This window comes from Mesorhizobium sp. M6A.T.Cr.TU.016.01.1.1, from assembly GCF_003952585.1.
In the GTDB taxonomy this organism is placed as follows: Bacteria; Pseudomonadota; Alphaproteobacteria; order Rhizobiales; family Rhizobiaceae; genus Mesorhizobium; species Mesorhizobium mediterraneum.
Genome location: NZ_CP034452.1, coordinates 2,899,303 through 2,954,640, shown reverse-complemented (window position 1 = coordinate 2,954,640; position 55,338 = coordinate 2,899,303). Strand labels below are relative to the sequence as shown.

Below are 55,338 nucleotides of genomic sequence, written 5' to 3'. Positions count from 1 at the left end.
CAAGCTGGAACACCCCTCATCCGACCGAGCTTCGCTCGGCCACCTTCTCCCACAAGGGGAGAAGGGAAGACCTGACGCCAACGCCCCATAAGGTGGCGGGCAACTCAACCCTAAACCGACGGCCCTGCTTACCCTAGCCTCACGTTGGACTACTTGGTGTTTTCCAGCGCGTCGACCGTCTTCTTCAGCTTTTCGTCCGGGATCTCGACTTTGGCGTCGGCGCGCAGCGTCTTGACCAGCGCGATATACTTGTCGCGGATGACCGCCTGACGGGCCTGATCCTTGACAGCGTCGAAAGCCGGCGGCTGCTTGGTCCGCTTGTCCTCGACCTTGATGACGTGCCAGCCGAACTGCGTTTGCACCGGCTGCTCGGTGTATTTGCCGACCGCCAGCGCGGAGGCCGCCTTGTCGAATTCCGGCACCATCTGTCCAGGACCGAACCAGCCGAGGTCGCCGCCGCTGGTCTTGCCGCTCGGATCGCTGGTGTGCTCATTGGCGAGCTTCTGGAAATCGGCGCCGCCATCGAGCTGCTTGATGATCGCGTCGGCCTCTTCCTTCGTCTTCACGAGGATGTGACGGGCATGCACCTCGTTGGTCGGCGGTGTGTTGGCGATTTCCTGGTCGTAGCGGGCGCGAACCTCGGCATCCGTGACCTTGTCGACGACATCCTTCTCGACCATTTCGCCATGCAGGGCGCGCTGCTGCAGGAACGCCATGCGGCGCTGGAAGTCGGGATCCTTGTCGAGGCCGCTGGTGACCGCTTGGGTTGCCATGACCTTGATTTCGATCGCCGCCGACAGCGCGGCGGCGCGGCGCTGTTCGGGCGGCATCTGCGCGAACTGCTGCGACAGCTCGCCTTCGGCAAGCGCAAGGTCTGCCTCGGTCAGCGTCTGGCCGTTGATCGTGGCGACCACGGCGTTCGGATCGACCGGCGCGGCCGGCTGGGCGGGGGCGGCCGGTTGGGCGGGGGCGGTGTCCTGCGCCATCAGCGGCGACAGCGATAGGGCCGACAGCCCGAATGCCAGGCCGAGGCTGGCGAGCGACGCGCGGCGGAACAATAAGGACATACGATTAACTCCAATGGGGGATAGCTAGAGCGGGATGGCTTCAAGACCAGCCAGATTGTGGCGGAATTTGGCGCGGTCGACAGGGCGAGCGCGGCGTTGACATCGATTGAGCCCCCTCTTATCTGTCCAACGACTTTGCGTCCAGAACCGTTTTCCGGGCGCTACTTGCGTTTGTCCGCGTTTCACGTGGATTTGATGGGGCCGGCCGGCACCCGTCGCAACGACTTGGAATGCTATCGAAAGGGCCATTGAATGGTCAGTTTTGGCGGTCTCGCCCGTAAGGTTTTCGGCTCCTCCAACGATCGTCGGGTCAAATCGACCCGGCCGCGCGTCGAGGCGATCAACGCCATGGAAAACGAGATGCGGGCGCTCTCCGACGCCGAGCTGACGGCCCGCACGGAAAAATTCCGCCAGGACGTCGCCAACGGCGCCTCCCTCGATGATCTGCTGGTGCCGGCCTTCGCCACCGTGCGCGAGGCAGCGCGCCGCGTGCTCGGCATGCGCCCGTTCGACGTGCAGCTGATCGGCGGCATGGTGCTGCACAATGGCGGCATCGCCGAGATGCGCACCGGCGAGGGCAAGACGCTGGTCGCCACGCTGCCCGTCTATCTCAACGCGCTCGCCGGCAAAGGCGTCCATGTCGTCACCGTCAACGACTATCTTGCCACGCGCGACTCCGAATGGATGGGCCGTGTCTACAAATTCCTCGGCCTGACCGTCGGCGTCATCGTCCATGGCTTGTCCGACGAGGAACGCAGCGCCGCCTACGCCGCCGACGTCACCTACGCCACCAACAACGAGCTCGGCTTCGACTATCTGCGCGACAACATGAAATTCGAGCGCGCTCAGATGGTGCAGCGCGGCCATAGCTACGCGATCGTCGACGAGGTCGATTCGATCCTGGTCGACGAGGCGCGCACGCCGCTGATCATTTCCGGTCCGCTCGAGGACCGCTCGGAAATGTACAACACCATCGATGCCTTCATGCTGAAGCTCGAGCCGGCCGACTATGAGATCGACGAAAAGCAGAAGACCTCGATCTTCACCGAGGAGGGCACCGAGAAGCTGGAAAACCTTTTGCGCGACGCCGGCCTGCTCAAGGGCGAGTCGCTCTACGACGTCGAGAACGTCGCCATCGTCCATCACGTCAACAACGCGCTGAAGGCGCACCAGCTGTTCCAGAGGGACAAGGACTATATCGTGCGCAACGGCGAGATCGTCATCATCGACGAGTTTACCGGCCGCATGATGCCCGGCCGCCGCTATTCGGAAGGCCTGCACCAGGCGCTCGAAGCCAAGGAGCACGTGGCAATCCAGCCGGAGAACCAGACGCTCGCCTCCGTCACCTTCCAGAACTATTTCCGCCTCTACAAGAAGCTCGCCGGCATGACCGGGACGGCGCTGACCGAGGCCGAGGAATTCGGCAACATCTACGGCCTCGAAGTCACCGAGATCCCGACCAACCTACCGGTGGTCCGCATTGACGAGGACGACGAGGTCTACCGGACCGTCGAGGAGAAGTACAAGGCGATCGTCAAGGAGATCAGGGAGGCGAGCGCCAAGGGCCAGCCGACGCTGGTCGGCACCACCTCCATCGAAAAATCCGAGCAGCTCGCCGAGCGCCTGCGCAAGGAAGGCTTCAAAGATTTCGAGGTGCTGAACGCCCGCCACCACGAGCGCGAAGCCGCGATCGTCGCCCAGGCCGGCAAACCCGGCGTCATCACCATCGCCACCAACATGGCCGGCCGCGGCACCGACATCCAGCTCGGCGGCAATGCCGACATGCGCATCGCCGAGGAGCTTGGCGACATGCCGGCCGGTCCCGAGCGCGAAGCCAAGGAAAAGGAAATCCGCGAGGACGTGCAGCGGCTGAAGGAAAAGGCACTGGCCGCCGGCGGCCTCTACGTGCTCGCCACCGAACGCCATGAATCGCGCCGCATCGACAATCAGTTGCGCGGCCGCTCAGGCCGCCAGGGCGATCCCGGCCGGTCGAAGTTCTTCCTGTCGCTGCAGGACGATCTGATGCGCATCTTCGGCTCCGAGCGCATGGACGGCATGCTGCAGAAGCTCGGCCTCAAGGAAGACGAGGCGATCATCCACCCCTGGATCAACAAGGCGCTGGAAAAGGCGCAGAAGAAGGTCGAGGCCCGTAACTTCGACATCCGCAAGAACCTGCTGAAGTATGATGACGTCTCGAACGACCAGCGCAAGGTGGTGTTCGAGCAGCGCCTCGAGCTGATGGACGGTGAAGGCCTGTCGGAGACCATCGCCGAGATGCGCGAGGGCGTCATCGACGAGATCGTCGCCAAGGCTATTCCCGAAAACGCCTATGCCGAGCAGTGGAACGTCGCCGGCCTCAAGGCCGAGGTCGCCGAATTCCTCAATCTCGACCTGCCGATCGAGGACTGGGTCAAGGAAGAGGGCATCGCCGAGGACGACATCCGCGAACGCATCGCCCAGGCTGCCGAGACTGCCGCCAAGGAGCGCGCCGAGCGCTTCGGCCCCGACGTGATGACCTATGTCGAGCGTTCCGTGGTGCTGCAGACGCTCGACCATCTGTGGCGCGAGCACATCGTCAACCTCGACCATCTGCGCTCGGTCGTCGGCTTCCGCGGCTATGCCCAGCGCGACCCGCTGCAGGAATACAAGGGCGAGGCGTTCGAGCTGTTCCAGGCAATGCTGGGCAATCTGCGCCAGGCCGTCACCGCGCAGCTGATGCGCGTCGAGCTGGTCCGCCAGGCCGCCGAAGCGCCGCCGCCCGAGACGCCCGACATGTTCGGCAGCCATATCGACGGCACCACCGGCGAGGACGATTTTAACGGCGGCGAGACCGGGCTTCTGGTTCGCCAGGAGACCAACACCATCGTCGCCCCCGAAAACCGCGACCCCAACAACCCCGCCACCTGGGGCAAGGTCGGCCGCAACGAGGCCTGCCCGTGTGGTTCGGGGAAAAAGTACAAGCATTGTCATGGAGCGTTTGCGTAAGCACCCACTTCCCTTCTCCCCGTTCACGGGGAGAAGGTGCCCGAAGGGCGGATGAGGGTCGGCGCGAACGTTCGCGATCAGCCAATCTCCCCACTTGAGGGAGATATCAGGCAGGCCAGAAGGGGGCGCTGTCCCGCCGACATGCTTAGTGTCAAGCATTGAATTCACATCAATCATTGATTCACAAACGGCTGTCACTATGTTAAGCAGCGACAGCCGTAGTGATTTGGTGGGAGCGCTCGACAGGACTCGAACCTGCGACCGGGAAGCTACGAAACTCCAGCTCTATCCAACTGAGCTACGAGCGCGAAGCGGACGGCCCGAAAGCCGCCGCCCGATGTTGCCGACCTAAAGCCGTTGCGTCCCCTGATCCGGTGCGCAGCGGCTTTTCTATTTGGAAGGGCCGCAGCCGCCGGTCGGCGCTACGCTTTGGCCCGGGAATCTTCTCGTCGTCATTGGTTACCTCGCTGCTTCCAAGACATATATGGGACATATGTCTGATTCGGTCAAGCGAAATACCTTGACCAAATACCTCTTTCCGCATATATGTCAGGAAAGGAGGTGCCATATGGCTACAGTTACGGAAGAAACAAAGCGTTCAGCCGGGCGGAGCGCCGGTTACCCATTCATCCCGCTCGGCAAGGCTGTGGAGCGTGCCGGCGAATTGCGCAAGGCTGTCGGCAAGTCTGACACTCGAATGCTCAGCGCAATGCACCATTGGGGATATGGGCCGAAGAGCAGCGGGGGGATCCAGACTGTCGCCGCTCTCAAGCACTTCGGGCTTCTTGAGGACAGCGGAAGCGGCGAAGACCGGCGGGTTAAGCTAACCGAACGCGCGTTGCGAATTTTGCTTGATGAGCGACCCAACTCGGCGGACCGCGCCGACCTTATCAAAAGGTGCGCTATCACGCCCAAAATGCATCAGGAAATGTGGCAGCGATGGGACCGGGAGCTACCAGTTGATGAAGAAATTCGGCACTATCTGATATTCGACCGGGACTTCAATGAGAACGGTGCCCGCGACCTTATTGCCGAGTACAAAGCCACTCTTGGCTATGCAGGACTCCTCGATTCTGATAGTTTGCCTCCTCAAGACGCGGACATAATTGAGCCGCACGAGCCTAAAGAGGAGGCGTCGATGGAGAAGAAATTCACCGAAATGCGTCGGCAGCCGGCGCACAGGTTCTTTGGCGGTGGAGAGGGTGTTTCTGTAGCGCCAGCCGTTGTCGCGGAGGGCACGTCATCGCTCGTACTATACAACGACCGCATCCGCATTACCGCCGATGTAGACCTGGAAGGAGCGAAGGAGCTAATGCGCAAACTACAAAAGCGCATCGATTTGCTCGAAGAGGAAAAGGGGCCGAACTAGCCCCCTTTCTCCAACGTGTGTCTGCCGCCTTCTTGGCAATCTCCGCGCGCCGCTCTGGCCTCATGTTCTGGGCGCGCTTCTTTCCGCCCTTCGCGCCGAGGCTCCTTGGCAGCGGGGTCTTTGCCATCAATCACGTCGTCAGCTTCCCTCGCCTGTCACAATGCGCATGACGCCGACGGCGGTGCCGATCACGTCGGCGGGGCGCTTCTGGCCTTTAGATCCGGTGGGCATTCCTAGTTCTCCGCATGGCTAAAGACGACAGCGCCGTTGTCCTTACGAACTTCAACGGACACGATTCCATCGTCACCCTTTCGGGTTTGGAACATGGAGGTTGCATGATATTTCGCGGTCTTCTCGTCGTCGAAGATCACCTTGTCGACGATGCCCTGCCTTCCATACCAGATGACAGTGTAGACCATTGTTGCTGCCATGCTTTCCGCTAAGCATATAGGCGTTTTCGCATATGGGGCAAACGAGATAGGGCGTTTCCGCGTATTTCAAACTGAGACACTACCGAGCAGGGTGAAGGAGTGTGCGAATGATGATGATGAAGCAGCGCGCCGCCCCTCATCCGCCTGCCGGCACCTTCTCCCGTGAACGGGGAGAAGGGAGCACTCCACCCCACCCAACCGTTTCTTAATCTGTCTTCGCTAGACCCAAACCCAGAAAAGAGGCGGAAAACGGAGTGTAATCAGGGTGCGCTTTTCCGCGGCGACGACAGCCGGGCGGTTCCTGCCGCAGCGCCTTGCGCTGCGCGTAAAGCCGCTGCTTGGCCGCGTCGATGCCGTGCTGTTCACCGCCGACGAGCGCGGCGAGGCCGGCCGCATGTCGCTCATTGCCTTCTCCATCCGTATCATCAGCGCCGTCATCGCTTTCGTCAGCCAGGTGCTGATGGCGCGCTGGATGGGCTCGTTCGAATACGGCATCTTCGTCCTCGTCTGGGTGACGATGGTCATCCTCGGCAATGTCGCCTGCCTCGGCTTTCACACCTCGGTCATCCGCTTCATTCCCGAATATCGCGAGCGCAACATGCTGGCCGAATCGCGCGGCATCGTGCTGACCAGCCGCCTGTTCGTGCTGGTTGCCTCGACGGCGATCGCCGGCCTCGGCGCGCTCGGCGTCTGGCTGCTCTCGCCCTTTATCGAGAACTACTATGTCGTGCCGTTCATCCTCGGCCTCATCTGCATGCCGATGATCGCAATGTCGGATCTGTTGCAGGGGCTGGCGCGGGCCAACTCATGGGCGTTGTTTGCGCTGGCGCCGACCTATCTGGTGCGGCCGGTGCTGATCCTGGCGCTCATGGCGCTGATGCTTCTGGCGGGCTTTGCGCCCGACGCCAGGACCGCGATCTTCGCCTCGATCGCCGCCGCCTACGCCACCACGCTCGGTCAGCTCATCGGCGTCACGGCGCGGATGGACAGGACTATTCCGGCCGGGCCGAGGAAGGTGCATTTCGCGCAGTGGTTCCTCGTGTCGCTGCCGATCTTCCTGGTCGAAGGCTTCTTCTTCCTGCTCACCAATGCCGACGTGCTGATGGTCGGCGCCTATATGAGCCCCAACGACGTCGCCGTCTATTTCGCCACGGTCAAGACGCTGGCGCTGGTGCATTTCGTCTATTTCGCGGTCAAGGCGGGCGTCGCCCAGCGCTATGCGCAATTCACCCATGGCGAGCCGGAAAAACTCGCCGCCTTCGCCCGCGAAACGGTGTCGTGGACGTTCTGGCCGTCGCTGTTGATGGCGCTGATGGTGCTGGTGCTTGGCGAGCCGATGCTTAGCCTGTTCGGGCCTGAATTCAGCGCCGGCTATCCGCTGTTGTTCCTGCTGGTCTTCGGCGTCGTCGCCCGCGCCGCCGTCGGCCCTTGCGAAAGCCTGCTCACCATGAGCGGCAACCAGAATATCTGCGCCGCCGTCTACGCCATGACGCTGGCCTTCAACATCGGCCTCAATTTGGTGCTGATCCCGCTTTTCGGCTTGTGGGGCGCGGCGATGGCCACCGCCTTTGCGATGATCTTCGAGGCCGGCGCGCTGTCCTTCACGGTCTGGCGCAAGCTCGGCATCGTCATGGCCATTTTCGCAGCCGCCGAAGGAGCCGCGTGATGGCCGCTGTCCCGTTGCTCGAGGAAACCAGCGGCGGCCCGGCCGGCGCCATGGTGATCGGGCTCGCAGGGCTGGCGCGCGAAGCCGATCCCGCCCATATCGAACTCTTGGCCAACGACCGGCCCGAGCGCAAACTGGCCATTTACCCGGCCTCCGCCGGCTTCGATCTGGTCGAGGAGCTCGACTATCTCTGCACCCGCACGATCGAGCCCAACGTCTTCTTCAACCCGCGCTTCCTGGCGCCCGCCATGCCGAGGCTGGAAGACCGCGAGGTGCGGCTGGCGGTCATCCGTGACGGCGACGAATACCGCAACCGGCTGCGCTTGCTGGTGCCGTTCTCGGTGGAGCGGCCGGCGGTGCCGCTCGGCGTGCGGGTCATGCGTACATGGTCGAGCCCGTTCGGCCCGATCGGCACGCCGCTGGTCGACCGTGACGATCCGGTCGGCGTCGTCGAGGATTTCTTCTCGATGCTGTCGCGGCCGCATCTCAAGCTGCCGAAAGTCTTTGTCCTGCCCGACATCCGGCTCGACGGGCCGGTGGCCAGCCTGCTGGCCACGGTCGCCGAGACGCGTGGCCTGACGCTGGTCACCACCGGCAAGGCCGAACGCCCGATGCTCGAAAGCGAGATCGACGGCGATGAGTATCTGAAGGCCTCGCTGCGCTCGCACCACTATCGCGAGTTCCGCCGCCTGAAGCGCCGCCTTGCCGATCTGGGCCAGCTGGAGCATCTCGTGGCGCGCGGACCCGACGAGATCCGTCATGCCATCGAACGCTTCCTGACGCTCGAGGCTGCCGGCTGGAAAGGCCGCGAGCGCACCGCCATGGCCATCGACCGCTACCGCGCCGCCTTTGCCCGCGAAGCCGTGCACCGGCTGGCCGAACAGGATCTGTGCCGCATCCATTCGCTGACGCTCGACGGCCGCACCATCGCTTGCCTGGTCGTCTTCGTCGAGGCCGGCGTCGCCTACACCTGGAAGACGGCCTATGACGAGACGCTCGCCGCCTATTCGCCGGGCACGCTCTTGATGATCGAGGTGACCAGGCAGCATCTCGACGATCCCAATATCATGATGAGCGATTCCTGCGCGGTGCCCGACCATCCGGTGATGAGCCGGCTATGGATGGAACGCCGGCCGATCGGCACGTTGGTCATCGGCCTGACGCCGGACGCCGACCGCCTCGCCCGCCAGGCGGCGTCGCAGCTTCACCTCTACCGCGAAACCCGCAACATGGCGCGCCTCCTGCGCAATCGGATGAAGAGCCTGTTGGGACGGCGGTAGGCTTGCAGCCGCCAATCTCCAGGCTTGCGATTAGCTATGAGCCACCATGCCTTCGTCATCCCAGGGCGGAGCAGGAGCGAAGCGACGTCGCGCAGACCCTAGGATCCATGCCGTTTCCTCAGCCGAAGAATGCAGCGGCTCGGGACGGCGCTTGTATCCGCAACGTGCGAGCTACCCTTCCAACACCACCGGAACGGGGTGGAGGAGCGTTCGGTTCTGGTCCGCAGGAGCACTACCGCTAGGTCGCGGCATGGATCCCAGGGTCCGCGCCGCGTCGCTTCGCTCCTTGCTCCGCCCTGGGATGACGAAGGTGTGGGGGATTACGGCTAATCGCCAACGTTGGCGATCGGCGGCTGTAGGCCGGCCGCCAACGACCCGTCCGCAGTCCCTTTGAGGCTCCGCCAAAGAGCCAAATCCCTGTGCAGACGACCTAGGTCATGAGGGTTAATTCTCCCAACCAGCGGAAAGGATTAGCATCGGCGATAATCTCGGCCGCGCAACCAGCATCATTGCCGCCTCGGTCTGCATGGCCAACAAAAAAACTGGGAGGAATGCATGACGAAAACAACTCACTTCAGGCGTCGCAGTATTCTCGCATTGATCGGCCTTGTTGGCGGCTGTCTGACCGCGGCGGCTCAGGCCGCCGAGCCCGACAAGGCCGAGATCGATGCCCTGAAAGAATCGCTAACCAAGTACGAAGACTACAAGGCCGCCATCCGCGACCTCTATCTGTCGACGGTCGGATGCGTTTATTACAGCGGCGAAAAAGTGGCTGGGGCTATGGATTACCCGAAGGGCGCGATGGGCATTCATTTCGTCAACGTCGGGAGCGTCAGCCCGACACCAGATCCGACGCGCCCCAATGTCCTTATCTATGAGCCGGTCGACGGCGGCTTGCGCCTGGTGGCCGTGGAATGGCTTGTACCGTTGACGCCTGACACCAAGGAGCCGCCGAAACTCTTTGGACAGACGTTCCAGGGGCCGATGGAAGGGCACTATCCGCTTATTCCGGCGGAGTTCCATCACTACGATCTTCACGCCTGGCTGTTCAAGGACAACCCGCTCGGAATGTTCAGCCCGACGAACCCCGACGTGAAATGCGAGAATTACGCGTTTCCGATGCCGGAGCAGCCGACCAAGATGGTACCGGGGCCGATGTAATAGCGACCTGAGCTACGCGGTCCGATGGTGTCGGGAAGGCCCGCGCCTCGATGGTGGTTACCCCAGCAGCGCCGAACCGAGCTTTCAAGGTGCTCGGATGGCAAATGGTGCCCCTAGCCGGGATCGAACCAGCACTCCTTGCGGAACTCGATTTTGAGTCGAGCGCGTCTACCAATTCCGCCATAGGGGCTCAGGCCGGGCGGCCTGGATGGGCGCGGACTATACGGTTGGAGGCCTGTTCGTCAACTGGCCAATTCCCGGCATCCCGGCCTTCGCTCAACCCCAGCCTTCGATTTCGTGAAGCTGCGGCCATTGTGCGGCGCGAAAAATCTTTCTAGACAGGCAGCGCACGTCATAGGGGTACCAATGCTTCGCGGACTTTACGACTGGACCTTGTCGCTGGCGGCAAAGAAATCCGCCGAATGGTGGCTGGCCTTCATCGCTTTCGTCGAAAGCTCGGTGTTCCTGGTGCCGGCCGACGTGCTGTACCTGCCGATGGCGCTGTCGCGGCCGGACCGCGCCTATCGCTACGCGCTGATCGCCACCCTGGCATCCGTTCTGGGCGGCATCGCCGGCTGGTACATCGGCCACTATGCCTACGACACGGTGGCGCGGCCGATCCTCGAATTCTACGGCAAGTATGACGACTTCGAGGCGCTGCGCGTCTCGTCGGGCATCGGCTTCATCATCCTGATGCTGATCACCTCCGGCCTCGCCCATCTGCCGCCGATCAAGGTGGTGACGATCCTGTCCGGCGTGATCGGCGTCAATCTCCTGCTGTTCATCGTGCTGGCGATCGTGGCGCGCGGCGCCCGCTTCCTTTTTCTCGCCTGGCTGCTGCGCCGCTATGGCGAACCGATCCGCGAGTTCATCGAAAAGCGCCTTGGCCTGATCGCAGGCGCCGCTGCCGCCGCCCTGATTTCGCTCTATATCGTCGTCAAATACGCTTTCTAGAGCAGGGATGTTCAAATCCTTTGCTCTGAGCGAGAACGGACGATAGATCGATGACAGCGACCGTGAATGCCGACATTGGACGCCAGCGCATGCGGACGGCGTTGTTCCTCGCCGTCGCCATGGCCGCCACCGTCGGCTCGGCGCTGGCCTTCCAGTATCTGGGTGGCTACATCCCGTGCAAGCTCTGCCTGGAGCAACGCACCCCCTACTACATCGGCGTGCCGCTGATGCTGCTTGCGGCGCTAGCGTCGACACTCCGCGCCCCCCCATGGGTTACCCGTAGCCTGCTGGCCGTCGGCGGCCTGCTGATGGTCTACGGCGTCTATCTCGGCGTCTATCATTCCGGCGTCGAATGGGCGTGGTGGGCTGGCCCGACCGATTGTGCGGCAGCTGCCGGACCGGTGGACACAGGCGGCAAGGGCGTGCTCGACGCGCTCGACAAATTCGTGCCCCCCTCCTGCGACAAGGCGGCACTGCGCATTCTCGGCCTGTCGCTCGCCGGCTGGAACGCCATCGCCAGCCTTGTCCTGGCAGTCATAGCGTTCCGCGGTGCCTTTGCCCGCGACTGAGCTGCCGCAACTCAGAGTTCGCGCAAAAATTCGTCAGGCCGGAACGCATGACGTCAGGCGGCCGGCATGGCGGATTTGTGCCGAACTCTACGGTTCCAGTTCGACATCCCAGTACAGATAATCCATCCAGCTTTCATGCAAATGGTTGGGCGGGAACAGGCGGCCATTGTTGTGCAGATCATGCACCGTCGGCTGAAACGGCTTCTGCAGCGGCCACATCTTGGCGTGCGCCGGCATCATGCCGCCCTTCCTCAGATTGCAGGGCGAGCAGGCGGCGACGACATTTTCCCACGTCGTCGCGCCGCCGCGATGGCGGGGGATGACATGGTCGAAGGTCAGATCCTCCGGCGTGCCGCAATACTGGCACTGGAAACGGTCGCGCAGGAAGACATTGAAGCGGGTGAAGGCCGGATGCCGCGATGGCTTCACATAGGCCTTCAGGCTGACGACACTCGGCAGCTTCATCGAGAAGGTCGGCGACGACACGGCGTGCTCGTATTCGGCGACGATATTCACCCGCTCGAGGAACACCGCCTTGATGGCATCCTGCCACGACCAGAGCGACAGGGGGTAATAGCTGAGCGGACGGTAATCCGCGTTCAGCACCAGCGCTGGAAGCCCATCCGGAGACACGGCAACCGTCACGTCATTGACCTCCTTGGCTCTACAACCGGTCGGCGCGGATACTGTAAGCCCGACATGACAGGGATGTGAAGCGGCTTGTCGATCAAACGAAGTGCCAAAACTGGATGATTTTCATGCTTTTTTGCGGATTTAGGCAGGGGGTGCAGCGTCCCTGCCCTTCAATTCGCGATAATAGGCCCAAAAAAGCCGCGATGCGACACCTCGCCACGGGCTCCATGATTCGGCGAGCTGGATCAGTCTTTTCTCGGGCGGACGCGGGTCGATGCCGAGCGCGTGACCGACCGCGCTCTGCAGGGCAACGTCGCGTGCCGGGAAGACATCGGGGTGGCCGGCGGCGAACAAAAGATAGACTTCCGCCGTCCACGGGCCGATGCCCGACACTTTGGTCATGGCTGTGATCGCCTCCGCGGCATCGAGCAAGCAGAGATGATCGAGGTCGAGGCCATCGACCACCGCCTGGGCGACGGCGATCAGGCCGCGCTGCTTTGGCCGCGACAGTCCGGCCTCGCGAAAAATGGCTTCGTCCGCAGCAAGGATCGCTTGTGGCGTCAGCGGATCGACGAGTTTTGTCAGCCGCCCGAAGATAGCGTCGGCGCTGGCACGGGAAACCTGCTGCGAGACGATGATCGAGGCAAGGCTTCTGAACCCCGGCTCGGAGAGCCGAAGCGGCACCTCGCCGGCCATGCCGCGCACCTTTGTGAGGCGCGGGTCGAGCAGGCAAAGCGCGTCAAGCCCTTGTGAGATGTCGTCGAGCGTGGCGATGCGTTGCATGCTTGCTTGTTCCCAGCGCAAAATGGCAATTCGTAATCAGGCTCAAAATAGCAACTGGCGAAAGCGCCGCACAACCCGATTGCCGCCCAAGGATGACACTCCTGACATTCCGCTTCGCGCCGAGCCCGAATGGCGAACTGCATCTTGGCCATGCCTATTCGGCGCTGCTCAATCAGAAATTGGCGAGGGCAACGGGGGGACGCCTGTTGCTGCGCATCGAGGATATCGACACGACGCGCTGCACGCCGGAATTCGAGGCTGGCATTTTTCGCGATCTCAAATGGCTCGGGCTTGGCTGGGAAGAACCGGTGCGCCGTCAGTCCGAGCATTTCGCGGACTATCAGGTGGTGCTCGATCGGCTGATTCGCGAAGAGCTCGTCTACCCCGCCTTCATGAGCCGTGGTGATATCAGAGCCTTCATTGCCGACAGCGAAAAGCGTGGTCGTGACTGGCCGCGGGACCCGGACGGCGTGCCGCTCTATCCCGCCATCGACAAGGCATTGCCGACCAGGGAACGCAAGCGACGGATCGCCGAGAATGCGCCTTTCGCCTGGCGGCTGGACGTTGGCGCTGCGATGGCGCGCATCGGCACGGATCTGTCATGGCTGGAATTTTCGAATGAGAGGCTTTCCGCAACACGCGCGGTAGACGCCCGACCGCAGGACTGGGGCGACGTGATCGTGGCGCGCCGTGAAATCCCGACAAGCTATCATCTCGCCGTCGTCGTCGACGACGCGCTGCAAGGCATCAGCCATGTGGTGCGCGGCCAGGACCTCTATTCCGCCACCGGCGTGCAGCGCCTGCTCCAGGAGGTTCTCGGCCTGCCGCAACCAAGCTACTTCCACCATCGCCTCGTCCTCGGCCCGGACGGACGAAAGCTGTCGAAGAGTTTTGCGGATACCGGCCTTGCCGCCTTGCGCGAGGCCGGCACATCTCCGGCCGATGTCAGGCGGCTGATTGGGATGTAGATCAGCGCACACGCTCACAAATACGAGCGCCTCTTCAATTCGAATGAGCCTATGGATCAACCGTTTGGTTTTGCTTGCCAGGTTGAACCACTTTACAGCAATCGCGACACTCAACCCCTCACCGACCACACGGCAGCCTTCCGAAAATGCACAGCATCAAGCGGTTCATCCCCGCCTCTTTCGTCGTCCTGTGGGCGACCGGCTTCATTGGCGCGCGTTACGCCATGCCATGGGCGGAGCCCTTCACTTTCCTCGCCGCGCGCTTCGTTCTGGCGGCGATCCTGCTGGCCGTTCTGATGATCGTTCTCAGCTCGAAGAGAGCGATCCGCGCCGAGGCGCTGCACGCCACGGGCGCGGGCATCCTGATGCATGGCGTCTATCTCGGCGGCGTCTTCTGGGCCATTCACAGGGGCATGCCGGCCGGGCTTTCCGCCCTGATCGTCGGGCTGCAGCCGCTGATCACGGCGGTACTCGCCGGCAGATTCCTCGGCGAAGCCATCCTGCCGCGCCATTGGGCCGGTCTCGGCATCGGCCTGATCGGTGTGGTCATCGTGCTCTGGCCGAAGCTCGGCGCGCTCGGCGGCGGCGTGACGACTGAGACGCTTGCTGCCGCGCTTGTCTCGGTGCTTGGAATGAGCGCCGGCACGATCTGGCAGAAGCGCTTCGCCTCCGGCGGCGATCTCGTGGCGGCCACCAAATGGCAATATGTCGGCGGTGCATCGGTCATGGCCTTGGCTTCGCTCGCCTTCGAGACACGCACCGTCGTCATCAATGGCGAGCTGATCTTTGCCATGGCATGGCTGGTGCTGGTTCTGTCGATCGGTGCCATCTTCCTCTTGATGGTGATGATCCGCGACGGCGAGATGTCGAAAGTCGCTTCGCTGTTCTATCTGGTCCCGGCCGTCACCGCGGTCATCGCCTGGGTATTGTTCGACGAGCAATTGAGCCTGGTCCAGATCGTCGGCATGGCGATCGCGACGCTCGGCGTCGGGCTGGCAACCGCTCAGCCAACTCGGGCGCGTGCCTCCAGATAGCGGCTGATCGCGGCATTGAGTTCACCACCGAGGATGAAGATCGCCGAGACGATGTAGAGGAAGACGACCGCGATCATGATCGAGGCAAGGCCGGCATAGGTCGTCACATAGGACGAGAAACGGTCGAGATAGGCGGCGAAGATGGTCGACCCGATGAGCCAAGCAATCAGCGTGAAGATGATGCCCGGTATGATCGAGACGAAGCGGCGCTTGCCCGCCGGCAGCCAGTAATGCACCGCGAACAGCCCACCGACGATGACGACGGAGGCGATGATGTAACGCCACAGCGTGATCGTGCCCATATAGGGTTTTATCCATTCGAAATTGGTCTCGGCCAGCCGCGCCAGCAAGGGCGCGAAAACCACGAGCACGCTGATCACCAGAAAACCCGCCGTGGCGATCAGCACGAAGACGATGCTCTGCACCCGGCGGTAGATGATGCCGCGCGTTTCGGAGACGCGGTAGGCGCGGTTGAGCGAGGTGCGCAGCGCCTCGATGCCGTTCGAGGCGAAGAAGGCGGCGAGCAGCACGCCATAGGTCAGCAGGTCGGTGCGCCGCACAGTAAGCACATTGAGCACTTCGCGCGCGATCGGCTTGGCGATCTGCTCGGGCCAGGTGTCGAAGACGAGATGCACGGCCGTGTCGGCAAAAGCCTGTGCGCCGAAAAAGCTGGCCAGTGTCGTGGCGAAAATCAAAAAGGGGAAAAGCGCCATCAGCGCCGTGATCGCCAGATGACTGGCCATCGCCCAGCCATCGTCCGCGTTGAAATGGCCGAGCGCGTCATAGAGCACGCGTTTGAGGGCTACGATCTTCCGCAACAAGAACCGCGTTCCCTTCGATTGTCTCGACGCCGCGAATATGGGAAGGGATTGCGGCAAATGGCAAGGCTAGGTCAAACCACGCTTCCTCCTGGAGAAGCGTCGCGCACCATCATCGTCACCGGTGCTTCTTCCGGGATAGGCGCCTATTGCGCCCGGGCGCTGAAGGCGGAAGGCTGGCGGGTGTTCGCAACGGCGCGCCAGCCCGCGGATATCGCTGCCCTCGAAGCCGATGGCATCGAGGCCTTCTATCTGGACTACCGCGAACCCGTATCGATCGAGACGCTGGTGGCGTCGGTGCTGGAGCGGACGGACGGACGGCTCGATGCCCTGTTCAACAACGGCGCCTACGCACAGCCCGGCGCCGTCGAGGACCTGCCGGTCGCAGCACTCAGGGAGCAATTCGAGGCGAATGTCTTCGGCTGGCATGACCTCACCCGTCGTGTCGTGCCGGTGATGCGCCGCCAGGGACATGGCCGTCTCGTCCATTGCTCCTCGATCCTCGGCTTGGCGCCGCTGCGCTTTCGCGGCGCCTATTCGGCATCCAAGCACGCGATCGAAGGGCTGATGCTGTGCATGCATCAGGAACTCCAGGGCAGCGGCGTCCATGTCTCGCTGATCGAGCCGGGGCCGGTGACATCGAAGATCGCCAGCAACGGGCTTGTGTGGTTTCTCAGGAATATCGATCATGAGAATTCCGTGCACCGCCTCGCCTACGAGGCGCAGCTGCAGCGGCTGCGGGCCGGCGGCAGCACATCACGGCTGAAGCCCGGGCCGGAGGTGGTTCATGTGGCCTTGCGCCATGCGCTTCTGTCGCGGCGCCCGCGACCGCATTATGTGGTAACGGTGCCCGCCAGGATCGGCGTGATCCTCAAACGCATTCTGCCGGCAGCGATGCTCTACCGCCTGCTTGCCAAACGCGCCTGAACGCAATCGACTGGAAACACACTATGGCAACCGTCTTCAACATCCTCGCTGTCCTCGTCATGGTCGCCGTGGTGATCGTGCTGATCCGCGGCCTCATCAACATGATGCGCGGCGGCTCCAGCATGACCTCCAACAAGCTGATGCAGACGCGCGTGCTGCTGCAGTTCGTGGCATTGGTGCTGATCATGCTGGCCGTCTGGTTCACCCGCAAATAAGGCGACCCGCGATTTCAGGAGGCTGAGCGTGGTCAAGCTCAACAAGATCTACACCCGCACCGGCGACGACGGCACCACCGGCCTTGGCACCGGCGAACGGCGGCTGAAATCCGATCTGCGCATCGACGCCTATGGCACGATCGACGAAGCCAATGCCTGCATCGGCATGGCCCGCATCCACACCGCGGCAACACATCCGGCGATCGACGCGATGCTTGGCCGCATCCAGAACGATCTTTTCGACCTCGGCGCCGATCTGGCCGTGCCGGACGACGGCAAGCCGCTCGGCTATGAGCCGCTGCGCATCACCGCAGTGCAGACCGACCGTGTCGAAAACGACATCGACTTGCTCAACAAGGATCTGCAGCCGCTCAAATCCTTCGTGCTCAACGGCGGCACGCCGGCGGCGGCTGCCCTTCACCTCGCCCGCACGGTGGCCCGGCGGGCCGAGCGCATCATGGTGGCGTTGACGCAGGACCCAGGCGAGCATGTCAACCGCGAGGCGATAAGATACATCAACCGCGTGTCGGACTTTCTGTTCGTCGCCGCGCGCGCGGTCAATGACAATGGAAACGCCGACGTGCTATGGGTTCCCGGCAAGAACCGCTGAATCTGCCGAGGCGGGAGGGGGTCCGATGTTCATCCCGCTTTACGACACCAACAGGCTGCGCCACATCAAGCTGCAATATGTGACGATCAGCCTGACCGCGCTCAACACGCTCATCTACTTCGCCACCGCGCTTGGCGGCGAGCAGTTTTCCAACGCTGCTGTGCTGGGCCTCGGCTTCATCCCGTCGGTCGTCCACGACAGCCTCGAACTCGCCCCACAGTTTGTCGTCATCCCCGAGAGCCTGAGCTACGTCACCTATTCCTTCCTGCATGCCGATATTTTCCACCTTGGCGGCAACATGCTGTTCCTCTGGGTATTCGGCGACAATGTCGAGGACGCGCTCGGCCATGTCCGCTTTCTCGCCTTTTACCTGCTTTGCGCCATCGCCGGTGCCTTCTTCCAGGGCCTGATCGCGTGGGATTCGCAGGTTCCGCTGATCGGCGCCTCGGGCGCCATTGCCGGTGTGGTTGCCGCCTATCTGATCCTATATCCCAGGGTGAAGGTATGGGTGCTGGCCTTCGCCCGCATCCCGCTGCGCATCCCGGCCTTCATACCGCTCATCCTGTGGATCTTGTTCCAGATCGTGATGTTCGCCGCCGGCGGCGAGGATCAGGTTTCCTGGGCATGCCATGTCGGCGGTATCATCGCCGGGGCCGTGCTGGTGCTCATCTTGCGCAACCGCGCCGTGCCACTGCTTGCCGGCGCGGACGAAGAGGCCGTGGTGGTCGCCGGCCAGGTGCCTGTTGCCGCAGAGCCGGCGCCAAGCGACCCGCTGCCGGCAGAGCCAGCGCCGCGCTGGGGACGGGGAAGCGCCTCCAATCCGGACTGAACCGAGTTTGAGTGCGTCGCGGGTGATTTGGGCGCGCCCCAGATATTGACGTGCGAGGTCGCCGCAACTACGGAAGCTTTCCCACACTAGGCGGTCGGAGACTAGAATTCCGCCCGGAATGTCGGCTTTCGACAACTCTGAAGGGGCGCACGCTGCTATAGCGCGCTCAATTTATCTTGGAAGAGGTTGCTATCGTGAAAGAGGTGACAGGCAAATGAAGATCCTTGTGCCCGTGAAGCGGGTTGTGGATGCGAATGTGAAGGTTCGTGTGAAAGCTGACGGTTCGGCGGTGGAACTCGCCAACGTCAAGATGGCGATGAACCCGTTCGACGAGATCGCGGTCGAAGAGGCGATCCGGCTGAAGGAGGCCGGCAAGGCGGAAGAGATCATCGTTGTCTCGATCGGGCCGCAGCAGGCGCAGGAGACCTTGCGCACCGCGCTCGCCATGGGCGCCGACCGTGCCATTCTGGTCAAGACCGACGAGCAGACCGAGCCGCTGGGTGTCGCCAAGGTGCTGAAGGGCGTGGTCGAGGCGGAAAAGCCCGGTCTCGTCATTCTCGGCAAGCAGGCGATCGACGACGATTCAAACCAGACCGGCCAGATGCTGGCCGCACTTCTGGGCTGGGCGCAAGGCACTTTTGCTTCCAAGGTCGTTATCGATGGCGACAAGGCCAAGGTGACGCGCGAGGTTGATGGCGGCCTGCAGACGGTGGAGCTGAAGATGCCGGCGATTGTCACCGCGGATCTCCGCCTCAACCAGCCGCGCTACGCCTCGCTGCCCAACATCATGAAGGCCAAGAAGAAGCCGCTCGACGAGAAATCGCCCGCCGATTACGGCGCCGACGTCAAGCCGCGGCTGAAGGTGATCAAGACCGAGGAGCCGAGCGGCCGCAAGGCGGGCGTCAAGGTCAAGAGCGTCGCCGAGCTGGTCGATAAGCTGAAGAACGAAGCCGGCGTGTTGTAGGAATTCATGTGATGCCGGCCTGCAAACGGCAGGGTTCTCCGCTTCCGGTGCTCACGTACTGAAGTACGCTCCGCTCCGGTTCTCGAACCCAACCGTTTTCGACTCGGCCTGACATGAATTTGAGACGTCCCACTGAAGTGGATCAAGGAATAGAGAGATGACAATTCTTCTGATTGCCGAACACGACAATGCGACACTTTCCGACCAGACCGCCAAGGCGCTTTCGGCAGCACTGCAGGTCGGCTCGGACGTGCATGTGCTGGTCGCCGGCAAGGGTGCCAAGCCGGCAGCGGACGCCGCCGCCAAGCTCAAGGGCGTGGGCAAGGTGCTGCTCGCCGAAGCCGACGAGCTCACCGAGCACCTCGCCGAACCGCTGGCGGCGCTCGTCGTCAGCCTAGCCGGTGCCTATGACACGATCATCGCGCCGGCGACCTCGTCGGGCAAGAATGTCGCGCCGCGCGTGGCGGCTCTGCTCGATGTCGCGCAGGTGTCCGAGATCATCGAAGTGGTGTCGTCAGACACCTTCAAGCGGCCGATCTATGCCGGCAACGCCATCCAGACGGTGCAGTCGAGTGACGCCAAGAAGGTCATCACCGTGCGCACCGCCTCCTTCCAGGCCGCACCCGAGGGCGGTTCCGCCCCGGTCGAGACGGTCCAGGCGGCGGCCAATCCCGGCCTGTCGAGCTTCGTCGAGAACAAGCTTTCCGAGACCGATCGTCCGGAGCTGACTTCGGCCAAGATCATCATCTCGGGCGGCCGCGCGCTGGGCTCTTCGGAGAAATTCCAGGAAGTCATCCTGCCGGTCGCCGACAAGCTCGGCGCCGCCGTCGGCGCCTCTCGTGCCGCTGTCGACGCCGGCTACGCGCCGAACGATTGGCAGGTCGGCCAGACCGGCAAGGTGGTGGCCCCCGATCTCTACATCGCCGTCGGCATCTCCGGCGCCATCCAGCACCTCGCCGGCATGAAGGATTCCAAGGTCATCGTCGCCATCAACAAGGACGAGGAAGCGCCGATCTTCCAGGTCGCCGACTACGGTCTCGTCGGTGACCTTTTCGTCATTATGCCGGAACTGCAAAAGGCGCTTTGACGCTATCTGGCAAAGCGTATTAAATAGTGAGGGGTGGGGTAGACGAAGTCACCCCGCCCTTTTAGTTTGCACCGCACAAAAAGCAGGCCGCAAAGGCCTTTTGACGGGATCGGTGTAATGAGCAAGATCGAGACGATCGGCATCATCGGCGCAGGCCAGATGGGCGGCGGCATCGCCCATGTGTCCGCGCTTGCGGGCTACAAGGTGCTGGTCTACGACATCTCACCCGACCGCATCGAAAAGGGCATCGCCACGATCAGCGGCAACATGGCCCGTCAGGTCGGCTCCGGCAAACTCGAGGAAAAGCTGCGCAACGACGCAATGGCGCGCATTTCGGCAGCGCCCACCATGGCCGACCTTGCGGGTGCCGATCTGGTGATCGAGGCAGCGACCGAGGACGAGACGGTCAAGCGCAAGATCTACGCCCAACTCTGTCCGCAGCTCAATCCCGAAGCCATCCTGGCGACGAACACCTCGTCGATCTCGATCACACGCCTCGCCGCGCAGACCGACAGGCCGGAGCGTTTCATCGGCATCCATTTCATGAATCCGGTTCCGCTGATGAAGCTGGTCGAACTGGTGCGCGGCATCGCCACCGAGGACCAGACCTTCGAAGCAGCAAAGGCCTATGTGAACCATCTCGACAAGACGATCACCGTCTCGGAGGATTTTCCGGCCTTCATCGTCAACCGCATCCTGCTGCCGATGATCAACGAGGCGATCTACACGCTCTATGAGGGGGTCGGCTCGGTCGACGCGATCGACACCGCCATGCGGCTCGGCGCCAACCATCCGATGGGACCGCTGCAACTCGCCGATTTCATCGGCCTCGACACCTGCCTGTCGATCATGCAGGTGCTGCATGACGGCCTGTCGGATTCGAAATATCGCCCCTGCCCGCTGCTGGTGAAATATGTCGAGGCCGGCTGGCTCGGCCGCAAGACCGGGCGCGGCTTCTACGACTATCGCGGCGAGCATCCCGTTCCGACGCGCTGACCGGCGATACGAGCCAACGGACATCGCGCGCGGTCGCGCTGAGTGAAGACCGCGTCGGGCTGATCCTTGCCCGAAGCCCGATGGATTTGGCTCAAACCAGCCCGGCAGAGCGTTTCACGTCGAGCATTTTGCGGCCAACTGGAACCACTTGGCGTCGCACAATCGCGACTAAAACAAAGAGATAGAGCGGAATGCCGGATCAATCCAAACGCATTCCGCTTTAGAGTCAAAACTCAATCAGCGGGATGGCGCCAATAGCCGAGATGGGTGGTTTCTGCCCTCCGCCTCGCCAATCGGAACGAGTAGGCAGCGCCAGTTCCAGAGGTTCGGGTCGAGCGCACTATGGCGCAAGTCGGACTCATTGCCGACTTTCCCGGACCCAATTGCCTTCCCCGAATCCTCCTGGCATTTGAGGGCAACCAGCATTCATCACCCTTAGCTGCCTAGTCGGTCTTCTGCGGGCCGTGCACGGGCAGCTGTCACTCCGGCAAGCCCGCGAACCGCATGTGTTCGATCCAGCGTTCGAGGCTTCCGGGGGCGGTCCATATCTTCTCCCACTTCCTGCGTTCTTTACTGATGGATTGGCCGGGAGAGTCTTTGAGGAAAACCGCAAGGGCTTCTTTTGCCTCCCGCTCGTTTCCCAGACAAGCGTGGATCCCCGCAAGCATTCGGTGTGCGCCTGTCGGGATTCTGGACATTTTCCGCATCGCCGCCAGCGCAGCCCGGCAATCGTTCTTTTGCCAGAGCGCCCAGCCCATCTGCCAGTGGAGCAAATCAGAGTGGAAAGGGTCGATGCCCTTGGCTTGCTCGATCCGATCGATCGCTTCGTCGATGCGGCCAATATACAGCAGCGGGTCCGTACTGCCGTGAAGGATGCTTGAATTGCTGGGATTCAGCGCAATTGCCTGATCGAACTGTGCAAGGGCCTGCTCGATCTCTCCAGCTTCAGTATGGATGCGGGCGCGGATATGATGTGCCTCGGCGTCGTCCGGAGCGAGCAGGATTGCCTTGTCGGCGTACTCGGCGGCGCGCTTCAACGCCTCGTCCCGGTTATGTTCCTGCTCGTGCCACCCGAATGTCACATCATGGCGATAGGACCAGGCCAGCCCGATATAGCCGAACTGGGCGTTTGGATCCGCTTCGATCGCCTTGAGGCTCAGTTGCCGCACCAGTTGGTTCCCCGCGGCCGTGAAAGCACTGCTGCGCATCTCGGCAATCGCCATCAGGTGATAGTGGAGCGCGCTGACCTGCGCGGCGTCGCTCTTTGGCAGCGGGCGCTGGATCCTGCGCCCGACACGATCCGCAAGCGTGCGGATGATTTCCTCCTGGACGACGAAAAGATCACCGATCTCCCGGTTGTAGGTGTTGGCCCAGACATGCGATCCATCATGCGCATTCAGCAATTGGGCGGTCACTTTCAGCCGGTCTCCCACCTTCTGCTGGCTGCCCTCAAGCAGGTAGTCGACGCCGAGTTCATCTCCGATCTGCCTGGCGTCGGTGGGCTTGTCGCGGTACCTGAAACTCGAGTTCCGGGCGATGACGGCGTAAGTCTTGCTCCGCGAAAGCTCGGTGATGATCCCCTCGGCGACGGCGTCGCTGAGATATCCCTGATCCGCGCCGGCACTCATGTCATCGAAGGGAAGGACCGCAATCCTCGGCATGTCGCTCACTGTCGCCGACGGCCAGAACCGCCAGGTCGTCCCGGCCAAAACCAGAATAAGGGCGAGCACCGCTGCTCCTGCCCAAACCCAGCGCGGAGGCGATGACCGCGCTGGTTGGCGTGGGGCTTGTCCCTCAAGGATTACGCGGAAGGCCTGCACCGGTTCGGCGATATTCTTCACCTTCTGCCCGCCCATCGGCTCGAAGCCGAACGCCAGCTTCCTCTCAACTTCCCTGGCGACCTTTGCCGAGACACAGATGCCGCCTGGGTCCGCCAGCTGCTGGAGCCTGGCCGCGACATTGACGCCCTCGCCATACCGGTCCTCGCCCTCGACGATCACCTCGCCGAGATTGATCCCGATCCTGACCCGGATCCGCTGGTCCTCGGGAACGGCGGCGTTCCGTTCCGCCAGCCCGCGCTGCAGCGAGACGGCGCATTCCACGGCGTCCACCACGCTGCCAAATTCGGCGAGCATCCCGTCGCCCATAAGCTTGAAAATCTGGCCGTGATGGCGGGCAATCTCCGGCTCAAACAGATCCTTGCGTCCGGCACGAAGGCGCTCGAAAGTGCCCGCCTCATCGCGCTCCATCAAAGTCGAATAGCCCACTACATCTGCGGCTAGAATCGCGGCAAGCTTGCGGTCCATTGTTGGCCTGGCCCCGGCGGATCATGTATTGGTTGTTCCGATAAGAAGCTGACCTCACCAGTACTCAGCAAATCGCTACTTTCCGCGCGTTCTTTGATGGCTGATGCGGCGACGGTTGACCAATTTCGTATTCTACCACATTCAAGACATTCGAGCTTACCTGCCGGAATGGCTCGTTCGGGTCAGGGCTTGCCGTAGAAGTTCTCCGAGCGAAAGGGCCGCAACGGGGTCGAACGAGGTCGTTCAGAAATGAAATGAGTTTTGACGTTAGAGCATCACGGTCTCCGCTCGCGGGCCGTCGCTACCAGCGCACGAAAATCCGGGCGCCGAGCGCGCCGAGCGCGGCGAGGACGGCAATCGCCATCGTGTACCAGGTGGCGACGAAAAGCGGCGAGTCGTCGAAGCAGTGTGCGGCATAGAAAGTTGCCGCCAGCCCACCGGCGAGCAGGCCCGCCACCGTTCCGGCAAGCACCGGCCGCGTCGGCGCGCCATAGCGCAGCACCGCTATGAAGACGGCAAGCGGACCGATGCCGATCAGCGGAATGGACGTCAGGCAGATAACCATGTTGCTGCCGACCAGCCGTGTGCCCCAGTCGGCCGCAGGCACGGAAAGGAGCTCCAGAACCACCGCAATGATCACCAGCAGCGGTGCGGCAATCATCCAGGCCGCCGCCCTGCTTGTCGATGCACTGGGTGTGGACAGGGCTCGGATCAAGGCGAAGGCGCTGACGGCCAGAGCAGTCGTGAAGACGAACTTCGCGAGGAAGCGCATCGTGTGCATGGCGGTCGCGATGTCGGCGCGTGGGCCGATCGCCAGCCAGAAAACCACCGCCGCGATCACGGTAGCCGCACCGGCGGCCACCCACCAGGCCGAGCCAAGCGGCATCGCCGTGCTGCGGGCATCGGCGTCAAGCGCCTTGATGAGATCGTCGGTCCTCATGTCATTCCCGCCCGAATTGTTTGGCCCCGAACCGTTTGGCAATGGCGGCAAGTCCGCGATGTAGCGACACGCGCACCGCCGTCTCGCTGATGCCGAACTTCGCTGCCGTCTCGCCGATGGAACGGCCTTCGACCGACACAGACGAGACGACGGAACGTTGCGCCGGCGGCAGTCCGTCCAGGGCCCGATTGATGTCGCGCTCGCTGACCGTCTCGGCCTCCGGCTCGGCGAAGGTCTCGGCGATCTCGTCGATCTCGATCTCGACACGCCGCCCGCGCCGCCGGAAGGCGTCGATCAGCTTGAAGCGCGCTATGGCGTAGACCCAGGGCAGCACAGCCAAATCCTGGCGCCAGGTATGCCGTTTCACATGAATGGCCAGCAAGGTTTCCTGCACGACATCCTCGGGATCGACCCCGCCGTGGACGATCTTGCGCCTGACAAAGCCGCGAACGAGAGCAGCCGTCCGGTGCAGAAAGTCGGCGTAAGCCCTTTCATCTCCCGCGATCGCGGCCCGCATCAGCCGGGAAAGCTCGGCCTCGTCCTTGCCGGTCACAAGAGTTCACTCCCGATATTCGCGCCTCGGCGCTGGTTTGTTACGTGGCCGGCGAAATAATGTCCAAGCCAAACTATGGGAATACGGAAGTTTGCGGGCGGCTCAGTGCCTCGAGCCGAGCACGAAATCCCGGACAAACCTCAGACCTTTGCGAACGACCAGCTTTCTGCGCCTTTTCCGATACTCGCGCCGCAGCGCGGCAAGAAACTCGAAATGCGTTCTGTCGATTTCCGCCGTCGATGACGGGTCGCGCGTATGCGGCAATGCCAAAAGAGCATCGGCATGCATGTTGGCGTAGGGCATTGAATCGTATTTGTCGAAAGGTGTTGGCGGATAACTAAGGACGGTGGGGTTGGTGTTGATTTCGAAAACCTGAATGCAGCCATCGACGATCGTGTAGTCGATCCGGCCATATCTGATCGAAGCCCTTTCGAAAATCGCCATCAGGTTCGGCGCGTGGGGATTGTCCCTTACATAATCCAGGTGCTGTTTTCTTGTAGCTTGCAGCATGCCCCTTCCAGGATCCTTGATGAACCATCCTTCGTTGGCAAAACAATGCTGTGCGTAGATCCTGTCGCCGACGCGATAGGCCGCGTATTTTCGGTACAGGCCATCGGGGCTGGCCTTCGATCCGAATTCGACCACCATTGGCCGGACGAACTTCATGTCAGGCAAGGCGGCGAGAGCATCGTCCAGTTCGCGACGCGCTTGCAATAGCCTTGGCGCCTTGTAAGCAGCGCCCGTCTCGTCGCGTAGAAAAACGGGATAGCGTATATCGTCGGGCAGAGCATCTGGCCGGTGGACCTGGAAATTGTTGATGCCGTCCGCAAACAGTTTGCGCAGCAAGTCAAAACGCTGAAAACTCTCGCGCGGATGATTGAGCTGAACGACGTGAGGTTGTTCCAGCTCCATCTTGCGGCCGAGCTCCGAGGCCGCATCGATTTCAACCTCACTCAGTCGGTCCATATCGGACCAGATTACCGTTCCCGCAGAAAGCGCCCCTAGAAGAGTTGCCTGCTCATAGGGGACCAGGCGAAAAAAGTTCTGCATATCTTTTCGATAGTAGAGAAGAAAGCTCGCCTGGGTGTAGGTATGCAGGCGATGGCAAACATAAAAAATCATGGGAAAATCAGCCGTTGCGGGGTCGCGCATGCACGACTAGCAAATAGGGATCATGCATTCTATACGGCATTGGCGGGCTGCCCTCCATGACAACGAAAAACATCAGATTTCATTCCCTCGACAAAGAAGACGTGCCGCGGATGGCCGAGATGGAGAATGCCGCATGGGGACCGCTTGGCGCTGGAGCGGACACTATCCGTCGTCGACTTTCCCTGGGGCATACGATGATCGCGGCGTCCGTTGATAATCTCGTCGCGGGCGCAATCTGCTTCGTAGAGACCAATCAGGATCCGCACGACACTGCAAAGTTTCCAAAGACCTTCTCCGCCTATTCTTCGATGCCCCGAAGTGAGCCTGCGCTTTCGCTCTATGTCTATAACCTCGGTGTGCGTCCGGAATTCAGGGGAACGGATATCGCGCGTCGTCTGCTTTCCGAATTGATCGAGCACGGACGCCGGGTCGGTGCACGCTGGTTGGTGGGAGACGGACGCTGCCCGTCCTACGCAGGCGCGCAGCACGACACCCCCGACAAGGTCCTTCCGGATCAGAAGTTCCGTGCGACCATCGACGACTGGCACCGCACCGGCGTGACGCCTCAAGTGAAATCCATAATCCGGGATCCGCTGCTGCGATTCTACCGACGGGTACTGAACTGCGAATTTCTGCATCTGGCGCCTGGATTTCTGCCGGAGGATGCAAGCTCCGGGGGCTATCGCGTTATCTTTGCCGTGGATGTCACCCAATGATATCAGCCGAGCTTTTCAACCCTTTCGCTCTCGGCAACGATCGGTTTCCAGAATTCGCGCGGCGCAGGGCGACGGGGGGAGCAGCTTGGGGCGAAGCACCTTACCCCGAAGTGGGCCAAGCGTATTACGTGTTCAGCCATGCTCTGGTTTCGAAGGCGCTGAAACACCCGTCGCTTTTGCAAGCTCCGCCCGGCGCTTACCAGGCGACCCGGCAAAAGATCACCGCTAATTACGCGCTCGATCTGCTGACGAAATCCATGATGTTGTCGGATCCTCCGCAACATCTACAACTTCGCCGCCCGCTCGCGGGATCGTTGACGCCGTTCCTCAGTGCCCGTCTCTTCGACGGCCTCTTGTCCACAGCGTTGCATTTGACGCAAAAGGCCAGGGAAAAATCCGACTTCGACGCAGTGCGCGATCTGGCCATCCCTTTGTCGTTCTCAACTCTGGAGAACATCCTCGGCATTGACATCGATAACCCGTGGTCGATGGGAGACAATGCACAATGCATGGCCAAAGCACTGGAGATGAGACCTGGAGGCGTGGACCCCGACGCCAATGATGCCTGCCGCCGGCTGGAACTCTGGGTGTCGTCCGCAATCGACAAGGGTGCGATACGGCCAAACGGCATGGCTGCGCAGATGCTTGCAGAGGTCGAAGCCGCCCGCTGGCGACGCGACGACGCCGTTGCCAATATCGTGTTTCTCCTTTTTGCCGGACAGGCGACGGTTGTCGACACGTTCGGCAACGCGCTTGTTGCGCTTGAATGCTTCCCCGACCAGAGGAAACTGCTTGAAGACGGACGCGTAAGCTGGCTGTCCGCAGCGGAAGAACTGCTTCGCTATTGCGCTCCGGTTCACTATGCCGGAGCACGCATCGCTGCGAACGACTTCGATTTTGACGGTGTCGCCATCCGTGCCGGACAGGCTGTCGTCCCGGTGCTTGCCAGCGCCAATCGCGATGTGGCGGTTTTTCCGGCAGGCGACGAGCTGGATCTGAATTCCGCCATCCCCTCTACCCTCACCTTCGGCACTGGCCTGCACGTCTGTCTCGGGCAACATGTCGCCCGACTGGAGTTAGCCGCCCTGCTGGAGGCACTGTTCACAAAGGCTGGAGGCTGGCGCCTGGACCTTCCCAGGGTTGTCAGACGACCCTCGGTGCTGCTTTACGGCCTGCAAACCGCTCCCCTGATTTTCGCGTAGAAAACGCCGGGGAACACGATCCCTTCGCGGCGACGCTTTGCTGCGGCCAGTGCAGACACGTGCCTGCTCACACAAAATTGTCCGTCCGGCGTGGCTTTCGCGTTTCGACGCTTGATTAACGCAGCGGCCAATGTTGACTACACCGGTCAGGAATTGATAGGTGCAGCCTTGCTAAATCAAGACCATCGAGATCGAGAGGGATGACGTCCATGAAATATGCTCTTTCCGCCCTTGCCGGTGCCACAGCACTTGCAATCAGCCAGCTCGCCGGCCCAGCGATCGCCCAGGACGGCGGCATCGTCGTCTACAATGCCCAGCATGAGAGCCTGACCAATGCCTGGGTGGAAGGTTTCACCAAGGAAACCGGCATCAAGGTCACCGTTCGCCACGGCGGCGACAGCGATTTCTCCAACCAGATCGTCGCCGAAGGCGCCGCCTCGCCGGCGGACGTGTTCCTGACCGAGAATTCGCCGGCTATGGCCTTGGTCGAGGCATCAGGCCTGTTCGCGCCGGTCGATGCCGACACGCTGGCGCAGATTCCGCAGGAGTATCAGCCGGCCAGCGGCAAGTGGGTGGGCGTCGCCGCGCGCAGCACCGTCTTTGTTTACGACAAGACCAAGCTGACCGCCGAGCAGTTGCCCAAGTCGCTGCTTGATCTCGCCGATCCAAGCTGGAAGGGACGCTGGGCCGCTTCGCCCTCCGGCGCCGATTTCCAGGCGATCGTCAGCGCACTTTTGCAGCTCAAGGGTGAGGCCGCAACGGCCGACTGGCTGAAGGCGATGAAGGAGAACTTCACCGCCTACAAGGGTAACAGCACGGTGATGAAGGCGGTCAATGCCGGCGAGGTCGAAGGCGGCGTGATCTATCACTATTACTACTACGGCGACCAGGCCAAGACCGGTGAAAACAGCAAGAACATCGGGCTCCACTATTTCAAGAACCAGGATCCGGGCGCGTTCGTCTCGGTTTCCGGCGGTGGCGTGCTGGCCTCCAGCAAGCACCCGAAGGAAGCCCAGGCATTCCTGAAATGGGTGACCGGCAAGGGTGGTCAGGAGGTGCTGAAGACCGGCAATTCCTTCGAATACGCGGTCGGCAAGGGTGCGGAGTCCAATCCGGCGCTGGTGCCGCTAGCCGATCTGCAGGCGCCGAAGGTCGACGCGACGACACTGAACTCCAAGAAGGTGACCGATCTGATGACGGCAGCCGGCTTGCTTTAGTCGGCGTTCGTCCTAAAAGGGCAACCGACTGCGCTCCTGCGGGACTTCGCTTTCCGCAGGAGCGCTCTGTTTTTCGAGATGGCATTCGTCCATGACGACAGACTGCGTTTTTGGCCGCGTTTGCGACCCTTCGATCGTTTCCGCCACCGGGCGGCAGCGGCGCGGCGTCTGAGCTGATGCAGTCTGCGGCCGATCTTGCACGTTCAGGCTCGCCGACCGGCATGGTGGCTGGGCAATGGACGCGCCGGCGGCCCGTATCCTGGATTTCGCTCGCCGCCATCCTGGTCTCACTTTTCTCCCTGCTGCCGCTCGCCTTTATCATCTGGATTGCCGTGCAGACCGGCTGGGAAACCGTATCGGCATTGGTCTTCCGGCCACGCGTCGGCGAGCTCCTGGTCAACACCCTTCTTTTGGTGGTGCTGGCCGTGCCGATCTGCATCGTGCTCTCGGTGGCGCTGGCCTGGCTGACCGAACGCAGCGATCTTCCCGGGGCCCGCCTGTGGGCCTGGCTGTCGGTGGCGCCACTCGCCATCCCCGCCTTCGTCCACTCCTATGCCTGGATCACCCTGGTCCCGGGACTGCACGGCCTGTGGGCCGGCGTCCTGGTTTCCGTCGTCGCCTATTTCCCGTTCCTCTATCTGCCGGTGGCGGCAGCTTTGCGCCGGCTCGATCCTGCCCTCGAAGATGCTGCGGCAGCCGTCGGCCTCGGGCCGTGGCGCGTGTTCCGGCGGGTGGTCTTGCCGCAGCTCAGGCTCGCCATCTGCGGCGGCTCGCTGCTGGTCGGCCTGCATCTCCTGGCCGAATACGGCCTCTACGTGTTCATCCGCTTCGACACCTTCACCACGGCAATCGTCGACCAGTTCCAGTCGACCTTCAATGGACCGGCCGCCAACATGCTGGCGGCGGTGCTGGTTACATGCTGTCTCGTGCTGCTCGGGATCGAAGTGCTCGTGCGCGGCGAGGAGCGCTATGCCCGCGTCGGCTCGGGCGCAGCGCGTCCCCTGCAACGCACAAGGCTCGGCCGCGCCACCATCCCGTGCCTGCTGCTGCCGGTGGTCACAGCGTTGCTGGCGCTGGGCGTGCCGTTCGTCACCATCGGCCGCTGGCTTGTGGCCGGCGGTGCCGATGTCTGGCGGTTCGACGAGATCGGCCTGGCGCTCGGCCAGACCCTGTTCCTGGCGCTCGCCGGCGCCCTGCTCGCTACCGTCGCCGCCATGCCGATGGCCTGGATCTCGATCCGCGCGCCGGGACCGCTGCAGCGTCTTCTGGAAGGCTGCAACTATATCGTCGGCTCGCTGCCCGGCGTCGTCGTGGCGCTGGCGCTGGTCACCATCACGGTGCGCATCGCTCTGCCGCTCTACCAGACCCTGTTCACGATCCTCGTTGCCTATGCGCTGATGTTCCTGCCGCGCGCCCTGATCAGCCTCCGGGCGTCGATCGCGCAGGCGCCGGTCGAGCTCGAACGCGCCGCCGCAAGTCTCGGCCGATCACCGCTCAAGGCGCTATGGTCGACGACGATCCGCCTGTCGGCGCCGGGTGCCGCGGCGGGCATGGCGCTGGTGGCGCTCGGCATCATGAACGAATTGACCGCCACGCAGATGCTGGCGCCCAACGGCACTCGCACGCTGGCGATGGCGTTCTGGGCCCACAGCGGCGAGATCGACTATGCATCCGCCGCACCCTACGCTCTCATCATGGTGGCGATGTCGCTGCCCCTGACCTGGCTGCTCTATGTCCAGTCGAAGCGGATGGCCGGACGATGAGCTTCCTCGAACTCACCGATGTGCACAAGCACTACGGCCCGGTGGCCGCATTGGCCGGCGTCGATCTCAGCGTGGCCAGTGGCAGCCGCACGGCGATCGTCGGGCCGTCTGGCTGCGGCAAGACGACCTTGCTGCGGCTGATCGCCGGCTTCGAGCCGCCGGACCAGGGCCGCATCGTGCTCGACGGCGAGGTACTGGCCAATGGCGGCGCCGCCGTGCCCGCATATCGGCGCAGCATTGGCGTGGTGGCGCAGGACGGCGCCCTGTTCCCGCATCTGACCATCGCCGCCAATATCGGTTTCGGCATGGGACGTCACGAGGACAAGCGCGCCGAGCGCATCGTCGAGCTCGCCTATATCGTCGGGCTCGACAAGGCGATCCTGAAGCGCCGGCCGCACGAGCTCTCCGGCGGCCAGCAGCAGCGTGTGGCGCTGGCCCGCGCCATGGCCATGAAGCCTCGGCTGATGCTGCTCGACGAGCCGTTCTCGGCGCTCGACACGGGTCTGCGCGCCTCGATGCGCAAAGCTGTGGCCGAGCTTCTGGAGGCCGCCGGCATCACCACGATCCTGGTCACGCACGACCAGGCCGAGGCGCTGTCCTTTGCCAGCCAGGTCGCGGTGATGCGCGACGGCAAGTTCTCGCAAATCGGCACGCCGCGCGAGCTCTATCTCAAGCCGAAAGACAGGATGGTTGCCGAGTTCCTCGGCGATGCCATCATCCTGCCGGCAAAGATATCAGACGGCTTCGCCAGCTCGCCGCTCGGCCGCATCGCCGTCGACAGCACCGAGCGGCGCGATATCGCCCGCATCATGCTGCGGCCGGAACAGGTGCTGTTGAAACGGACGTCGCGTGAAGGCATGTCGGGCACGCCGGACATGCTGTTCGGCGAGGTCATGGAGTCCGAATTCGCCGGCTCGATGTGCACTATCGCGGTGCGGCTCTTGAACAGTCCCGATCCGCCGGACGCAGCCGCGATCGGCAACACGCCGTTGATCCTGCGCAAGCCGGGCATGGACACGCCGGTGGTTGGCGAGATCGTCCGGCTGACTGTGTCAGGAAAGGCGCATGTGTTTGCCTGAACGGGCGCCCCGGCCCGCCGGAACGGTTCCCGCGCTCAGGCGACGCGGGCATCCGGCGTGACGATCTCACCGGTCGCCTTTGAATAGACGGGCCATTGCTCGAGGAAGTCGCAGCCATGCACCACCACCCGTCGGCCGGCAGTGTCGACGAGGATGACCGCGTATGACGGGGGCGCCTGCTCGACCACCTCATCGCCCACCAGATCGAGCACGAACCTGGCGTGCAGGCCGCGTTGCGCCGTAAACGGAATGCCGGCGACCGTGCCCGCAATATCGCGATGAACATGGCCGAAGAAGATATGGCCGACATTTCCATGGCGCTTGAGCAGGTCCAGGAACCGTCCGGGGTTCTCGAGGCCGAGCAGATCAAGCTGCCGAAGCCCGCTTGCGAGCTTGCGGATTTCCGAGCGCATCTGCACACGCAGCTTGGCGTCGAGATTGGAGAGCGGCTCGTCGAACAGAAAGACCTTCGGCTCGCGGATCATGGCGCGCCCCATGGCGACGCGCTGGCGCTGGCCGCCCGAAAGGGCCGCCGGCTTGCGGTCGAGCAGCGGTTCGAGCTCCAGCATACGGGCGACCGCGCGGATGCGCTCTGTACGTTCAGCGCTAGCAACACCCGCCACTTTCAGCGAATAGCCGATATTCTGGGCGACGCTCATATGCGGGTAGAGCAGACCGAAATCCGTTGCGATTGCCGTGCGCCCATGGGCGCCTAGTCCGACTTGGCGAGTGCCGTCTCGACCAGCCGCTTGGCGTCCGGTCCCGACCATTCGGCCGGGCCGTTCATATGGGCGATCAGGCAGCCTTCACCGTCGATCAGCATGGTGACCGGCAGGCCGAGCGCCAGGCCGCGCGTCTTGAGATCGTTGAACAGCGCCATCGTCGAATCGCGGTAGTAGCCGAGCGACGTGACGCCGGTTTCCTCAAGGAACTTTTTCGGCTTGGTGTCGTCGCCGACATCGACATTGACCGCGACGACCTCGAAGGCGTCGCTGCCCATTTCTTTCTGCAGCGCGTCGAGCGCCGGCATTTCGGCGCGGCAGGGCGCGCACCATGTCGCCCACAGATTGAGCAGCACCGTCTTGCCGGCATGGTCGGCGAGCGTCATCGGCTTGCCGGCGGGATCGTTGAAGGCAAGGCTTTTCAGCGATTGCGGCGGATCGGCCGGCAAAAGTGCTGCAACCTGGCCGGTGGCAGCCGCCGCAACCGTCTTGGCGCGGTCGGCCTTGGCAGTGCAGGCGGCATCGTCCTCGCTGTCGCCAACGGCAACTTGAGCGGGCGCGTTGTTGCCAGAACCGCTCTCGCTGACATATACCGCGACCGCGCCAACCAGCACGCCCGCCACCAAAGCGGCGAGGATGAGGCGCGGGGCCGGGAAAAATCTATTGCCGTCTGCCATTTTCTAAAAACTGCTCCGGAGCACGGGTTATAGCGATGAGCGACAAGAAGGCCAGCAACCAGATGTGGGGCGGACGTTTTGCCTCGGGTCCGGCCGCGATCATGGAAGCGATCAACGCGTCGATCTCGTTCGACCGCAAACTCTACGCGCAGGACATCAGAGGCTCGATCGCCCATAGCGAGATGCTGGCGCAAACGGGCATTATTTCGGCGGCCGATCAAGAAAAAATCGCTCACGGGCTGAACACGATCCTGGCAGAGATCGAGGCGGGAAAGTTCGAGTTTTCGACCAGGCTGGAAGACATCCACATGAATGTCGAGGCTCGCCTTGCCGAGCTGATCGGCGCGGCCGCCGGCCGCCTGCATACCGCCCGTTCGCGCAACGACCAGGTGGCGGTCGATCTCAGGCTGTGGGTCAAGGACGAGTGCTTTCGCGTCGCCGAGGCGCTGAAGGGCCTGATAGCGGCGTTCCTGGAGCGGGCCGAGGAGCATGCGGCGACGGTGATGCCGGGCTTCACCCACATGCAGGCGGCGCAGCCGGTGACCTTCGGCCATCACTGCATGGCCTATGTCGAGATGTTTTCGCGCGACCTGTCGCGTGTACGCGACGCCATCGAGCGGATGGACGAAAGCCCGCTCGGTGCGGCCGCCCTTGCCGGCACCAGCTTTCCGATCGACCGGCACAAGACGGCTAAGGCGCTCGGCTTCCGCGAGCCGATGCGCAATTCCCTGGACAGCGTTTCGGACCGCGATTTCGCGCTGGAATTCTTAGGGCTGGCGGCAATCTGCGCGACGCATCTGTCGCGGCTTGCCGAAGAGATCATCATCTGGTCGACGCCGCAATTCGGCTTCGTCAGGCTATCGGATAGTTTTTCCACCGGCTCCTCGATCATGCCGCAGAAGAAGAACCCCGACGCGGCCGAGCTGGTGCGCGGCAAGACCGGCCGCGTGACCGGCCATCTGGTCGGTCTGCTCACGGTGATGAAGGGCATGCCGCTGACCTATGGCAAGGACATGCAGGAGGACAAGGAATCCGTGTTCGACGCCGCCGAGACGCTCGACCTGATGCTGGCGGCAATGACCGGCATGGTGCGAGACATGACGGTGAACGCCGCCGCCATGAAGAAGGCCGCCGGGTCAGGCTATTCGACCGCGACCGACCTTGCCGACTGGCTGGTGCGCACGCTTGGGCTGCCGTTCCGCGAGGCGCATCATGTCACCGGCCGCGCGGTGGCCCTGGCCGAAGAGAAGAAGATCGGGCTCGACAGGCTGCCGCTGGAAGACTTGCAATCCATTCACCCCGGCATCACGGCGGACGTGTTTTCGGTGCTTGCCGTGCAGAACTCGGTGAAGAGCCGCACGAGCTTTGGCGGCACCGCGCCGTCGGGAGTGAGGAAGCAGATCCGGTACTGGAAAAAGCGCATCGCCAAGGCGTGATGCTCGTGCGGCGAATCCGAAATTCGCATCACGTTGGAGCAGCGCGGCGAGCGAATTTCGGATTCAAAAAGCCGCACGAGTTAATTATGAATTCTAGTGTGGTTTTGGATTTGAAGTTCCTTAACGCGAATGCCATCAAAGACAGGAACTTCAAATCCACCACACTAGGTGCAATGCCAGCAAAACTCAGCTAAAAGCGGCGGGCAAAAGTTTCGGACGGATGGCACGAATGACCGCAAGCAGGATTTTGGTGACGCTGACGCTGCTGGCGGCGATGGCAGCTGCTACGGCCTGCGGCCGGAAGTCCGGGCTCGACACGCCCTATGAGGCGGCCGTGCAGGCTCGCAAGGACGCCGAAAAGGCCAAGCAGCCCGTGCCGCCCGAGCCGGAAAAACCGGTCGAGGACAAGAAGTTCATCCTCGACCCGCTGCTCTAGCGTGATCCCGAAAAGTTGCAGACTTTTCGGACAAGATCACGCGAAAAAACAAGATCTAGAGACGATGAGATCGGCCGATCTCATCGTGCTCCAACTTCCGGAACCACTCTTGTGAACCATTTCGACTACCGCGACGGCGTGCTGCATGCCGAGGACGTGGCGATACCAGATATCGCTGCAAGCGTCGGCACGCCGTTCTATTGCTATTCGACGGCGACGCTGACTAGGCATTTCCGCGTGTTTGCGCAGGCCTTTGCCGGGCTCGACGCGCTGGTCTGCTATGCCATGAAGGCGAATTCCAACCAAGCGGTGCTAAAGATCCTGGCAAAACTCGGCGCCGGCGCCGACGTGGTCTCGGAAGGCGAACTGCGCCGCGCGCTAGCCGCCGGCATTCCGGCCAACAAGATCCTGTTTTCGGGCGTCGGCAAGACCGCGCGCGAAATGGATTTTGCGCTCTCGGCCGGCATTCTGTGTTTCAATGTCGAATCCGAGCCGGAGCTTGAATTGCTGTCGGCCCGCGCCACGGCACTGGGCAAGGTGGCGTCGGTCTCGCTGCGCATCAACCCGGATGTGGATGCCAAGACCCACAAGAAGATCTCCACCGGCAAGGCCGAGAACAAGTTTGGCATCCCCTGGCAGAAGGCGCGCCAGGTCTATGCCCGCGCAGCCGAACTACCTGGCATCAAGGTCACCGGCATCGACACCCATATCGGCAGCCAGATCACCGAATTGCAGCCCTTCGACGACGCCTTCGCGCTGCTGGTGGAGCTGGTCGGCGTGCTGCGCGCTGACGGGCACGCCATCGAGCATATCGATCTCGGCGGCGGCCTCGGCATTCCCTACCGCGTCGATAACAGCCCGCCTCCCTTGCCAGACGCTTACGCCCAGATCGTCAAGAAGCACGTCACGAAGCTGGGATTGAAGGTGATGTTCGAGCCGGGCCGGCTGATATCAGGCAATGCCGGCATCCTTGTCTCGCAAGTGATCTTCGTGAAGGAGGGCGACGCCAAGAATTTCCTGGTTGTCGACGCCGCGATGAACGATCTGATCCGGCCGACGCTTTACGACGCCTTCCATGACATCAAGCCGGTGGTGCAGCAGCCGCCTGCGGCACCGCGCATGACGGTCGACGTCGTCGGCCCGGTCTGCGAGACCGGCGATTATCTCGGCCTCGACCGCGACCTGCCCCGGTTGAAGGCCGGCGACCTGATCGCCATCGCCACCGCCGGCGCCTATGGCGCGGTGCAGGCCGGCACCTACAACACCAGGCCGCTGGTGCCCGAAGTCCTGGTCGACGGCGACCGTTTCCATGTCGTGCGCCCGCGCCAGACGTATGACGAGCTGATCGGGCTGGATTCGCTGCCAGATTGGCTGGAATAGATCATGATCCCGAACCGAAGGTCCGCGTCAGCGAAAAGTGGGAATCGGTTTTCGGAAACGATCATGGTCAAACAAAAATAGAGCGCCGGCAGCGCTACAGCCGGTGCTGAATCAACGCCCTGGTCTCGGCAATCCTGCCCTCGTCGCGGCGATAGAATGTCCACTGCTTGATGCGTTTGCTGCTGAGAAGGCCGGCCTGGGTGAGCACCCGCATATGCTCGCTGAGCGTCGCTTGGGTGATCCCAAGCTTTTCGGCGATCAGCAGCGCGCAGACGCCGTCCTCGACCAGGTCGCCATCCGCTTGGCGTGGAAAATGCGCGCGCGGGTCCTTCAGCCAATCGAGGATTTGCAGCCTGCGCTCGTTGGCGATCGCCTTGAAGACATCGACCTCTTGCATTTAGCCATTTTGCTAAGTTACTAAGTGATGTCAACCCTTGGGAGCAGGCCATGCTGAACGGCAATATGATCACACGCGAACGCATCGCCGCAATGGAACCGCGCATCCGGCCATTCGTGCGCCACACGCCGGTGCTGCGTGTCGACATGGCCGATTTCGGCCGTCCGCCTCTTAGCCTCGACCTGAAGCTCGAATGCCTGCAGCATTCCGGCTCGTTCAAGGCGCGTGGCGCGTTCACCAATCTTCTCGAGCGGCCGGTTCCCAAGGCTGGCGTCGTCGCCGCATCGGGCGGCAATCATGGTGCCGCGGTCGCCTATGCCGCCATGCGGCTCGGCCACAAGGCGACCATCTTCGTTCCCGAAGTGAGCCCGCCGGCCAAGCTGGAACGCATCCGCGGCTACGGCGCAGAGCTGGTCGTCGGCGGCGCGCGCTATGCCGAGGCGCTGGCCGCCAGTGAAGACTTTGCCGAAAGGTCCGGCGCGCTGCAGATCCACGCCTTCAACCAGGAGGAAACGCTGGTCGGTCAAGGCACGCTTGGCCTCGAGATCGAGGCCGACCTGCCCGAGCTCGACACACTGCTGGTCGCCGTCGGTGGCGGCGGCCTGATCGGCGGCATTGCCGCCTGGTTTGCCGGCCGCATCAGGATCATCGCGGTCGAGCCCGAAGGTGCGCCGACGCTTTATCGCGCCTTCGAGGCCGGCCGGCCCGTCGACGCGCCGGCGGAAGGCATCGCTGCCGACTCGCTGGCGCCCAAGCGCGTCGGCGAAATGATGTTTCCAATCGCCGAGGCTTTCGTCGAGCGTTCCATACTGGTCAGCGACGACGAGATCATCGCCGCGCAGGTGGCGCTTTGGGACCGGGTGCGAATCATCTCCGAGCCGGGCGGCGCTGCGGCTTTCGCGGCGGTCCTGTCCGGCCGCTACGCGCCGGCTGCAGGCGAGCGTGTCGCCGTGCTGGTCTGCGGTGCAAACGCCAATCCGGCTAAATTCTGACGATAACAGGGGCAGTCCTGTTCACGTTTTAGGGAACTGCCTCGCCTTCGCCGTGTTTCTTGGTATGTTTGGAGCGACGAGCATCTAAGACTTTGAGTCCTTCGCATCCGATTTTCGGGCCGGTGCGATAGATTTGTGAGGTTCGGGTTATCCCGCCCGAATCAGGAAGGGCCGATGACGCAACGACCCACCTTCACTGGCGATCGCAGCCTGGCCGGGCGCCTTGCTCTGAGCCGGCTGGCGACTCGGGTCTCGATGACGGTCGAGCGTGGCTGGCCGTTGCTGCTTCCGCTGGTCATCGTCGCAAGCCTGTTCCTCAGCATCTCGTGGCTCGGCCTCTTCCATCTGCTGCCCGACACGGCGCGCATCGGTCTCGTGGCGGCGTTCGGCATCGCAGCCCTTGCCGCGCTCTATCCCCTGCGTTTCTTCCGGGTGCCGACCAGCGCCGAGATCGATCGGCGCATCGAGGCGGCCAACCAGTTGCTGCACAGCCCGGTGCTGGTGCAGACCGACCGGCCGAGCGGCAGGGAAAGCATTTTTTCGCAAGCGCTGTGGCGCGAGCATCAGAAACGCATGGCCGAAAAACTCGGCGACCTCGGTGGCGACCTGCCACGCACCCGGGTTCCGGAGCGCGACCCGTGGGGGCTGCGCGCCGTGGCGGCGCTTTTGTTGGTCACCGCCTTTGCCTTCTCCTTCGGACCGTCGGGCGGTCGCATAGCAGACGGGTTCAGTGCCCACGCGGCGCGCGACACTGTCCCGCCGCGCATCGACGCCTGGGTGACGCCGCCGGCCTACACCGGCAGGCCGCCGGTCTTCCTCACCTCCCCAGCCCTCGCCAACCCTGCCCTCGCCGACAATGGCAATCAGGCGCCGCCCGCCTTCACCGTTCCGGAAGGCAGCGATGTTTCGCTGCGCGTCACTGGCGGGTCGGGCGAGGAAACGCTGAGCTATGCCGACGCCGACGGCAACGCCCGCACCATCGAGCCGACCGGACAACAGGCCGACAAGGCCAAGCCGGCGGCGGCAACGCCCTCCACGGTGCGCCAGTTCACCGGAAAGCTGACGGCCAACGGCACGTTGACGCTAAACTCGGGCAATGACGAACTCGGCAACTGGGCCTTCGCGGTGATCCCGGACAAGCCGCCGCAGATCCGCTTCGTCGGCGAGCCCAAACGCGCCGTCAATGGCTCCTTCGAGCTCAACTACCAGATCGACGACGACTATGGCGCGGCCTCCGCCAAGGCGGATTTCGTATTGGCCGACCCGCCGGCGCCGAATGCGCATCCGCTCTATGGCCCGCCCGAAATGCCGCTGTCGCTGCCGCGCCGCGGCGCCAAGGGGAATGCCGCCAAGACCACGAAGGACCTGACCGAGCATGTCTGGGCCGGCGGCAACATCAACCTCACGCTTGTCGCCACCGACGATGCCGGACATACGGCAACCAGCGAAACCAAGACGCTGGTGATGCCCGAGCGGCCTTTCTCCAACCCGCTGGCGAGGGCTGTGATCGAGCAGCGCCGCGTGCTGGCGCTTGACGCCAACGCCAAGAGCCGCGTGCTCGACCTGATGGACGCGATCACGCTCAGGCCCGAAGACACGTTCGACAACATGGCGCACTACCTCGCCATCATGAGCGCGCGCACGCGGTTGAAGATCGCAGACAGCGACGACCAGTTGCGCGATGAGGTCGCATATCTCTGGGAGATCGCGCTCGGCATCGAGGAAGGCAATCTTTCGGAGGCCGAGAGGCGGCTGCGCCAGGCGCAGCAGGCGCTGCAGGACGCGATCAAGAACGGCGCCAGCGACGAGGAAATCGACAAGGCGATGAAGGAACTGCGCGAGGCGATGAACCAGTTCCTGCAGGAATTCGCCCAGCGTGCGCAGCAGAATCCGAACGCGCCGCAGATGCAGCAGAACGGCCAGGAACTGCGCCAGAGCGACATCGAACGCATGATGGACCAGATCGAAAACCTGGCGAAGTCAGGCGATCGCGACAGCGCGCAGCAATTGCTTTCGCAACTGCAGGACATGATGAACAACCTGCAGGCCGGACGTCAGCAGCAGGGCGGCCAGCAGAACAGCGAGATGCGCCAGCAGATGGACAAGCTCGGCGAGATCATGCGGCGCCAGCAGGAGATGATGAACGAAACCTTCCGCATGGACCAGATGCAGCGCGGCCAGCAACAGCGCGGGCAGAACCGCGACGAGCAGCTCGGCGAGAATGGCGAGCAGGGCCAAATGGGCGAACAGGGCGAGCCCGGTCCAGGTGAAGACCGCGATCCGCTCGGCCGGCCGAAGCCGATGACGCCGGAGGAATTCGCCGACGCGCTGAAGCAGTTGCAGGAAGGTCAGGGCAAGCTGCAGGGCGACCTCGACCAGCTGAGGAAAGGTCTTGAGGGTATGGGGCTCGAGCCCAATGAAGGATTTGGCGACGCCGGCAAATCCATGGGCAGTGCCGAACAGGCGCTTGGCGACAGCGATGGCGACCAGGCCGTCGGCCACCAGGGCCGCGCGCTGGAAGCGCTGCGCAAGGGCGCCAAGGACATGATGAAGCAACTGCAGGCCATGCAGGGCGACGAGGGCGAAGGCGAGCGGGGCGGCCGCCAGCAGAACGCCGACCGCGATCCGCTCGGCCGGCCACGCTCCACCGAGGGGCCTGATGATGGAAGTTCGGTCAGAGTGCCGGACGAGATCGACGTGCAGCGCGCGCGCCAGATCCTCGAAGCGATCCGCAAGCGGCTCGGCAACGCGCTCAGCCCCGACATCGAGCGCAGCTACCTGGAGCGGCTGCTGGAGCTGAAGTAAACCTCTCCTATCGCCTCAAACGTCAAACATTGAGATCGCCATGGTGAGACTCGGCGCCGTCACCCCGATCCTGCGCATCTTCGACATCGCCAAGGCGCATGAATTCTATGTCAGCTTCCTCGGTTTCGAAGTGCAGTTCGAGCACCGCTTCGACGACAACGCTCCCCTCTATATGGGAATTTCGCGCGATGGCTGCGTGCTGCATCTGAGCGAGCATCACGGCGACGGCGCGACGGGCGCTCATATCCGCATCGAAGCGGGCGACATCGCGGCGCTGCACCGCGAACTGATAGCGAAGAAGTACCGTTTTGCCAGGCCGGGAGTGGAAGAGACACCTTGGCAGACAAGGGAGGTCACCGTCGGCGATCCGTTCGGCAATCGGCTGACCTTCTACGAAGACGTCGCATAGCGGCTGCCAGGCTTTAGCGATTGGTGAACGCCTCGCGGATCGCCTCTTGCATGCCGTCGATCGCCTCGCCGGAGGCGTTCGGATTGCGCCGCAGCACCACGTTCGAGGAATCGATGTCGCCGAACCCGTCGGCGGCCGTAAGTTCGCGGCAACCGGCCGGGATATTGCTGCGCGAGATCGGCGCAATCGCCAGCCCGGACGTGACGGCGAGCCGTAGTCCGCCATTGGTATCGCTGGTATAGGCGACACGATAGGCTAGACCGCGCTGTTCCAGCGACTTTATCGCGAAATCCTTGCACCAGCCGGCACGGTTGTAGAGCGCGATCGGCACCGGCCGCTCCTCATGCATGTGGTGAAGCTCCGACGTCACCCATACGGTCGGATCATGCATCAGCACCTCGCCGCCGAAGAGATCCTGCCATTCGAACACCACCGCCAGATCGAGCTCGCCGGCGGCGAGCGCCGCGATCTGCGCGCCGGAATGCGCGTAGCGGACAGTGACTTCGACCTGAGGATGGCGCTTGGCAAAGGCGCCGAGCGCGCGCGACAGGATGGCGTGGCCATATTCCTCCGGGATGCCGATGCGCACCGGCCCACCAAGCGGCGCCGCGACCATCGATGCCGCCGTCTCGTCGAGCAGCGATATGATCCGGCGGGCGTTGACGATGAGTTCGCCGCCGCGGCGGGTCAGCGCCACACCACGCGAGCCGCGCTCGAACAGGCTGTCGCCGACCACATCTTCGAGCTTCTTCATCTGCATCGAAACCGCCGACTGGGTACGGCCGGCCTGCTCCGCTGCCTTGGTGAAATTGCCGGTATCGGCAACCGCGACGAAGGTGCGCAGCAGATCGCTGTCGAGCGTGGGCTTCATTTGCCGCCATAAGAAAATCTGATTGCTGGCATCATTCCAATTCGTTTGCAACATGTCAAACGCCGGATGATAGTTGCTTCACCCATTGGATATGCGGCTGCGAAATCGGCCGCGGACCAATCTAGAGTCCTCACTCGTACCCGCTGCCCGAAACGGTGGCGGGTTCTTTTTAATGCATGTCGCCCAAAAGCATGCCCTCGGGCTTGAACCGGGGGTGCGCAGCGGTTTTGGGACAACGACATGCATAAACCAAAAATTACCAGGCCCGGTTCTCGGCCGCACAGCAAGGAGCCGTCAAACCACATGCAGAACCGGATCGTTCTCGGCATGGCAAGTCTTTGCCTCGGCGTTCTGGTGTTCTCGCTCCAGGATCCGCTGATCAAGGCCGTATCGGGCACTTACCCGGTGACCGAGGTGATGGCGATCCGCTCGATCGTCGCCCTGCCCATTCTTCTCGTGCTCGTTCATGTCGATGTCGGGCTCAGCGCGATCTTTTCGAAGCGATTTCGCATGCTGACGACGCGCGCCTTCATCCTGTTCACTTCCTACACGGTCTACTACCTGGCGATCGCCGCCCTGCCGCTTGCCGACGCGGTGGCGCTCTATTTCATGGCACCGCTGTTCATCATGGCGCTTGCCGGCCCTTATCTCGGCGAACGGGTGGCATGGCAGACGCTGGTCACCGTCATGGTCGGGATGCTGGGCGTGCTGGTGATGCTGCGGCCCGGCGCCGGGTTGTTCGACTGGGCGGCACTGTTGTCGCTGGCCTCGGCGGTGCTGTACGGTTTCTCGCAGTTGATGGCCCGCAAGATCGGCGACACCGAATCGTCCACGGTCATGGCGTTCTATCAAAACGGCGTCTACCTCTTGGGCGCGGCAGCGGTCGCCGGGCTGTTCTGGCTGGCAGGAATAGCTCACGCCACACATCCGAGCCTCGAATTCCTGGTCAGGCCATGGATCTGGCCGACGACAATCGATTTCCTCAAGATGGCGACCTGCGGCTTCGTCGCCTCGGCCGGGATGATCCTGTTGTCGCAGGCCTACAGGCTGGCGCCCGCCAACAGCGTAGCCACCTTCGAATACACCGGCATCATCTGGTCGCCGCTGTGGGGCTTCCTATTCTTTGCCGAAGTGCCGCGATCGACCACCGTCATCGGCGCGGCCCTCATCATCGGCGCCGGTCTGTTCGCGCTCAACGCCAGTCGGCGCCGGAGCAGCGGTCCGGCAATCGCGGCGACCTGCGATCCGGCCTGACCACTGTCAGGCCTTAGGCTCTAGGCAAAGCAGGCGAGCGCCTGTTCGACACGCGCGCGGATTTCGGCCAGCGTGAACGGCTTCTGCACGACGTCAAGAATGACGCCGTTCAATTCCTCGGCGCGCTCGCGCTGGTCGGCATAGCCGGTCATCAGCAATATCTTCATCGCCGGGAAAAGCGACGCCGCCGCCTTGGCCATCGCGATGCCGTCCATCTCCGGCATGCGGATATCGGAGACGACAAGGTCGTAGCCGCCACGCGCTGCGCGGATCAGGGCAAGCCCTTGCGCGCCGTCGGCGGCGATGTCGATCATATGCCCGGCGCGTTCGAGCGCACGAGCGGCGAGAGTGCGGACGGATTCATCGTCCTCGACGATCAGGAGCTTTGCCATGGCGGAATGTTTGGCGGGGAAAAGTTGACTTTTCCTGAACCGCAAACAGCATCGAAGAAAAATCTAGGCGTCGCCCTTGACGATGCCGACGAAGGGCAGCTCGCGAAAGGCGTGGGCGACATCCATGCCGTAGCCGACGACGAAATAGTCGGGGCAGTCGAAACCGACATAGTCGGCGTTGAGCGCGGTCTGGCGGCGCATGCGCTTGTCGAGCAGCACGGCGATAGCGCAGCTTTTGGCGCCGCGCGACAACATCAGGTCGCGGGTGAAGGACAGCGTCTTGCCGGATTCGAGGATGTCGTCGATCAACAGCACGTCGCGGCCGGCGACCTCATTGTCGATGTCGCGCAGCACCCTCACCTCGCCGCTGGTTGTGCCGGCGCCGTAGCTGGAGATGAAGATAAACTCAACCTCGGGCGACAGGCCGACATCGTGCATGGCGCGGATGAGATCGGCGGCAAAGATGAACGATCCTTTCAGCACCGAAATCACCAAGAGGTCGTGATAGTCGTGCCCGGCGATCTCCTTGGCGAGCTCGAGATTGCGGCGGGCAATCGCCGACGCCGAAAACAGAACCTCGATATCCTTGCCGCGCACGACTGGCATTGGCCGCCCTTCCAGAAATGATCGCCCTAATCGGCGAAGGTGACCGAAACGGTCTTGACCCCGTTTCTAGGCACGTCGAGCCGGCTGGAAAAGCCAAATCTTTCGCCGGGCGCCAGCGAACGGTTGAATGTCCCCAGCGTATAGCGGGTCGTGCGCCTGTCATTGCCGGTGACCCGGATTTCCAGCGGCGGCAATGGCGACGGGCTGGCGCCGTCATTCGCGGCCTCGCCACCGACGAACAGGACAGGTTCCGGCCCGGACGCATCGATACGCGACGTGACGCCTGAAATAGTGAGGGCAGTGCCTGTTTCCTGGGCCGCGAGAAGAAGCGGCGCCTGGCGCATAAGCGCGTGCCCGCCCGATATCCAGAAGGCTGCAAACGCGGCACTGAGGCCGGCGATCCAGAAGATCGGTCCACCGCGCGATATCCGCAACCGTCCCGTCGCGGCTTCGGGCTTGCGCAGCATCTCCATGCCTTCGATCGACGGCGTGGCCACCACACGCGAAAGCGGTGGGGAAAGGTCCATGCTGCTGGTAAAGCGCGGCAGCACCTCGTAGTCGGCGTCGACGATGTCATCGGCTGGATCACGCATGATGCGTTCCGGCGCGGCGGCCGTGTCGGCCATGATTTCGCCGGAAACCGGGCGCGCGGTTCGATCCTCAGCCATCACGGCCCCAGCACTACGGCACTTGTTCGCTCTTCGTTTCTTTTGCGTAAACGGAAATGGTTAACGCTTCCCCATCGGAACCCTTGTGACGCGCCCAAAAAAACCCAGAATTAACCGCCGGTTAACCATGCCGGCCGATGGTCTTTTCTCAGAGAAGGCTGGCTCGTCGCCGCCGCAAGTTTCAGGTCGTCGAACGTGATCCGCTTCGAAAATGTCGGCCTCCGTTATGGCATGGGTCCGGAAATCCTCCGCGACATTTCCTTGCACATACCGGAGCGCTCCTTCCAGTTCCTGAGCGGCCCTTCGGGCGCCGGCAAGACGACACTGCTGCGGCTTTTGTTCATGTCGCTCAAGCCGACGCGCGGGCTGATCACCATCTTCGGCAAGGACCGCTCGCGCATCTCGCGCACGGAGCTGCCGCATCTGCGGCGGCGCATCGGCGTGGTGTTCCAGGACTTTCGCCTGCTCGACCACATGACGACCTATGAGAATGTGGCCTTGCCGTTGCGGGTACGCGGGCGCGAGGAAGCGAGCTATCGCACCGACGTGACCGAGCTCTTGAAATGGGTCGGCCTTGGCGAGCGCATGCATGTGCTGCCGCCGGTGCTGTCGGGCGGCGAGAAGCAGCGCGCCGCAATCGCCAGGGCGCTGATCGAGCAGCCCGAGATCCTGCTTGCCGACGAGCCGACCGGCAATGTCGACCCGCCGCTGGCGCGGCGCCTGTTGCGGCTGTTCATCGAACTCAACCGGCTGGGCACCGCAGTGGTGATTGCAACCCACGACCTCGGCCTGATGGAACAGGTCGATGCACGGCGCATGATCCTGGCCGGCGGAAGGCTGGATATCTATGACTAACCTTTCCGTTGAACACGCCGAAGACCAACACGCCGAGAGGGCGGGGACGACGCAGCGCGTTCAGCGCAAGATGGCGCCGATCGTGCCGGCACAGAACATCGCCGGCCGGGCGCTGGTCCTGGTCATCGCCATCATGACGTTCCTCTCCTGTCTGACCTTCGGCGCGGTGACGCTGGTGCGTGATACCGCCTCGGTCTGGGAGAACCAGATCTCACGCGAGGCGACGATCCAGATCAAGCCGATAGACGGCCTCGACATGGAGGCAGCGCTTGCCCAGGCCTCGCAGATCGCCGGCGAATTTCCTGGCGTCAAGAGCGCCAGGATCGTCGACCGCGACGCCACGGCGCGGCTACTGGAGCCATGGCTCGGCTCGGGTCTCAATATCGACGACTTGCCGGTGCCGCGTCTGATCATCGTCACCATAGACGAGAGCAACCCGCCCGATTTCGCCGCAATGCGCGCCGCGATCACGCCGAAACTGCCTAGTGCCTCGCTTGACGACCATCGCACCTGGGTCGACCGGCTGGTGGCCATGGCCCGCACCACGGTGACCATCGGCATCGCCGTGCTGGCGCTGATGCTGTCGGCAACCGTGCTGACCGTGGTGTTTGCGACGCGCGGCGCAATGGCCGGCAACGGCCACATCATCGAGGTGCTGCATTTCGTCGGCGCCGAAGCGCGCTTCATCGCGCGCGAATTCCGCCACCACTTTCTTGTTACCGGCATGAAGGGCGCAGCCGCCGGGGGTGCGGCGGCGGTGCTCGTCTTCATCGTCTTCTCATGGTGGTCGTCGCGCAACATGGCAACACCGCAGGCCGATCAGGCAACCGCACTGTTCGGCAATTTCGCCATCGGTTCGGCAGGTTATCTCGGCGTCGTCCTCATGGTGCTGGTTATCGGTGCGCTGACGGCGGCAACCTCCCATGTCACCGTCGTCACCTATCTCAGCGACATCGATGTCCGCCAACCCGACGCGGGGTGATCACGGATAGAGAATTAGCGTAACGTAATGTGTGCTTTTTCACCTACTAAACGCCGCATTTCAGGGTTAACGATAAGATGATGGACGCGCGCGACTCGAGCGGAATGGCTGGACAGTTGCCCTTGGTGATTACGCGTTCCCGTGAGCGCGCCAAGCCCAGCCGATTGGCGGGCGCGTTTCGCATCTCCGCTTTCTTTCTGCTCGTGCTGGCAACGCTGTTTGCCGGCGGCTTCGGCTGGTTCGCCAACACTGTCAGCCGTCTCGCGACGCCTACCAATCCGGCAAAAGCCGATGCCATCATCGTGCTGACCGGCGGCCATTCGCGTCTCGACGCCGCCATGGGTCTGCTTGCGTCCGGCAAGGGCGAGCGGCTGCTGATCAGCGGCGTGCATCCTTCCGCCAGCCGCCGCCAGCTTCAGGTCGCGACCCGTGGCGACAAGAAACTGTTTTCCTGCTGCGTCGACATCGACCGCGCCGCGCTCGACACGATCGGCAATGCCGAGGAAAGCGCCAAATGGGTTGAGGACCACGCCTATGGCACCGTGATCCTCGTCACCAACAACTATCACATGCCGCGCAGCCTGCTGGAAATGGGCCGGCTGCTGCACAAGGCCAAGCTCGAACCCTATCCGGTGGTCAACAGCAATCTTGGCAATGGCGGCTGGCTGACCAAGCCCAGGGCGCTGCGCGTGCTGTTCACCGAATACAACAAATATCTGCTGGCGCTGGCGCGGGGCATCGTGCCGGTGAAGCCAACGCCAACCGGCATCGCGCTGGCCGAGGCTGCTGAGCCGATCTGAAACCGGCAGCGGTATCATTCCTTGGCGCTAGAGGCTCCGCGCAGGCGCGCGATCTCCTGTTCGAGACGTTCGATACGATTGTCCCGTTCGGCCAGCGCCGCCGCCACATCGGCCGCTTCGAAACGCTGTGGGATGTGCTGCGGGCAATTGGAATCCCAGGCCGAAACCGTGAACAGTATGATTTGCTCGGGGCGCGCCTTGTAGTCTTCCGGCATCAGCTTCGCCATCAGGTCGGCGTCGTCCTCGACGACGCGCGCACTGCCCCAGATCTTGATGCGCTGCCGGTGGGCATAGTCGATCAGGAACAGAAAAGCGCGGGGGTTGTCGTCCAGATTGCCCTGGGTGATGAATTGCCTGTTGCCGGAGAAATCCGTGAACCCGATCGTCCGCTCGTCGAGCACCTTGAGGAAGCCGGCCGGCCCGCCGCGATGCTGGATGTAGGGCTGGCCGTCACCATTGGCCGTCGACAGGAAGATGCTGGTCTGCGCCTCGATAAAGGCGGCGAGATCGGGCGTGATATCAGCTTGCCAGCCGCCGCGCTCCTCGACGCGGGCATAGGCATCACGTGAGCCTTTGCGGGCCTGGATCGCCTTGACGGTTGGCGTAAAGGCGACATCGCTGGTGAAGACGTGAGCATTCATGGAAAAGCCTCCTTCAAAGGCCGAGCTCCGACAGAGAGGGATGATCGTCCGGCCGGCGGCCAAGCGGCCAATGATATTTGCGGTCGGCCTCGTGGATCGGCAGGTCGTTGATGCTGGCGATGCGCAAGCGCATCAATCCATGTTCATCGAACTCCCAGTTCTCATTGCCGTAGCTTCGAAACCACGAGCCGCTGTCGTCGTGCCATTCATAAGCGAAACGCACGGCGATACGATTGTCGCGGAACGCCCAGACCTCCTTGATGAGCCGGTAGTCGCGTTCGCGATCCCATTTGCGTGTGAGGAAGGTCTGGATGGCGTCGCGCCCTTGCAGGAATTCGGCCCGATTGCGCCAGCGGCTGTCGATTGTGTACGCAAGCGCGACCCGTGTCGGATCACGGGAGTTCCACGCATCCTCCGCCATGCGTGCCTTCTGTGCGGCAGTCTCGGCGGTGAATGGCGGGAGCGGCGGGCGGCTTTCAGACATGGGAACTCCTTGTGATGGGGGCTAGAGCGGCGGGCTTTCAAGTCGAACCGTACCGCCGCTCTATCTCTTTTGTTTGAGCATCGGATTTTCCAAAACCGACACACTGGTCGCTGAAATTCAGGCTGCCTTGCGGACAGAAACGACCGGAAAGTCGATCTCCGTCCTGGCAACCTCATTGACATAGTTGGTCCAGACATTGAGAGCGACATGCTGGACGATCTCGATGATCTGCGCATCGTCGTAGCCTGCGAGCCTGACGGCGCTGAGATCCTCGTCACCGATATGGCCGCGGTCGCGCGCAATCTTGGCGGCGAAAAGCACGGCCGCGGCGGCCTTGGGATCGTTGGACCCGCCCGCACGATTGGCGACCATCTCGGCATCGTCAAGCTTGGCGAGGTTCTTGCCGAGATAGGTATGGGCGGAAAGGCAGTAGCTGCAGCCATTGATCTCGGCGACCGCCAGAGCGATGCGCTCGCGCGTCGGCGCGGGCAGGCGGCCCTTGGCAAGCGCTCCGGACAGACCGAGATAGCCTTCAAGCGCAGCCGGGCTATTGGAAACGAGCCTGAAGAGGTTTGGGACGACGCCGAGTTGCTTCTCGACGGCATGCAGCATCGGCCGCGACGCAGCAGGCGCGGCCTCTATGGACGCGGGTGTAGGGATACGGGGCATCGGCATTCCTTCTCGTTGATCAGCTTCGCCGTCAAACATGGCCCCTTCCATGTTTTGGATGTAGCTGGCATATTTGCAATTGATCCTTCCATTTTTCGGGAGAAGTATGGATCGTCTCGAGGCCATGTCGTTTTTCGTCGCCGCGGTGGAGGCCGGCAGCCTTTCGGCCGCCGGACGCCGTTTCGGCATTCCCCTTGCAACGGTCAGCCGCAAGGTCTCCGACCTGGAGCGGCATCTGAAGACGCGTCTCCTGAACCGCTCGACGCGGCAACTGACGCTGACCGACGCCGGTCACGCCTACCTCGCTGCCTGCCGTCGCATTCTCGACGAGGTCGGCGAGGCCGAGCGGACCGCCGCCGGTGAATACAGCGCCCCGACGGGCGAATTGATCATCACGGCGCCGATCGTCTTTGGCCGCCTGCATGTGCTGCCGGTCGTCACCGGCTTCCTCGCCGTCTACCCCGACGTGGCTATTCGCCTGATGCTCGCCGACCGGATAACCCAGTTGACCGAGGAGCACATCGATCTCGCCGTCCGCATAGGCGAGCTTCCCGACTCGAGCCTGGTGGCCACCCGCATCGGCTCGATCCGGCGCGTTGTTTGCGCGACGCCGGCCTATTTGGCCGAGCACGGCACACCGGAGACCCCGAAAGACCTTGCGTCACACAGCTGCATCACCTTCGAGGGGCTCACCGCTCCCGCCACGTGGACCTTTGCCACCGGCAAGACCGAACTCCCTGTTCCGATCCGCTCACGGCTTCGGGTCAACACCGCGGAAGCGGCGATCGATGCCGCGATTGCCGGCGTCGGCATAACGAGGGTGCTTTCCTATCAGATCACTGCTGCGGTGCGGTCCGGCACACTCCGCACCGTGCTGGAGCCATTCGAGCCGCAGCGATGGCCGGTCAGCCTCGTGCATGCCGGCCAAGGTCTGCTGCCGGTGAAACTGCGTGCGTTCCTCGACTTCGCCGCCCCACGCCTGAAGACGCGGCTCGTGCAGGCGACGTGGCAGGCCTGACGAACGGGGGCCATCGCACCGTTTCCTTTTTCCCGGCGCTTGGTGTAACCAACGCACATTTCCTCACCGGGCACTTCCCACATGCTCCATATCCGCTCGCTGGCGTTCAACCTCGTCTTCTACGTCAATCTGATCGTCCAGATGATCATCTGGACTCCGTACTATTTCCTGTCGCCGCGCCACCGCGCCTGGTTCGTGCCGAAATTCTGGTCGCGCACCAGCATGTGGCTCTACGACAAGATCGCCGGTACCAAGAGCGAGATCACCGGCCAGGAAAACCTGCCCGAGGGTTCCTTCATCCTGGCGCCCAAGCATCAATCCTTCTGGGATGCGATCGCCTTCTTCCCCTTCCTGCAGGATCCGATCTACATCCTGAAACGGGAACTGACCTGGATCCCGTTCTTCGGCTGGTACATCCTGAAAATGCGGATGATCCCGGTCGACCGCGGCAGCCGCTCGAAGGCGTTGAAAGCGGTGGTCGCCGCGACCAAACAGGAGCTGGCGCGCAATCCCCGCCAGCTGATCATCTATCCCGAGGGCACACGCCGGGCGCCGGGCGACGAGCCGGCCTACAAATACGGCATCGTCGAAATCTATGCGCAGCTTGGCATTCCGGTGGTGCCGGTCGCCCATGTCGCCGGCCTCTACTGGCCGCGGCGGAAATTCCTGCGCTATCCCGGCACGATCAAGGCCCGGTTCCTGCCGCCGATCCCGCCGGGGTTGGACAAGCAGGAATTCATGGAACGGCTGATCGGCGAGACGGAAGCCGCCTGCGACCAGCTGCTCGTCGATGCGTCCCGTGCGCCGAACCCGCCGCCCATGCCGCCGACGGCAGTGAAGCGGCTGAGGGAATTGGCCCCGACAACCCGGCTTGAACCGCCCGTCTGACCGGCAAGTCCCTAGGGAATCACAGCCAGCGCCGTGGTCAGAACCAGTGTCGCCGCAAACGTCAGATTGATGATCCGCGAGGCCAGCGGTTTGCGCAGAAAGCGCGCAAACGCGGCACCGGCGAGAAGCCAAATGACATGGATGGCGACGATCATCGAGACGAGGACCGCCAGCCTGAGCCCTGCATCGAGCTCACCGGCGGCCGACGTGCCGGCGAACACGGCGGCAATCGCCACATAGGCTTTCGGGTTGGCGACGGCCAGAAGAAAGCCGCCCAGGAAGGTGGGAAGTGCCGCCCCGCCGGTACGCGCAGCCAGAGGCGGAGCCGTTGCTATCTTGAAGGCGAGGTAGAGGATGTAGGCAGCGGACGCCACCGCCAAAAGCGGTGTGAGCCTCGGCGCAGAGGCAAGCATGGCCGTGATGCCCGTCGCCACGACCAAAAGCACTGCGACCGTGCCAAGGATGATGCCCGAGGCGTAGCGGAGCGAACCGCGCAGACCGAAGGCGGCGCCAACAGCGGTGACGCTTATCGTCGCCGGCCCCGGACTGCCCATCACGACCGTCGATGCCAGCACAAGCGCCAGCAATTGCTGCCATAGTTCCGGATGGGAAAAGACCTGTTCGGCCATCTGTATACCAGTATCCCGACGCGATGCGACCAATCGTATGGCAGGGCAGACCAGGGCGTCTTGAACGATCGTGCGGAGCCATCCGGCGCAGGCCGCGCACGATCCTTGGCTGGCGTTTGAGCCGGCCGCCGCTTCGCGCTAGCTTCTATGCGCTCGCGCTGTCGAGCTCGGCGATATCGTCAGGACTGAGATTCAACGATGCGGCGCGGACGAGGCTGTCGACCTGGTCCAGCGTCGTGGCGCTGGCGATCGGCGCCGTGACGCCGGGCCGCGCGATCACCCAGGCGAGCGCCACGTCCGCCTGCTTGGCCGCGTGACGCGCCGACACCGCGTCGAGTGCCGCCAGGATGCGCATGCCGCGTGCGTTGAGGTAGGACTTCACGTCGTCGCCACGCGCGCTTTTGCCGAGATCGGCTTCGCTGCGGTACTTGCCGCTCAAAAACCCCTTGGCGAGGCTGAAATAGGTGATGACGCCGATATCCTCGGCCATGCACAAATCGCGGAGCGGCCCATCGAAGGCGGCGCGGTCATAGAGATTGTACTCCGGCTGCAGCACCGCGTAGCGCGGCAGGCCCCGCAGGCTTGCCACGTCGAGCGCGGCGCGCAACTGGCCGGCGTCGAGATTGGAGGCACCGACGTGGCGGATCTTGCCTTTTTCGAGCAGCTTTTCGTAGGCGCCGAGCGTTTCCTCGTAGGGGGTGGTCGGGTCCGGCCAGTGCGACAGATAGAGATCGACGACATCGGTCTGCAGCCGCTTCAGCGACGCGTCGATGGACTTTTCTATATAGGCGGCGGAGAGATCTTTCCTGCCCTGCCCCATATCCGACCCGACCTTGGTGATCACCACGACCCTGTCACGATTGCCGCGGCTCTTCATCCATTTGCCGATAATCGTTTCGGATTCGCCGCCCTTGTTGCCGGGAACCCAGCGCGAATAGGAATCGGCGGTGTCGATGGCGTTGAGGCCGGCGCCGACGAAGCGGTCGAGCAGGTCGAAAGAGGTTTTCTCGTCGGCGGTCCAGCCGAAGACGTTGCCACCCAGAACCAGCGGCGCGATGGACAGGTCGGTTTGACCGAGACGACGTTTCTGCAAGACTGATCTCCGTGGGGAATGGAAAGAATGGGGGCGAGAAGCCCTCGCTTAACCTATGTCGCGGCGTGGCAACGTCAAAGGCCTGGCCAACTTTTCCGACCAGCCAGCCTTCACAAAGGCGCGACCGCCGCGCTCGACGTTCCAGCCGATGTCTACTGGCTTTGGCGCCGGTATTCACCAGGCGGCAACCCGACCACGCGGTTGAAAAGCCGGCTGAATGACGCCGTATCCCGGTATCCGACCTGGTAACATATTTCGGCAATGCCGAGCTTGGTGCTTTCAAGAAGTGTTTTCGCGGCCTCAAGGCGCCGGTCCTGAATCCATCGGCCGGGAGTGGTGTGCAATTCATCGAAAAACCGGCGCGCCAGCGTTCGCGGCGACAGACCGAGTTGCGCACCAAGGAACGCAAGGTCGAGCGCTCCGAGCTGTTTTCTGGACAAGGCTTCGAGCCGGTCGCGGAACGCCTCTTGCGTAGGCGGCAGATCGGCGAGCGGGAACTCGTAAGGTGTCTGGATCTGCCGCGACGGTGGCAGCACCAGCAATTTGCGAACCAGGCGCTCCTCCCTGGCGAAGCCAAGATCGCGCAGAATCGCCTTGCCGAGCTCCAGGCCTGAAAAGCCGCCGCCGCAAGTGTAGATCCGTCCGTCCCCGATCAGCACACGTGAAGCGTCCCACCGCACTTTTGGAAAGCGGCGCTGGGCATCCGTCTTCAGCCACCAGGAGATCGTCGCGCGCTTTCGGTCGAGAAGACCGGCGTCTGCCAGGAAGTAACCGGCCCCGCAATGCGCGGCGATGATGGCGCCGTCGCGCTGCGCGCTTGCGATAAGCGGTGCGGCGTGGCGGCTCTCTTCCTCCAGCGCGGCAACAAGCTCCGGGATTTGCATGCCGGGCATGGCCAGCAGGATCAGCAGGTCCATGCGCTGCGAGGGTTTGCGTCTGGTGTGAAAGGAGATCCCAGGCGTCGTCGTGGCGTCAGCCTGCCGCGCCACGAATTCGAAGGAAATCGCCGGCGCGCCGCGAATGGTGTTCACCAGCTCGAACATTTCGACAAGTGTCGCGGCGACGGCCGAATAGAAGGTCGACGGCAGCCAGATCACGGCATGGAGGGGGCGGTTGTCCAAGATGCCTCCTTTGAACAGCTATGGCAAGTTTAGCATATAGATTGTCAAATCTGCCAATTCCGATTTTTGCCAGCCACCTTAGGTTCCGCGACACCGATGCAAACACCGGTGCTGCAATCTGGTGACGTCCAGGCTGCTTGCCCCAGATCGCCCGTTACTGGAGACCAACATGAAAGCAATTGTATTCGACGCAATCGGCTCGCCGCGGGACGTGCTCTATCTCGGCGACGTGCCCATGCCGCGAATTGGCGACGGCGAGGTGCTGGTCAGGATGGTCTCCGCCTCGGTCAACCCTGGCGACTTCCTGTTCATCCAGAACCTCTACCCCGAACCGAAGAAGCCGCATTTCCCCCGGCAGGTGGCCGGAAACCATGGCGCCGGCGTTGTCGAGGCCGTTGGCGCGAACGTCGCTTTGAAACCGGGCACGCTTGTCGCGTTCAGCTACTACGACAGCTGGGCCGAATATGCGGCCGTTCCGGCCGAATGGCTGATCCCGCTGCCCGCCGACTATCCGCTCGAACGCGCCGGGCAGATGGTGAATCCCATCACCGCCTGGGACCTCTTGGCGGACTCCCGCGTGCAGCCTGGACAGTGGCTGGCCGTCACGGCCGGCTATTCATCGGTTTCGACGATGGTGATGCAGTTTGCCCAACGGCGCGGCATCAAGGTGATCGCGCTCGTGCGACGCTCTCACGACAGGCTGGACCTGAAGCGGCTTGGTGCTACGGCCATCCTCGATCTGTCTGGTTTGAAGGTCGGTATCAGGGAAGCAGTCATGGAAATGACCGATGGCGCCGGGCTGAACGGGATCATCGATAATGTCGGCGGACCCGTCAGTG

The 55,338-nt window shown here is 62.9% G+C and carries 55 protein-coding genes, 2 tRNA genes and 1 pseudogene (1 of these 58 only partly in view); 34 read left to right on the top strand and 24 right to left on the bottom strand.

Annotation, left to right across the window (positions count from 1 at the left end; genetic code table 11):
- Positions 1-149: 149 nt before the first annotated feature.
- A complete protein-coding gene (locus EJ075_RS14270; RefSeq protein ID WP_126104776.1) occupies positions 150-1,067 on the bottom strand; it encodes a peptidylprolyl isomerase in 918 nt (305 codons plus the stop codon).
- Between the two features lie 252 nt (positions 1,068-1,319).
- On the opposite strand from EJ075_RS14270, the gene secA reads away from it, so the two are divergent.
- A complete protein-coding gene (gene secA, locus EJ075_RS14265; RefSeq protein WP_126104775.1) occupies positions 1,320-4,052 on the top strand; it encodes a preprotein translocase subunit SecA in 2,733 nt (910 codons plus the stop codon).
- A gap of 234 nt (positions 4,053-4,286) precedes the next feature.
- Here secA and EJ075_RS14260 read toward each other — a convergent pair.
- A tRNA-Thr gene (locus tag EJ075_RS14260) sits at positions 4,287-4,360 on the bottom strand.
- A gap of 260 nt (positions 4,361-4,620) precedes the next feature.
- Between EJ075_RS14260 and EJ075_RS14255 the strand changes: the two genes are divergently transcribed.
- A complete protein-coding gene (locus tag EJ075_RS14255; RefSeq protein WP_126104774.1) occupies positions 4,621-5,421 on the top strand; it encodes a hypothetical protein in 801 nt (266 codons plus the stop codon).
- A 233-nt stretch (positions 5,422-5,654) separates the two neighbouring features.
- On the opposite strand, the gene EJ075_RS14245 is transcribed toward EJ075_RS14255, so the two are convergent.
- Positions 5,655-5,852 carry a hypothetical protein gene (locus tag EJ075_RS14245; RefSeq protein WP_126104773.1) on the bottom strand — a complete coding sequence of 66 codons (198 nt, stop codon included), beginning with the start codon at positions 5,850-5,852 and terminating at the stop codon, positions 5,655-5,657.
- A gap of 265 nt (positions 5,853-6,117) precedes the next feature.
- On the opposite strand from EJ075_RS14245, the gene EJ075_RS14240 reads away from it, so the two are divergent.
- The 3 genes from EJ075_RS14240 to EJ075_RS14230 all read left to right on the top strand — a co-directional run bounded on the left by EJ075_RS14240 (position 6,118) and on the right by EJ075_RS14230 (position 9,959).
- Positions 6,118-7,518, top strand: a complete 1,401-nt coding sequence (locus EJ075_RS14240; protein WP_126104772.1) for a lipopolysaccharide biosynthesis protein — start codon at positions 6,118-6,120, stop codon at positions 7,516-7,518.
- Entirely contained in the window at positions 7,518-8,798 is a 1,281-nt protein-coding gene (locus EJ075_RS14235; protein WP_126104771.1) for a GNAT family N-acetyltransferase, read from the top strand. Before EJ075_RS14240 ends, EJ075_RS14235 begins: the two co-directional genes overlap by 1 nt.
- 555 nt (positions 8,799-9,353) lie before the next feature.
- Positions 9,354-9,959 (top strand): hypothetical protein, encoded by a 606-nt coding sequence (locus tag EJ075_RS14230; RefSeq protein ID WP_126104770.1) that lies wholly within the window; start codon positions 9,354-9,356, stop codon positions 9,957-9,959.
- A gap of 105 nt (positions 9,960-10,064) precedes the next feature.
- Here EJ075_RS14230 and EJ075_RS14225 read toward each other — a convergent pair.
- A tRNA-Leu gene (locus tag EJ075_RS14225) sits at positions 10,065-10,149 on the bottom strand.
- Between the two features lie 176 nt (positions 10,150-10,325).
- Between EJ075_RS14225 and EJ075_RS14220 the strand changes: the two genes are divergently transcribed.
- On the top strand, positions 10,326-10,913 hold the full coding sequence (locus tag EJ075_RS14220; RefSeq protein ID WP_095485998.1) for a YqaA family protein: 588 nt from the start codon (positions 10,326-10,328) through the stop codon (positions 10,911-10,913).
- A 50-nt stretch (positions 10,914-10,963) separates the two neighbouring features.
- Positions 10,964-11,482 (top strand): disulfide bond formation protein B, encoded by a 519-nt coding sequence (locus EJ075_RS14215; protein WP_126104769.1) that lies wholly within the window; start codon positions 10,964-10,966, stop codon positions 11,480-11,482.
- 87 nt (positions 11,483-11,569) lie between these two features.
- Here the strand turns inward: EJ075_RS14215 and EJ075_RS14210 are convergent, their stop codons facing one another.
- On the bottom strand, positions 11,570-12,127 hold the full coding sequence (locus EJ075_RS14210) for an HNH endonuclease (RefSeq protein ID WP_095485996.1): 558 nt from the start codon (positions 12,125-12,127) through the stop codon (positions 11,570-11,572).
- A 129-nt stretch (positions 12,128-12,256) separates the two neighbouring features.
- A complete protein-coding gene (locus EJ075_RS14205) occupies positions 12,257-12,898 on the bottom strand; it encodes a DNA-3-methyladenine glycosylase (protein WP_095485995.1) in 642 nt (213 codons plus the stop codon).
- A 92-nt stretch (positions 12,899-12,990) separates the two neighbouring features.
- Between EJ075_RS14205 and gluQRS the strand changes: the two genes are divergently transcribed.
- Together gluQRS and EJ075_RS14195 are read left to right on the top strand one after the other, a co-directional pair.
- On the top strand, positions 12,991-13,866 hold the full coding sequence (gene gluQRS / locus EJ075_RS14200; RefSeq protein ID WP_095485994.1) for a tRNA glutamyl-Q(34) synthetase GluQRS: 876 nt from the start codon (positions 12,991-12,993) through the stop codon (positions 13,864-13,866).
- A 146-nt stretch (positions 13,867-14,012) separates the two neighbouring features.
- Positions 14,013-14,900, top strand: a complete 888-nt coding sequence (locus EJ075_RS14195) for a DMT family transporter (RefSeq protein WP_126104768.1) — start codon at positions 14,013-14,015, stop codon at positions 14,898-14,900.
- On the opposite strand, the gene EJ075_RS14190 is transcribed toward EJ075_RS14195, so the two are convergent.
- Positions 14,870-15,721 (bottom strand): YihY/virulence factor BrkB family protein, encoded by an 852-nt coding sequence (locus tag EJ075_RS14190; RefSeq protein ID WP_095485993.1) that lies wholly within the window; start codon positions 15,719-15,721, stop codon positions 14,870-14,872. The two genes, EJ075_RS14195 and EJ075_RS14190, sit on opposite strands and share 31 nt — an antisense overlap.
- A gap of 57 nt (positions 15,722-15,778) precedes the next feature.
- On the opposite strand from EJ075_RS14190, the gene EJ075_RS14185 reads away from it, so the two are divergent.
- From EJ075_RS14185 to EJ075_RS14155, 7 genes are all read left to right on the top strand, one after another.
- Positions 15,779-16,645 carry an SDR family oxidoreductase gene (locus EJ075_RS14185; protein ID WP_126104767.1) on the top strand — a complete coding sequence of 289 codons (867 nt, stop codon included), beginning with the start codon at positions 15,779-15,781 and terminating at the stop codon, positions 16,643-16,645.
- 23 nt (positions 16,646-16,668) lie between these two features.
- Entirely contained in the window at positions 16,669-16,860 is a 192-nt protein-coding gene (locus tag EJ075_RS14180; RefSeq protein ID WP_126104766.1) for a twin transmembrane helix small protein, read from the top strand.
- A 28-nt stretch (positions 16,861-16,888) separates the two neighbouring features.
- Complete coding sequence (locus EJ075_RS14175) at positions 16,889-17,470, top strand: cob(I)yrinic acid a,c-diamide adenosyltransferase (RefSeq protein ID WP_126104765.1); 582 nt, start codon at positions 16,889-16,891, stop codon at positions 17,468-17,470.
- Positions 17,471-17,495: 25 nt separating this feature from the next.
- Positions 17,496-18,299: a rhomboid family intramembrane serine protease gene (locus EJ075_RS14170; protein ID WP_126104764.1), complete on the top strand. Its 804-nt coding sequence runs from the start codon at positions 17,496-17,498 to the stop codon at positions 18,297-18,299.
- Positions 18,300-18,513: 214 nt separating this feature from the next.
- Positions 18,514-19,263 (top strand): electron transfer flavoprotein subunit beta/FixA family protein, encoded by a 750-nt coding sequence (locus tag EJ075_RS14165; RefSeq protein WP_126104763.1) that lies wholly within the window; start codon positions 18,514-18,516, stop codon positions 19,261-19,263.
- 157 nt (positions 19,264-19,420) lie between these two features.
- Entirely contained in the window at positions 19,421-20,350 is a 930-nt protein-coding gene (locus EJ075_RS14160; RefSeq protein WP_126104762.1) for an electron transfer flavoprotein subunit alpha/FixB family protein, read from the top strand.
- A gap of 117 nt (positions 20,351-20,467) precedes the next feature.
- Complete coding sequence (locus tag EJ075_RS14155) at positions 20,468-21,346, top strand: 3-hydroxybutyryl-CoA dehydrogenase (RefSeq protein WP_095485986.1); 879 nt, start codon at positions 20,468-20,470, stop codon at positions 21,344-21,346.
- Positions 21,347-21,825: 479 nt separating this feature from the next.
- On the opposite strand, the gene EJ075_RS14150 is transcribed toward EJ075_RS14155, so the two are convergent.
- The 4 genes from EJ075_RS14150 to EJ075_RS14135 all read right to left on the bottom strand — a co-directional run bounded on the left by EJ075_RS14150 (position 21,826) and on the right by EJ075_RS14135 (position 26,297).
- Positions 21,826-23,652, bottom strand: coding sequence for an adenylate/guanylate cyclase domain-containing protein (locus tag EJ075_RS14150; RefSeq protein WP_126104761.1), 1,827 nt, complete (start codon positions 23,650-23,652; stop codon positions 21,826-21,828).
- 301 nt (positions 23,653-23,953) lie between these two features.
- Positions 23,954-24,592, bottom strand: coding sequence for an NrsF family protein (locus tag EJ075_RS14145; RefSeq protein ID WP_126104760.1), 639 nt, complete (start codon positions 24,590-24,592; stop codon positions 23,954-23,956).
- Position 24,593: 1 nt separating this feature from the next.
- Positions 24,594-25,145 (bottom strand): sigma-70 family RNA polymerase sigma factor, encoded by a 552-nt coding sequence (locus tag EJ075_RS14140; protein WP_126104759.1) that lies wholly within the window; start codon positions 25,143-25,145, stop codon positions 24,594-24,596.
- 102 nt (positions 25,146-25,247) lie between these two features.
- Entirely contained in the window at positions 25,248-26,297 is a 1,050-nt protein-coding gene (locus EJ075_RS14135; protein ID WP_126104758.1) for a hypothetical protein, read from the bottom strand.
- A 56-nt stretch (positions 26,298-26,353) separates the two neighbouring features.
- Here EJ075_RS14135 and EJ075_RS14130 point away from each other — a divergent pair, with 56 nt between their 5' ends.
- From EJ075_RS14130 to EJ075_RS14110, 5 genes are all read left to right on the top strand, one after another.
- Entirely contained in the window at positions 26,354-27,013 is a 660-nt protein-coding gene (locus tag EJ075_RS14130; protein WP_126104757.1) for a GNAT family N-acetyltransferase, read from the top strand.
- A complete protein-coding gene (locus EJ075_RS14125) occupies positions 27,010-28,215 on the top strand; it encodes a cytochrome P450 (protein WP_126104756.1) in 1,206 nt (401 codons plus the stop codon). Before EJ075_RS14130 ends, EJ075_RS14125 begins: the two co-directional genes overlap by 4 nt.
- Before the next feature lie 209 nt (positions 28,216-28,424).
- A complete protein-coding gene (locus tag EJ075_RS14120) occupies positions 28,425-29,432 on the top strand; it encodes an iron ABC transporter substrate-binding protein (protein WP_126104755.1) in 1,008 nt (335 codons plus the stop codon).
- 176 nt (positions 29,433-29,608) lie between these two features.
- A complete protein-coding gene (locus EJ075_RS14115; protein ID WP_164547103.1) occupies positions 29,609-31,195 on the top strand; it encodes an iron ABC transporter permease in 1,587 nt (528 codons plus the stop codon).
- Positions 31,192-32,274, top strand: a complete 1,083-nt coding sequence (locus EJ075_RS14110) for an ABC transporter ATP-binding protein (protein WP_126104753.1) — start codon at positions 31,192-31,194, stop codon at positions 32,272-32,274. The genes EJ075_RS14115 and EJ075_RS14110 overlap by 4 nt, the downstream gene beginning before the upstream one ends.
- Before the next feature lie 35 nt (positions 32,275-32,309).
- On the opposite strand, the pseudogene EJ075_RS33955 reads toward EJ075_RS14110, so the two are convergent.
- Both EJ075_RS33955 and EJ075_RS14095 read right to left on the bottom strand, forming a co-directional pair.
- Positions 32,310-32,957, bottom strand: a pseudogene (locus EJ075_RS33955) (ATP-binding cassette domain-containing protein); the annotation flags it as partial.
- A gap of 29 nt (positions 32,958-32,986) precedes the next feature.
- A complete protein-coding gene (locus EJ075_RS14095; RefSeq protein WP_126104752.1) occupies positions 32,987-33,673 on the bottom strand; it encodes a TlpA disulfide reductase family protein in 687 nt (228 codons plus the stop codon).
- Between the two features lie 35 nt (positions 33,674-33,708).
- On the opposite strand from EJ075_RS14095, the gene argH reads away from it, so the two are divergent.
- The 3 genes from argH to lysA all read left to right on the top strand — a co-directional run bounded on the left by argH (position 33,709) and on the right by lysA (position 36,925).
- Positions 33,709-35,109, top strand: coding sequence for an argininosuccinate lyase (argH, locus tag EJ075_RS14090; protein WP_126104751.1), 1,401 nt, complete (start codon positions 33,709-33,711; stop codon positions 35,107-35,109).
- 229 nt (positions 35,110-35,338) lie between these two features.
- Positions 35,339-35,545 (top strand): hypothetical protein, encoded by a 207-nt coding sequence (locus EJ075_RS14085; protein WP_126104750.1) that lies wholly within the window; start codon positions 35,339-35,341, stop codon positions 35,543-35,545.
- Between the two features lie 111 nt (positions 35,546-35,656).
- Positions 35,657-36,925, top strand: coding sequence for a diaminopimelate decarboxylase (lysA, locus tag EJ075_RS14080; protein ID WP_126104749.1), 1,269 nt, complete (start codon positions 35,657-35,659; stop codon positions 36,923-36,925).
- Between the two features lie 94 nt (positions 36,926-37,019).
- On the opposite strand, the gene EJ075_RS14075 is transcribed toward lysA, so the two are convergent.
- Positions 37,020-37,322 carry a metalloregulator ArsR/SmtB family transcription factor gene (locus EJ075_RS14075; RefSeq protein WP_126104748.1) on the bottom strand — a complete coding sequence of 101 codons (303 nt, stop codon included), beginning with the start codon at positions 37,320-37,322 and terminating at the stop codon, positions 37,020-37,022.
- A gap of 50 nt (positions 37,323-37,372) precedes the next feature.
- On the opposite strand from EJ075_RS14075, the gene EJ075_RS14070 reads away from it, so the two are divergent.
- From EJ075_RS14070 to EJ075_RS14060, 3 genes are all read left to right on the top strand, one after another.
- Complete coding sequence (locus EJ075_RS14070) at positions 37,373-38,314, top strand: threonine/serine dehydratase (protein ID WP_126104747.1); 942 nt, start codon at positions 37,373-37,375, stop codon at positions 38,312-38,314.
- A gap of 174 nt (positions 38,315-38,488) precedes the next feature.
- Positions 38,489-41,119: a TIGR02302 family protein gene (locus EJ075_RS14065; protein ID WP_126104746.1), complete on the top strand. Its 2,631-nt coding sequence runs from the start codon at positions 38,489-38,491 to the stop codon at positions 41,117-41,119.
- Between the two features lie 40 nt (positions 41,120-41,159).
- A complete protein-coding gene (locus EJ075_RS14060) occupies positions 41,160-41,528 on the top strand; it encodes a glyoxalase superfamily protein (RefSeq protein WP_126104745.1) in 369 nt (122 codons plus the stop codon).
- Between the two features lie 13 nt (positions 41,529-41,541).
- Here EJ075_RS14060 and EJ075_RS14055 read toward each other — a convergent pair whose 3' ends face one another.
- Entirely contained in the window at positions 41,542-42,399 is an 858-nt protein-coding gene (locus tag EJ075_RS14055; RefSeq protein WP_126104744.1) for a LysR substrate-binding domain-containing protein, read from the bottom strand.
- Positions 42,400-42,702: 303 nt separating this feature from the next.
- Between EJ075_RS14055 and EJ075_RS14050 the strand changes: the two genes are divergently transcribed.
- Positions 42,703-43,653, top strand: a complete 951-nt coding sequence (locus tag EJ075_RS14050; RefSeq protein ID WP_126104743.1) for a DMT family transporter — start codon at positions 42,703-42,705, stop codon at positions 43,651-43,653.
- 20 nt (positions 43,654-43,673) lie between these two features.
- Here EJ075_RS14050 and EJ075_RS14045 read toward each other — a convergent pair whose 3' ends face one another.
- From EJ075_RS14045 to EJ075_RS14035, 3 genes are all read right to left on the bottom strand, one after another.
- The gene (locus tag EJ075_RS14045; protein WP_126104742.1) at positions 43,674-44,045 is read right to left on the bottom strand and encodes a response regulator; all 372 of its coding nucleotides are present in this window, start codon (positions 44,043-44,045) and stop codon (positions 43,674-43,676) included.
- 63 nt (positions 44,046-44,108) lie between these two features.
- Complete coding sequence (hpt, locus tag EJ075_RS14040; protein WP_126104741.1) at positions 44,109-44,651, bottom strand: hypoxanthine phosphoribosyltransferase; 543 nt, start codon at positions 44,649-44,651, stop codon at positions 44,109-44,111.
- A gap of 26 nt (positions 44,652-44,677) precedes the next feature.
- On the bottom strand, positions 44,678-45,322 hold the full coding sequence (locus tag EJ075_RS14035) for a hypothetical protein (protein WP_126104740.1): 645 nt from the start codon (positions 45,320-45,322) through the stop codon (positions 44,678-44,680).
- Between the two features lie 192 nt (positions 45,323-45,514).
- Here EJ075_RS14035 and ftsE point away from each other — a divergent pair, with 192 nt between their 5' ends.
- The 3 genes from ftsE to EJ075_RS14020 all read left to right on the top strand — a co-directional run bounded on the left by ftsE (position 45,515) and on the right by EJ075_RS14020 (position 47,956).
- The gene (ftsE, locus tag EJ075_RS14030; protein WP_010911739.1) at positions 45,515-46,174 is read left to right on the top strand and encodes a cell division ATP-binding protein FtsE; all 660 of its coding nucleotides are present in this window, start codon (positions 45,515-45,517) and stop codon (positions 46,172-46,174) included.
- On the top strand, positions 46,167-47,156 hold the full coding sequence (locus tag EJ075_RS14025) for an ABC transporter permease (RefSeq protein ID WP_126104739.1): 990 nt from the start codon (positions 46,167-46,169) through the stop codon (positions 47,154-47,156). Before ftsE ends, EJ075_RS14025 begins: the two co-directional genes overlap by 8 nt.
- Positions 47,157-47,233: 77 nt before the next feature.
- On the top strand, positions 47,234-47,956 hold the full coding sequence (locus EJ075_RS14020) for a YdcF family protein (protein ID WP_095485962.1): 723 nt from the start codon (positions 47,234-47,236) through the stop codon (positions 47,954-47,956).
- A gap of 14 nt (positions 47,957-47,970) precedes the next feature.
- Here EJ075_RS14020 and EJ075_RS14015 read toward each other — a convergent pair whose 3' ends face one another.
- The 3 genes from EJ075_RS14015 to EJ075_RS14005 form a co-directional block, all read right to left on the bottom strand.
- On the bottom strand, positions 47,971-48,597 hold the full coding sequence (locus EJ075_RS14015; RefSeq protein WP_126104738.1) for a pyridoxamine 5'-phosphate oxidase family protein: 627 nt from the start codon (positions 48,595-48,597) through the stop codon (positions 47,971-47,973).
- A gap of 13 nt (positions 48,598-48,610) precedes the next feature.
- Positions 48,611-49,081, bottom strand: a complete 471-nt coding sequence (locus tag EJ075_RS14010; protein WP_126104737.1) for a DUF1348 family protein — start codon at positions 49,079-49,081, stop codon at positions 48,611-48,613.
- A gap of 117 nt (positions 49,082-49,198) precedes the next feature.
- Positions 49,199-49,750, bottom strand: a complete 552-nt coding sequence (locus EJ075_RS14005) for a carboxymuconolactone decarboxylase family protein (protein ID WP_095486032.1) — start codon at positions 49,748-49,750, stop codon at positions 49,199-49,201.
- Positions 49,751-49,856: 106 nt separating this feature from the next.
- Here EJ075_RS14005 and EJ075_RS14000 point away from each other — a divergent pair, with 106 nt between their 5' ends.
- Together EJ075_RS14000 and EJ075_RS13995 are read left to right on the top strand one after the other, a co-directional pair.
- Positions 49,857-50,768 (top strand): LysR family transcriptional regulator, encoded by a 912-nt coding sequence (locus tag EJ075_RS14000; protein ID WP_126104736.1) that lies wholly within the window; start codon positions 49,857-49,859, stop codon positions 50,766-50,768.
- An 81-nt stretch (positions 50,769-50,849) separates the two neighbouring features.
- Positions 50,850-51,656, top strand: a complete 807-nt coding sequence (locus tag EJ075_RS13995; protein WP_126104735.1) for a 1-acyl-sn-glycerol-3-phosphate acyltransferase — start codon at positions 50,850-50,852, stop codon at positions 51,654-51,656.
- An 11-nt stretch (positions 51,657-51,667) separates the two neighbouring features.
- Here the strand turns inward: EJ075_RS13995 and EJ075_RS13990 are convergent, their stop codons facing one another.
- The 3 genes from EJ075_RS13990 to EJ075_RS13980 form a co-directional block, all read right to left on the bottom strand.
- Complete coding sequence (locus tag EJ075_RS13990; protein ID WP_126104734.1) at positions 51,668-52,285, bottom strand: LysE family translocator; 618 nt, start codon at positions 52,283-52,285, stop codon at positions 51,668-51,670.
- A gap of 145 nt (positions 52,286-52,430) precedes the next feature.
- The gene (locus EJ075_RS13985) at positions 52,431-53,378 is read right to left on the bottom strand and encodes an aldo/keto reductase (RefSeq protein WP_126104733.1); all 948 of its coding nucleotides are present in this window, start codon (positions 53,376-53,378) and stop codon (positions 52,431-52,433) included.
- Between the two features lie 152 nt (positions 53,379-53,530).
- Complete coding sequence (locus EJ075_RS13980; RefSeq protein WP_126104732.1) at positions 53,531-54,499, bottom strand: helix-turn-helix domain-containing protein; 969 nt, start codon at positions 54,497-54,499, stop codon at positions 53,531-53,533.
- Between the two features lie 169 nt (positions 54,500-54,668).
- Between EJ075_RS13980 and EJ075_RS13975 the strand changes: the two genes are divergently transcribed.
- Positions 54,669-55,338 carry the 5' portion of a zinc-binding dehydrogenase gene (locus tag EJ075_RS13975; protein WP_126104731.1) on the top strand. The gene runs 311 nt beyond the window's last position, so only the first 670 of its 981 coding nucleotides appear in the window; the start codon lies at positions 54,669-54,671; its stop codon lies off the right edge, out of view.

What these genes read in the sequence shown, in the direction of transcription:
- EJ075_RS14270 (WP_126104776.1), bottom strand. Translation starts at nt 1,067, where the DNA reads ATGTCCTTATTGTTCCGCCGCGCGTCGCTCGCCAGCCTCGGCCTGGCA.
- secA (WP_126104775.1), top strand. Translation starts at nt 1,320, where the DNA reads ATGGTCAGTTTTGGCGGTCTCGCCCGTAAGGTTTTCGGCTCCTCCAAC.
- EJ075_RS14255 (WP_126104774.1), top strand. Translation starts at nt 4,621, where the DNA reads ATGGCTACAGTTACGGAAGAAACAAAGCGTTCAGCCGGGCGGAGCGCC.
- EJ075_RS14245 (WP_126104773.1), bottom strand. Translation starts at nt 5,852, where the DNA reads ATGGCAGCAACAATGGTCTACACTGTCATCTGGTATGGAAGGCAGGGC.
- EJ075_RS14235 (WP_126104771.1), top strand. Translation starts at nt 7,518, where the DNA reads ATGGCCGCTGTCCCGTTGCTCGAGGAAACCAGCGGCGGCCCGGCCGGC.
- EJ075_RS14230 (WP_126104770.1), top strand. Translation starts at nt 9,354, where the DNA reads ATGACGAAAACAACTCACTTCAGGCGTCGCAGTATTCTCGCATTGATC.
- EJ075_RS14220 (WP_095485998.1), top strand. Translation starts at nt 10,326, where the DNA reads ATGCTTCGCGGACTTTACGACTGGACCTTGTCGCTGGCGGCAAAGAAA.
- EJ075_RS14215 (WP_126104769.1), top strand. Translation starts at nt 10,964, where the DNA reads ATGACAGCGACCGTGAATGCCGACATTGGACGCCAGCGCATGCGGACG.
- EJ075_RS14205 (WP_095485995.1), bottom strand. Translation starts at nt 12,898, where the DNA reads ATGCAACGCATCGCCACGCTCGACGACATCTCACAAGGGCTTGACGCG.
- gluQRS (WP_095485994.1), top strand. Translation starts at nt 12,991, where the DNA reads ATGACACTCCTGACATTCCGCTTCGCGCCGAGCCCGAATGGCGAACTG.
- EJ075_RS14195 (WP_126104768.1), top strand. Translation starts at nt 14,013, where the DNA reads ATGCACAGCATCAAGCGGTTCATCCCCGCCTCTTTCGTCGTCCTGTGG.
- EJ075_RS14185 (WP_126104767.1), top strand. Translation starts at nt 15,779, where the DNA reads ATGGCAAGGCTAGGTCAAACCACGCTTCCTCCTGGAGAAGCGTCGCGC.
- EJ075_RS14180 (WP_126104766.1), top strand. Translation starts at nt 16,669, where the DNA reads ATGGCAACCGTCTTCAACATCCTCGCTGTCCTCGTCATGGTCGCCGTG.
- EJ075_RS14170 (WP_126104764.1), top strand. Translation starts at nt 17,496, where the DNA reads ATGTTCATCCCGCTTTACGACACCAACAGGCTGCGCCACATCAAGCTG.
- EJ075_RS14165 (WP_126104763.1), top strand. Translation starts at nt 18,514, where the DNA reads ATGAAGATCCTTGTGCCCGTGAAGCGGGTTGTGGATGCGAATGTGAAG.
- EJ075_RS14160 (WP_126104762.1), top strand. Translation starts at nt 19,421, where the DNA reads ATGACAATTCTTCTGATTGCCGAACACGACAATGCGACACTTTCCGAC.
- EJ075_RS14155 (WP_095485986.1), top strand. Translation starts at nt 20,468, where the DNA reads ATGAGCAAGATCGAGACGATCGGCATCATCGGCGCAGGCCAGATGGGC.
- EJ075_RS14150 (WP_126104761.1), bottom strand. Translation starts at nt 23,652, where the DNA reads ATGGACCGCAAGCTTGCCGCGATTCTAGCCGCAGATGTAGTGGGCTAT.
- EJ075_RS14145 (WP_126104760.1), bottom strand. Translation starts at nt 24,592, where the DNA reads ATGAGGACCGACGATCTCATCAAGGCGCTTGACGCCGATGCCCGCAGC.
- EJ075_RS14135 (WP_126104758.1), bottom strand. Translation starts at nt 26,297, where the DNA reads ATGCGCGACCCCGCAACGGCTGATTTTCCCATGATTTTTTATGTTTGC.
- EJ075_RS14130 (WP_126104757.1), top strand. Translation starts at nt 26,354, where the DNA reads ATGACAACGAAAAACATCAGATTTCATTCCCTCGACAAAGAAGACGTG.
- EJ075_RS14125 (WP_126104756.1), top strand. Translation starts at nt 27,010, where the DNA reads ATGATATCAGCCGAGCTTTTCAACCCTTTCGCTCTCGGCAACGATCGG.
- EJ075_RS14120 (WP_126104755.1), top strand. Translation starts at nt 28,425, where the DNA reads ATGAAATATGCTCTTTCCGCCCTTGCCGGTGCCACAGCACTTGCAATC.
- EJ075_RS14115 (WP_164547103.1), top strand. Translation starts at nt 29,609, where the DNA reads ATGCAGTCTGCGGCCGATCTTGCACGTTCAGGCTCGCCGACCGGCATG.
- EJ075_RS14110 (WP_126104753.1), top strand. Translation starts at nt 31,192, where the DNA reads ATGAGCTTCCTCGAACTCACCGATGTGCACAAGCACTACGGCCCGGTG.
- EJ075_RS14095 (WP_126104752.1), bottom strand. Translation starts at nt 33,673, where the DNA reads ATGGCAGACGGCAATAGATTTTTCCCGGCCCCGCGCCTCATCCTCGCC.
- argH (WP_126104751.1), top strand. Translation starts at nt 33,709, where the DNA reads ATGAGCGACAAGAAGGCCAGCAACCAGATGTGGGGCGGACGTTTTGCC.
- EJ075_RS14085 (WP_126104750.1), top strand. Translation starts at nt 35,339, where the DNA reads ATGACCGCAAGCAGGATTTTGGTGACGCTGACGCTGCTGGCGGCGATG.
- EJ075_RS14075 (WP_126104748.1), bottom strand. Translation starts at nt 37,322, where the DNA reads ATGCAAGAGGTCGATGTCTTCAAGGCGATCGCCAACGAGCGCAGGCTG.
- EJ075_RS14070 (WP_126104747.1), top strand. Translation starts at nt 37,373, where the DNA reads ATGCTGAACGGCAATATGATCACACGCGAACGCATCGCCGCAATGGAA.
- EJ075_RS14065 (WP_126104746.1), top strand. Translation starts at nt 38,489, where the DNA reads ATGACGCAACGACCCACCTTCACTGGCGATCGCAGCCTGGCCGGGCGC.
- EJ075_RS14060 (WP_126104745.1), top strand. Translation starts at nt 41,160, where the DNA reads ATGGTGAGACTCGGCGCCGTCACCCCGATCCTGCGCATCTTCGACATC.
- EJ075_RS14055 (WP_126104744.1), bottom strand. Translation starts at nt 42,399, where the DNA reads ATGAAGCCCACGCTCGACAGCGATCTGCTGCGCACCTTCGTCGCGGTT.
- EJ075_RS14050 (WP_126104743.1), top strand. Translation starts at nt 42,703, where the DNA reads ATGCAGAACCGGATCGTTCTCGGCATGGCAAGTCTTTGCCTCGGCGTT.
- EJ075_RS14045 (WP_126104742.1), bottom strand. Translation starts at nt 44,045, where the DNA reads ATGGCAAAGCTCCTGATCGTCGAGGACGATGAATCCGTCCGCACTCTC.
- hpt (WP_126104741.1), bottom strand. Translation starts at nt 44,651, where the DNA reads ATGCCAGTCGTGCGCGGCAAGGATATCGAGGTTCTGTTTTCGGCGTCG.
- EJ075_RS14025 (WP_126104739.1), top strand. Translation starts at nt 46,167, where the DNA reads ATGACTAACCTTTCCGTTGAACACGCCGAAGACCAACACGCCGAGAGG.
- EJ075_RS14020 (WP_095485962.1), top strand. Translation starts at nt 47,234, where the DNA reads ATGATGGACGCGCGCGACTCGAGCGGAATGGCTGGACAGTTGCCCTTG.
- EJ075_RS14015 (WP_126104738.1), bottom strand. Translation starts at nt 48,597, where the DNA reads ATGAATGCTCACGTCTTCACCAGCGATGTCGCCTTTACGCCAACCGTC.
- EJ075_RS14010 (WP_126104737.1), bottom strand. Translation starts at nt 49,081, where the DNA reads ATGTCTGAAAGCCGCCCGCCGCTCCCGCCATTCACCGCCGAGACTGCC.
- EJ075_RS14005 (WP_095486032.1), bottom strand. Translation starts at nt 49,750, where the DNA reads ATGCCCCGTATCCCTACACCCGCGTCCATAGAGGCCGCGCCTGCTGCG.
- EJ075_RS14000 (WP_126104736.1), top strand. Translation starts at nt 49,857, where the DNA reads ATGGATCGTCTCGAGGCCATGTCGTTTTTCGTCGCCGCGGTGGAGGCC.
- EJ075_RS13995 (WP_126104735.1), top strand. Translation starts at nt 50,850, where the DNA reads ATGCTCCATATCCGCTCGCTGGCGTTCAACCTCGTCTTCTACGTCAAT.
- EJ075_RS13990 (WP_126104734.1), bottom strand. Translation starts at nt 52,285, where the DNA reads ATGGCCGAACAGGTCTTTTCCCATCCGGAACTATGGCAGCAATTGCTG.